Genomic DNA, 57,671 nt, shown 5'->3' with positions numbered 1-57,671 from the left:
GCCGGCACGGGCGTGACTACAGCCGCGCGACTACAGCTTGCGCAGGACGGCCGTGACCTTGCCGAGCACGGTGGCCTCGTCACCGGGGATCGGCTCGTAGTTCGGGTTGTGCGGCACCAGCCACACGTGCCCGTCCTTGCGCTTGAACGTCTTCACGGTGGCCTCGCCGTCGATCATCGCCGCGACGATGTCACCGTTGTCGGCCACCGGCTGCTGCCGCACCACGACCCAGTCGCCGTCCGCGATGGCGGCCTCGATCATCGAGTCGCCGGAGACCTGGAGCAGGAACAGCGTGCCCTCGCCGACAAGCTGCTTGGGGAGCGCGAACACGTCCTCGATGCTCTGCTCGGCGAGGATGGGGCCACCGGCGGCGATGCGGCCGACCAGCGGAACGTACGCCGCGGTGGGCCGGTTGAAGCCGCTCTCCTCCTCGGCGGCGTCCGGGTCCACCCACAGGACCGGCTCACCGGGGAGCCTGACCTCCAGCGCCCGGGGGCGGTGCGGGTCCCGGCGGAGGTAGCCCTTACGCTGGAGCGCCGTGAGCTGGTGCGACACGCTGGAGGTGCTGGTCAGCTGGACAGCCTCCCCGATCTCCCGCATGGACGGCGGATAGCCGCGCTGCTGGACCGAGTCGCGGATCACCTCGAGGATCTTCCGCTGCCTGGGGGTGAGGCCAAGCGAGTCACGCCGACGAACCGCGAGGTCGCCGACGCCATTCGCCTGCTCACTTCGGTCACTCACGATGCCACCTCTCAATCCGTGTTCCTCATGTCGCACAGAGCGACCGTACCGCGATTCAAGATCAGCGTCAAACAATTGTTCGATATCCAGCGAAATCGCCGATCTCGCCGTTCTCCTCATCGTACGGGAGTTCGATCGATCCCGTGTTCGATTTACCCGATCTTCTCGGCGGGTCGTACGCCCAGCTCAGAAGGAATGGGGAAATCGGGACCCGAAAAAGCCGCACGGCCTATTCCTTCATGCCCGGGGCAGGGGAGGCGGGTGGGGCTGATGGGGCGACACGCCCGCCGAGCAGGAACTTCCCCCGCCACGCCCGGTTCGACTTGCGTTCAAGGACGGGCACTTCTACCGTTGGACCCCAACATCTAGTAGTCACAGCGGTGTAAGTTCACTACACCTTGTGTTCGGGATGGGCGTTCAGGGAGGCGATGAAGTGCACTGTCCGTTCTGTCGCCACCCGGACACACGGGTCGTGGACAGCCGCGCAGCCGAGGACGGCGCGGCCATCCGCCGCCGCCGCACCTGCCCCGAATGCGGGCGCAGGTTCACCACGCAGGAGACCGTCCTGCTGATGGTGAGCAAACGCAGCGGCGTCACCGAGCCGTTCTCCCGGGAGAAGGTCGTCGCGGGCGTACGGCGCGCCTGTCAGGGACGCCCGGTCGGCGAGGACTCCCTCGCCCAGCTCGGGCAGCGCGTGGAGGAGACCATCCGGGCCACCGGCGCCGCGGAGATCGCCTCGCACGAGGTGGGGCTGGCCATCCTGGGCCCGCTCCGCGACCTGGACGAGGTGGCGTACCTGCGGTTCGCGTCGGTCTACCGGAGCTTCGAGACGCTGGCGGACTTCGAAGCGGAGATCGAGCGGCTCAGGGCGGCCCACGGCGGCGGGGAGTAGCCGCCGGCGCCGGCGGGCGGGGCGAGGAGCGAGCCGTGCGGCGCGACGATGAGGGTGTAACGAGCGTGGTCGGAAAGAGGGGCTCCATCGGGCCCCGGGAGGGGGAAGTCATGACGGAGACCGTGAGCGGCACAGCGGCGGGTGCGGGAGGCCGGGGAGCGAAGCGTCCGCGCAAGGGCCTGAAGATGAAGCGCATCTTCACCACGCCGGGCGTCCACCCGTACGACGAGGTCCGCTGGGAGCGGCGCGACGTCGTGATGACCAACTGGCGCGACGGCTCGGTCAACTTCGAGCAGCACGGCGTGGAGTTCCCCGCCTCCTGGTCGGTCAACGCGGCCAACATCGTGACCACCAAGTACTTCCGGGGCGCGGTGGGCACCCCGCAGCGCGAGTCGAGCCTGCGGCAGCTCGTCGACCGGGTGGTGGGCGTCTACACCAGGACCGGCGTCGAGAACGGCTACTTCGCCTCCGACGAGGACGCGGAGATCTTCGACCACGAGCTCAAGCACGCCCTGATCCACCAGGTCTTCAGCTTCAACTCCCCGGTCTGGTTCAACGTCGGCACCCGCTCCCCCCAGCAGGTGAGCGCGTGTTTCATCCTCGCCGTGGACGACACGATGGAGTCGATCCTCGACTGGTACAAGGAAGAGGGCGTGATCTTCAAGGGCGGCTCGGGCTCGGGGGTCAACCTCTCCCGGATCCGCTCGTCCAAGGAGCTGCTGTCCAGCGGCGGCACGGCCAGCGGCCCGGTGTCCTTCATGCGCGGCGCCGACGCGTCCGCCGGGACCATCAAGTCGGGCGGCGCCACCCGCAGGGCGGCGAAGATGGTCGTCCTCGACGTGGACCACCCCGACATCGAGGAGTTCATCGAGACCAAGGCGCGCGAGGAGGACAAGGTCCGCGCGCTGCGCGACGCCGGGTTCGACATGGACCTCGGCGGCAAGGACATCGTGTCCGTCCAGTACCAGAACGCCAACAACTCGGTCCGCGTCTCGGACGAGTTCATGCGCGCCGTGGAGGCCGGGTCGAACTTCGGCCTGCGGGCCCGGCTGACGGGCGAGGTCATCGAGGAGGTGGAGTCCCGGTCGCTGTTCCGCAAGATGGCGCAGGCCGCCTGGGAGTGCGCCGACCCGGGCGTGCAGTACGACGACACGATCAACGACTGGCACACCTGCCCGGAGACCGGGCGCATCACGGCGAGCAACCCGTGCTCGGAGTACGTCCACCTGGACAACTCCTCGTGCAACCTCGCCTCGATCAACCTGCTGAAGTTCCTGCGCGACGACGACAGCTTCGACGTCGCGAACTTCGTGAAGATCACCGAGCTGATCATCACGGCGATGGACATCTCCATCACCTTCGCCGACTTCCCGACGCGGAAGATCGCCGAGACCACCCGGGCGTACCGGCAGCTCGGCATCGGCTACGCCAACCTGGGCGCGCTGCTGATGGCGACCGGCCACGCGTACGACTCCGACGGGGGCCGGGCGATCGCCGCGGGCATCACCTCGCTGATGACCGCCGTCTCCTACCGCCGCTCGGCCGAGCTCGCCGGGATCGTCGGCCCGTACGACGGCTACCAGCGCAACGCGGAGCCGCACAAGCGGGTCATGCGCAAGCACGCCGCGGCCAACGACAACCTGCGCACCCTTGACGACATGGACAAGGGCCTGCACGCCGAGGCCACCCGGCAGTGGCAGGAATGCCTTCGCACCGGTGAGAAGAACGGATACCGGAACGCGCAGGCCTCGCTGCTGGCGCCCACGGGAACCATCGGCCTCATGATGGACTGCGACACCACCGGCATCGAGCCCGACCTGGCGCTGGTCAAGTTCAAGAAGCTCGTCGGCGGCGGCTCCATGCAGATCGTCAACCAGACGATCCCGCGTGCGCTGCGCCGGCTGGGCTACCTGGAGGAGCAGGTCGAGGCGATCGTCGAGTACATCGCCGAGCACGGTCACGTCGTGGACGCCCCCGGCCTGCGGCCGGAGCACTACGAGGTGTTCGACTGCGCGATGGGGGAGCGGGCCATCGCCCCGATGGGCCACGTCCGGATGATGGCGGCGGTCCAGCCGTTCCTGTCCGGCGCGATCTCCAAGACCGTGAACCTGCCCGAGGCGGCCACGGTCGACGACATCGAGCAGGTCTACCTGGAGGGCTGGCGGCTCGGCCTCAAGGCGCTGGCCGTCTACCGCGACAACTGCAAGGTCGGCCAGCCGCTGTCGATCGCGAAGAAGACCTCCGAGGACGCCTCCGAGGAAGCGGCTCCGGAGTCGAAGGAGCCGGTCGTCCAGGTCGTGGAGGTCGCGCGGCCGACCCGGCGGCGGATGCCGAACCAGCGGCCCAGCACCACCACCCGCTTCACGGTGGGCGGGGCCAAGGGCTACATGACCGCCTCGTCCTACCCCGACGACGGCCTGGGCGAGGTCTTCCTCAAGATGTCCAAGCAGGGCAGCACGCTCGCGGGGGTCATGGACGCCTTCTCGGTGGCCATCTCGATCGGCCTCCAGTACGGCGTGCCGCTGGACACGTACGTGCAGAAGTTCGTCAACATGCGGTTCGAGCCCGCCGGCATGACCGACGACCCGGACGTCCGGATGGCGCAGTCCGTGATGGACTACATCTTCCGGCGGCTCGCGCTCGACTACCTGCCGTACGAGGACAGGGCGGCCCTGGGCATCTTCTCCGCCTCCGAGCGGGCCGCGCAGCAGCGCGGGGAGGACCCGGCCGCGATCCAGGACGTCGACACGGCCGCACTGGCCCAGTCGGCGCCCATCGAGAAGCGTGCCGACGCGCCGGCCGAGAACCACGTGGAGCCGGTGGCGGCGCCCGAGCCGCGCCGGGCCGGGGCCTCGCTGGAGAGCCACCAGGGCCGTACGGCGGACGCGCCGCTGTGCATGACCTGCGGCACGAAGATGCGCCCGGCCGGAAGCTGCTACGTCTGCGAGGGCTGCGGCAGCACCAGCGGCTGCAGCTGACCTACGGTTCGAACCCCGTGAGCGAAGGGGGCCGGCGGACTCGCCGGTCCCCTTCGCGCGTGCCGGAGAGGACCGGACGCCCTCCGGCCGGGAATGGCACCGGTGGTTCCCGTGTTGCCGCAGCCATGGTCATCGGATTCATCGGCAGCGGGAAGATCGGCGGCACCCTGGCGAAGCTGGCGGTCGACGCCGGCCACTCAGTGGTGCTGAGCAACTCCCGCGGGCCCCAGACGCTCACCGAACTCGTGGCCCGGCTCGGCCCGGACGCGCGCGCCGCCACCCCGGCCGAGGCCGCGGAGGCGGGCGACATCGTCGTCGTCACCATCCCCTTCGGGCGGTACCGGGAGGTCCCGGCCGAGCCGCTGAAGGGCAAGACGGTGATCGACACGAACAACTACTACTTCGAGCGGGACGGCCGTTTCCCCGAGATCGACTCGGACGAGACCAGTGACAGCGAGGTGCTCGCCGCGCACCTGCCGGAGGCCCGCGTCGTGAAGGCCTTCAACTCCATCGCCCATGTTCACCTGGCCGAGCAGGGTCTGCCCGCCGGCGCGGAGAACCGGCGGGCGCTGCCCATCGCGGGTGACGACGCCGAGGCCAAGCGGCAGGTCGCCGAGCTCATCGACTCCTTCGGCTTCGACGTGGTCGACGCGGGTCCGCTCGCGGAGGGACGCCGCTTCCAGCGGGACAAGCCCGCCTACGGCCCGCGTCTCACCGTCGCCGAGCTGCGTGACGCCCTCGCGCGAGGCTGACGGATCAGGCAGGGGCGACCGTCTGTCGGGTGCCGGTCTCCGCGGAGCGGCGGATCGCGTCGAGCAGGCCGTGCAGGCGCAGGCCGTGCGCGAAGTCCGGCACCCTCCCTCCGCCGGTGCGGAGGTCGGCGGCGAGAGCGGCGTAGAGCCCGGCGACGTTGCGCGCGTCCCCCGCCGCCTCGGGCACCGGGACGTACTCCTCGGGAACGGGCAGCTCCTTCCACGCGCCCCCCGCCGTCCCGTGCAGGCGCAGCTCGCCGATCTGCACGCCGTACGGGCTGCCGGGGCCGGTGGACACGAGCGCGAGGTCGCCCTCGGTGCCGGAGATCTCGATTCGCGTGCCCGGCTCGGTGACCTTGCCGCTGTGGAGGTGCAGGGAGACCACGGCGCCGCTCGTCATGGTCGCCGAGAGCAGGAGCTGGTCGGGGGTGTCGGCCTCGATCGTCTCGCCGCCCTCCTCGATCGTGTACTGCGGGCGCTGGACGGAGAGGGTGGCGGACAGGGAGGCGACGCCACCCAGAAGGTGCTCCACGACGTCGAGCGTGTGCCCGCCCACGACCTCCAGCAGGCCGGCCGCGCCGGCGCGGGTGACGGTGTACGCCGACCAGGACGGCAGCCTGCCGTTCGCGCCCTTGCCGACCGCCGAGTGGACGTTCACCGAGGTGACCCGGCCCACCGCGCCGTCCCGGAGCAGGTCGCGGGCGTACGTCACGGCGGGGGCGAACCGGCCCTGAAGCCCGAGCGCGTGCCGTACGCCGGCCGCGCGTGCCTGGTCGAGCAGGTCGCGCGCCTCGGTGGTCGTCCGCGCCAGCGGCCACTCGCACAGCACGTGGGTGCCGGCCTCCAGGGCGGCGCCGACGAGCTCCGCGTGCCGGGGGACCCTGACCGTGACGACGACGACGTCCACCTCGGGATGCGCGGCCAGGGCCCGGGGGTCGGTGAACGCGTGCGCGGCGCCGAACCTGCGCGCGGCCTCCCGGGCGCTGTCCTCCCGGCTGGTCGCCACGGCCGTGATCTCGTAATCCGGCAGCGTCCGCAGCGCCGGGACGTGCGCGCGCACCGCCCAGCCGCGCTCGGGGTTGGCGCCGACGATGCCCACCCGGATACTGCTCATTTCCCGCCTCCACCCAATAAGCGGACTTCTGTCGTCCGGTTACGACCAAGCATAACCGGACGCGCCGAGTCCGGTTGGTAGGCTGCGGTCATGAGCAGTCGGGACGGAGCGGTCGGCGCCCTGCTGGCGGCGGAGCAAGGGCGGACGCCACGTGCCGACGCGCGGCGCAACATGGAGCGGCTCGTGGAGGCCGCCCGGGCGGCGGTGGCCGAGATAGGAGTCGAGGTCACGGCGCACGAGATCGCCCGCAGGGCCGGTGTGGGCATCGGCACCTTCTACCGGCGCGTGTCCTCCCGCGAGGCGCTGCTGGAGGCGGTCCTCGACGAGGTGTTCGCGGAGATGGCCGACCTGGCCGCGAACGCCGCCGCCGATCCCGACCCCTGGCACGGATTCGAGACCTTCGCCGTCGCGTACGTGCGGCTGCGCGCGGAGAGTTGCGGTATCCGCGAGGCCGTCGGCGGTGCGTGCGGGCCGAACCTCTACCCGGTCCTCGGCCGAATCCAGGAAAGCGTGCGGCTTCTGGTGGAGCGCGCGCAGGAGGCGGGGGTGATGCGGAGCGACGTGGCCTGGCAGGACGTGCCGTTCCTGCTGGCGGCGGTGGCGACCGGCCCGCGCACACTCAGGCTCCGGGCCGGGGACGAGCAGTGGGGCCGTAACCTGCGCGTCGTGCTCGACGGGCTCCGTGCGCCGCGGTCGCAGGGGTTGCCGGGGACGCCGCCGGCCTGACGTTGTCGTAGATCCGCTCGCCGGCGATGCCGACGAGATCGGCGTGGGCGCGATTGCGACCGCTCCCTGAAGACACCCTCCGCCCCGGTGGGCGTTGCCACGGCGAGGACGGTACCGGTAAGGCGATGATCTGCTTTCCGCCGGCAGGTGCGCGGACCGCACGGCCTTTGCCATCTGGATGACAAATCCGACAAGATCCGTTAATTTCTGCCTCTCGTCCTCATCATCACCGGAGTCATGGCATGGTCACCGCCTTCCGCGCCACAGTCGCATTCGGCCTGCTGGCGGGCTTCTACGTGCTGGTCGCAGCCGTGCTCGGGGCCGCCGTGCTCGTCGACGTCGCCGTCATGCGGCATGTCACCGCGGGTTCGGTGAAGGTCGCGATCGTGCTCACCCTTGCCGCCCTGGCGCTGCTGCGTGGCCTCATCCTGGTCAACCGCCGCGGACGCCAGGAGGAGCCGGGCGTCGCGGTCGGCCGGGGGGACGAGCCGGTGCTCTGGCAGACGGTCGAGGAGCTGGCCGCGCGGGTGGGGACCCGCCCGCCGGACGAGATCAGGCTGGTCGCCGAGGTGAACGCGGCGGTGAGGGAGGACACGAGCTGGCTGGGGCTGCGGGCGGGCCGGCGCGTCATGTACATCGGCCTGCCCCTGCTGATGACGCTTTCGGTGGACGAGATGCGCGCGGTGCTGGGACACGAGCTCGGTCACTACAGCGGTGCGCACACGCGGCTGGGCGCGCCGGTGTACCGCGGCAGGATCGCCGTGCTGGCGGCGGTCGCATCCCTGCGCAACCACGCCTTCATCCAGAAGCTCTTCTCCCTGTACGCCAGGCTCTTCCTGCGGGTCTCCCAGGCCGTCTCCCGTCGGCAGGAGCTGGAGGCCGACCGGTTCGCGGCCGCTGTCGCGAGCCGTGAGGCCGCCGCGAACGCCCTGCGCAAGGTGCATGGCACGGCGGACGCCTGGAACCTGTTCATGGAGCGGTACGTCGGCATGACCGGCATGGCGGGCGGCCGTCCGGCCGACCTGTTCGGCGGCTTCCACGCCCTCACCGACGCGCGTCGGACGGAGATCGCCCAGGCGGACGGAGGCGGCGAAGGGGCCGGGCCGTACGACTCCCACCCGAGTCTGCCGGAGCGGCTGGCCGCGATCGCTGTCCTGCAGGACGTTCCGCACGCCCGTGACCCGCGTCCCGCGCTGGCGCTCCTGCGGGACCCCGCCATCGCCGCGCACGCTGTGGAGCAGACCTTCTGGACGGAGGAGGCACTGAGACTGCGCCCGCTGCCCTGGGAGGAGATGGTCGCCCAGGGGATGTACATGGGCGTCAACGACGAGGCGCTGCAGGACCTGTCGGCCGCCGGCCAGCGGATCGCGGGCGGGCCGGAGCCGTCCCTGGACGCCGCTCTGGAGGCGCTGGCCCGGGGTCAGGCCGCCGCCCTCCACGAGGAGCTCGTCCACCTCGGATGGCAGCCGTCGCCGGACCTGGTGGCCAAGGTCCTCGCCCGCGCCGTCGAGGGCGTGCTGATCGGCGGCGGAAGGGCCCGGTGGACGCTGTCGTGGACCGGCCCCGCCACCTTGCGCGACGCGACGGGCAGGGAAGTCGACGTCGATGAGTACGCGGCCCGGGTGGCGGCCGATCCCGCGCAGGTGCCGGGTGTGCGCCAGTGGTTCGCCCAGATGGGCGTGTCGCCGCGGCCGCGGACGCCCGTCACCCCCTGACGCCGGCCGCGGGCCGGGACAGGTCGCGGTGCGGGTACTAGTCGGTCTCGAAGGCGATCCGGCCGGTGAGCCAGCGGTAGAACTTGATCGAGAACCTGACCCAGTGGGCGATCACCGTGCTCAGGTGCTCCCTGGTCACTCCGGCGCCGATGTAGAGCTGGGAGTCTCCGACCAGCCGGAGGGCGCCGTTGTCCTGGGTGAAGGTGTAGACCTTCGGCCACATGGTGTCGGCGTTCCACTCGTTGAGCGCGGTGAGCAGCATCGGCTTGTCGTCCACCGAGTACGGCCTGTCGTAGAAGGTGCGGACCGTGAACAGGTCTCCCTCCCTGCCGAACAGGAAGAAGATGGTGAGGTGGGCGGTGGAGATCGCCAGGTCGCCCTCTGCGTCTATGGTGTGCTCGATGTCCAGCTCGTCCAGGATCTCTTCGACGAGTTCCCGGTCCGGCTGGACGACCGCTGGGGAAGGCGTCACGGTTCCATCCTGCCGCATCGTGCGGACGGCACGGGGGCGGTCGTGACAGCGGAGCCGGCAGAGAAACGAGGTGACCACCGATCCGGCGGGCGGGTGGGCGGTCACCCCGGCGCGGGGGCGTCCTGCCGCAGGCGGCCGGTCTCCGTCCGCGCGTCGACCTTCCCTGTCACGCCGCGTACGGTGACGTCGCCGTGATCGCTGCGGATCGTGACCTCGATGTCGCGCGGCACCACGAACGCGTAGTCGGTGTGGCTTTCCGCCGTGTCCCTGATCGGGCCGCAGATCGAGCCCGTGTCGTCGCACACCAGTCCGACCGTCAGCGAGCCGTCGCCCCACGACTCCACCCGGGGGCCCGCCCCCCGCGCGCGACGGGTCACCCGCACCTCGGTCACGTCGGCGCCCACGACCTCGACGTCTCCGTGGTCCGTACGCACGTCGAGGGTCCGGACGCCGTCGAAGGAGGAAGGCGAGCCGAGCATCGTGTCCGTCGTTGACACGACGAGCACCACCAGCAGCGCGACGAGCAGCGGCACCGCCGTCGCCGCCCACAGGAGGGTGCGGCCCGTCCGCCGATCGCCCGTCCACATGTACAGGTCCATGGCCTATTCGTACGGCGGGCCGCCTGCGCGGAGGTTGCAGCCCGCTTACCGGGCAGGTCTCACCGCCACGCCTGGCGCGCGGCCCACCGCTCCACCGTCGTCGTCCCCCGGTGGAGCCGCCCCTCCGGGATCGGCGGCGGCGTGGCCGCCGCGGCCGGGGCGTAGAACCCGGCGATCCCCTCGGCCGCCTCGCGGCCCACGACCGGCGTGATGAGCCGGGCGTAGTCGGCGGGCTCGACCCGCAGGTAGCGCACCGGCCTTCCTGCGGCGGAGGCCACGGCGGCGGCGATCCGGTCACCGGTGACCTCCTCCGGGCCCGTCACGACGAGCCGCGCTGGCGGCTCGGCCCCCGTCAGCGCCGCGCCGACGGCCTCCGCCAGGTCGTCGAGCGCCGACCACGGCAAGGGGGCCTCGGCCGGGAGCGGATAGACGAGTTCGCCGTGCTCGCGGACGCGCCGGGCCGACCAGGGCTGCGCCAGGTTCTCCAGGTACGGCCCAGCGGGGCCGATCACGGACGCGGCCACCCGTACGGGCAGGTCCCGGGCGAGCAGGACCCGGGCGTCGACGAACGGGACGCCCACCGGGGCCGGCGGCAGAGGCATCCCCGGATTGAACACCACCCGCGGCACGGCGGCCTCGCAGAGAGCGGCGAGCACCGACGCCGCGTGCCGCAGGGCGATCTCGCCGAACACCTGCGGAAGCTGCACGACGACCGCGTCGGCGCCCTTGTACGCCGCGGCGAGGGAGGCGGCGTCGGCCAGATCGGCGGAGGCGGAGTTCAGCGGCCGGACCTGGTGCCCGAGCGCGCGCAGCCTTCGTACGACGGGAGAGCCCTGGGTTCCGGTCGCTCCGTGCACAGCAACGATCATCTTCGTCATGCGGCCGACGGTAAGGCCAAGGTTTCATCTTTTGAAGTAGGCACTTTTCCTGTAGTAACTACAGTCATGGAAACAGACCAGGCACCGCGGCCGATCACGCCCGAAGAATGCGTCGTCACCCGGACGCTGACCTTCGTCGGCAGCAGGTGGACGCCGCTGGTCATCTGGCATCTGCTCGACGGCGTCAAGCGGTACGGCGAGCTTCGGCAGGCGCTGCCCGGGATCAGTCCCAAGACGCTGGCCGACCGACTGCAGGCCTTGGAGGAGCGCGGACTGGTCACCCGCACGGTGCACCCGGAGAAGCCGCCGCGCGTGGAGTACGCCCTGACGCCCCGCGGTTTCGCGCTCGGGCGGATCCTCGACGACGTCGCGCGGTGGGGCGAGGAGTGGGAGGACGCGGACTGACGACAGCGAGAAGCGGTCCGCGGCGATTTCCCGCGTGCTCGCTCACCCGAGCCCGCGGCAGGTGTTCACGATGCCCTCGCCACTCACTCGACGCGGGGACACGAGCCGAGTACCATGAGTGACGACGCCGCCGCTTTGCGGAGTGGTTGGAAGTGAGCCCGGGAAGATCCCTCCGGAGGTGGGGTCCCGGGCTCGCGGTTTTTCACCCGCCGATCCGGTGTATCTCCGCCGCCTCGGACAGTCGCTTGAAGTAGCCGGGATCGTCGCATCGGTAGGCCACGAGGGCTCCGGCAGCGCAATCGGCGATCCAGAGAAGCGGCTCGACTGCACCGGCCACATGCTGAATCCAGGGACGGCGAGGAATCCGATGGCGGGCCAGCAGGGCCCCCAGCAGGGCCCGGTCACGCTTGTTCTGAGTATCTTCCCGGGACTCGATGACGATCTCTGCGACCCCCGCCTTCGAAAGCTCCCAGAGCAGCCGCTCGAAGCATTTGCGCCGTCGCCGCTCCGACTTCGCCGTGGGATCACCCTCATGCACCACGAAGACGAAGAGGACGTCCAGATCTTCCAGGACGGAAATGATCTCGGCGCGGCGCCGCGCCGACTCCTTGACCCAATGGAGCTTGCGCTCGCCGCGCACATGCAGTGCGGCCATCCGGCTTCGTATGGAGGGAATGGCCTCGGTGCAGACGAGTACGGCGGCGAGGATGTACACGTCCGGATCGAGCGCGGAGTTGGACTCGGACTCGTCGATGAAGGCAGTCCAGCGTTCTTCGTCCGCGATCGCGGGAGGGGAAAGCACGCGGTACACGATACGCAATCATGCGGTGACTTTCCGTGGCTCCGCTGTGCCGCCTGCTGGGTGACGGTGGCCGCTGGGACACCGCGGCATCGGGGTAGGGGGCCCGCCGTGACCGTCAGCGGGGCAGGCGGGTGAGGATGTGCGGGGGGACGGGGTGGTGGGCTGCCCGGGGGTCGGTCACGGGAGGCTGCCACGACGTGGCGAGCGGCAGGATTCCGGCCCACACGTCGTGCGGGTCGTCGGCGTCGTCCGGGTGGCCCTCCCGCACCTTCACCGACGCCTCGTCGAGTGGGACCCCCAGGATCGTGGTCGCGGCGAGTTCCCTGCGGTCCGGCCGCCGGGCGTGGTCCCACTGGCCGGAGGCCACGTGCTCGGTCAGGCAGCGCAGGGCGGCGAGTTTGTCGTCGCCCTCCAGCACGCGCGGCACGCCGTAGATCATCGCGCTGCGGTAGTTGACCCCGTGCTCGAAGACCGAGCGGGCCAGCACGAGGCCGTCCACGTGGGTGACCGTCACGCAGACCGTCGCGCCCCGGGTGAGGCTCCGGCTCGCCACCGAGCCGTGGACGTAGAGGTGGCCGGCGTCGAAGCCGCAGACGGTGGGCACCACCATCGGGTCGCCGTCCACCACCACGCCCAGATGGCAGACGAACCCGGCCCGGAGCACGTCGAACAGCGCCTCCCGGCCGGTGCGGCCCTGCTCGCGCAGACGGCGGTGCCGGGTCCGCTCCGTGCCGGACAAAGGGGCGGACGAAGAGGCGGACGGATCACCCATAAGGGGACATTCAACCAGTCGTCGGCGTGAAACGCGCGGCCCGCCCGGCGGGCACGCCGGGCGGGCCGCGCGCCGCGTGTCACGCAGGTTCGGGCCGCGAGGCAGGACCCGACGTCCGTGGAAAACGGATGACGTTCCCGCCCGTGTAGGCCTTGAGGTCGACGATCTTCCTCTCCTGCTTGGGCCTACGGCGTAGTGCGGACCTGATGTCCCTGACCTTGGCGAGCGACGGCACCACCGTGACCATGTTGCATCCCCCCGACCGTGATGGTTCCGTTACCTTTCCGAATAGATACAGGAGGACGGGTAAAGCGGGCGTAAAGCCTCAGCCGTCACAGGAGTCTCAGTAGGGCAGGCGTCGTCCGGAGGGGGTGCGCAGGTCGAGATCGGCGGCGGGACGGCGGATTCGGCGAGGCCGGTGGATCCTGGTACGTCTCATGGCCCTTGTCCTTCCGTGACACCTGCAGACTATTCGCCCCGCCCGCCGCCGTCCTCCCGTTTTCCCACGAACGGCCGTTCTCCCGGTCCGGCCAGGTCAGACCCCCGAGCCGGGGACCGTACGGCTGATGACGCAGATCCGGTTCCAGGCGTTGATCTGCGCGACGGCCACGACCAGCGCGGCCAGCTCCTCCTGGGAGTAGTGCAGTGCGGCCTCCGCCCAGACCTCGTCCGGCACCGGGTCGGGCCGGTCGGCGAGCCGGGTCCCGGCCTCGGCCAGCGCCAGCGCGGCCCGCTCGGCGTCCGTGTAGTACGGCGCCTCCCGCCAGGCGGCCACCGACCACAGCCGCTCGTCGCTCTCCCCGGCCTTCTTCGCGTCCCGGACGTGCATGTCCAGGCAGAACGCGCAGCCGTTGATCTGGCTGGCCCGGATCTTCAGGAGCTCCAGGGTGGCGTGCGGCAGGCCGCACCCGTGCAGGAACCGCTCCACCCCCCGCATCGCCTCGATCGCCTCCGGGGCCAGCTCACGCACACTGATTCTCGCGGTCATCAAGATCCTCCTTGGAAACCCCCGCCTTCAGGCGGGGGAGGAATCGGACTCCTGCGGAGCAGGGCAGGGCAGGCGGTTCGCCGTCAGGCGAACCGCCGTGTCGAACACCTGCGCGATGCTCGACTGAGAGTGCATGATGTGAGGCGTGGCGCAGATCGTGAAGCGGGCCTACAAGTACCGCTTCTATCCCACCCCCGAGCAGGCGTCCGAGCTTGCCCGGACGTTCGGGTGCGTGCGCCTGGTGTACAACAAGGCGCTGGAGGAACGCACACGCGCCTATACCCTGGAGGGCCGCCGCGTCTCCTACGCGGAGTCCTCGGCCGCGCTGACGGCGTGGAAACGTGAGGAGGAACTGGCGTTCCTCAACGGGGTGTCCTATGTGCCGTTGCAGCAGGCGTTGCGGCATCTGCAGGCGGCGTTCGCGAACTTCTTCGCCAAGCGGGCCAGGTACCCCACCTTCAAGTCGCGGAAGAAGTCGCGGGCGGCGGCCGAGTACACCCGCTCGGCGTTCCGCTGGCGGGACGGCCGGCTCGCGCTGGCGAAGATGGACGGGCCGCTGGACATCGTGTGGTCGCGTCCGCTCCCGCAGGGGGCGAAGCCGTCCACGGTGACCGTGAGCAAGGACGCGGCGGGGCGGTGGTTCGTGTCCCTCCTGGTGGAGGAGACGATCCGCCCCCTCGCCCCCACCGGGAACGTGGTCGGGGTGGACGCGGGGATCACCAGCCTGGTGGCCCTGTCCCGCCCGATTCCCGATCTGACCGACCAGGACGGCAAGGTCGCCAGTCCCCGGCATGAGCGGCGCGGCCGCAGGCGCCTGGCCAAGGCCCAGCGTTCGCTGGCCCGCAAAGCGGCGGGCAGCGCGAACCGTGCCAAGGCCCGTCTGAAGGTCGCCCGAGCCCACGCCCGGATCGCCGACCGGCGCCGGGACTTCCTGCACAAACTCAGCACTCGGCTCGTCCGCGAGAACCAAGCGGTCGTGATCGAGGACCTGACCGTCCGCGCCATGGTCAAGAACCACTCGCTGGCCCGCGCCGTCTCCGATGCGAGCTGGCGAGAGTTGCGGTCGATGCTGGAGTACAAAGCCGGGTGGTACGGGCGGGAACTGGTCGTGATCGACCGGTGGTTCCCCTCCTCCAAGCTGTGCTCGGCCTGCGGGACCCTGCAAGAGTCGATGCCGTTGGACGTCCGGGTCTGGGAGTGTGCCTGCGGCGCGGTCCATGACCGGGATGTCAACGCCGCCAGGAACATCCTCGCCGCCGGGCTGGCGGAGAGGTGAAACGCCTGTGGAGCTGGTGTAAGACCTCAACGAGAGCCCTCTCGGACGAGGCGACCGGCAATGAAGCAGGAAACCCGACCGGCGACGGTCGGAATCCTGTCCCTTGAGGGAGGGGAGGATGTCAACGTCGGTTCCTCGTCTCGTCGGCCCGCTTCAGGCGGGCGAGTTTCTCCGGGTTCAGGACCATGTCGACGGCGGTGATCCGGCCGCCCGCGACGGTGAGCCCGATCACCGTCACCAGCCGCCCCTCGCGGTAGCGCAGCAGCCCGGGCCGGCCGTTCACCGAGGCGGGCACCAGCTCGAATCGGCCGAACCTGCGCAGGCCCGTCAGCAGCCGGGCGACCTTCGCGGCGCCCAGGACCGGCCGCCGCGCCGCGCGCACCACTCCGCCGCCGTCGCTGCGCAGCACGACCTCCGGATCGAGCAGCGCGAGCAGCGCGCCGATGTCGTCGCCGAGGCAGGCACGGGCGAAGGCGTCCACCACCCGCCGGTGCGCGGAGGGATCCACGTCGAACCGGGGAGCGCGGGACGCGACGTGCGTCCGCGCCCGGGCGGCGAGCTGCCGGCAGGCGGCCGGGCTGCGCCCGACCGCCTCGCCCACCTCGGTGAACGTCAGGCCGAACACGTCGTGCAGCACGAAGGCGGTCCGCTCGGCCGGGCTCAGCGACTCCAGCACGACGAGCATGGCCATGCTGATCGACTCGTCCAGCGTCACCCGCTCCGCCGGCCCGGGTTCACCAACCACGGGCCCACCGGCCACGGGACCGGTGAGAACAGGCTCGGGCAGCCACGGCCCCACGTACTCCTCCCGGCGGTGCCGGGCCGAGCGCAGCACGTCGAGGGCGAGCCGGGAGACGGTGACCACCAGCCACCCGACCACGTCGCCGATCTCCGCGCCGCCCTCCTCCCGGTGGCGGCGCAGCCGCAGCCAGGCGTCCTGCACGACGTCCTCGGCCTCGTCGAGGCTGCCGAGCAGCCCGTACGCGACGCCGAGCAGCCGGGGCCGCAGCGCCTCGAACCCGGCGCCCCCGCCGATCCCGCCGCCGTCATGGTCGTCCACGTGCTGAGGACGAGACAGCCCCTCCATGTGTGACATCCCCCCGCCGCCCGAGTTCAGGCGGAGTCGCGTACGACCAGCGTCGTGGGGAGGATGACCGGCTCGACGCGGTCGGCGCCGTCGACCAGTTCGAGCAGGAGGCGTACGGTCTCCTCGGCCACCTGGGCGAGCGGCTGCCGGATCGTGGTCAGCGGCGGGTGCGTGGAGACGGCGATCGACGAGTCGTCGAAGCCGCCCACCGCCACGTCGTCGGGCACCCGCCGGCCCGCGGCCCGCAGCGTCGCCAGGGCCCCGGCCGCCATCAGGTCGGAGGCCACGAACACCGCGTCGAGGTCGGGCGCGCGCTCCAGCAGCCGCGCCATCGCGCTCTCGCCGCTGAGCTGAGTCCAGTCGCCGTGCTCGATGAGCCGCCTGGACGCCTTGCGGCCGAGCACGTCGGCGAAGCCCTCCAGCCGCTGGACCCCGCCGGGGGTGTCCATCGGGCCGGTGATGGTGGCGATCCTCCTGCGGCCCTGCTCGACCAGGTAACGAGCCATCTGCCGGGCGCCCTCGCGGTCGTCCGCGGCGGCGTACGGGATCGCGTTCTCCCGCCCGACCACCGCGCCCTGCGCGACCGCCGGCACCCTGGTCTTCACCAGGGCGTCCGCCAGTGTGTCGCCGGCGTGGGTGGACACCAGGAACACCCCGTCGGCGTGGCCGCCGCGCACGTAGCGGAGCACCCGCTCGCGGTCCCCGTCGTCACCGGCCAGCATGACGACCAGGGAGACGTCGCGCTCGGCCAGGCGTCGGATCGCGGTGCGGATCAGCACCCCGTAGTTGGGGTCCTCGAAGACCTTCTCGTGCGGTTCGGACAGCACCATGACCACCGACCCCGTCCGCTGCGTGACCAGGCTGCGGGCGTTGCGGTTGACGATGTAGCCGGTCTCGGCGATCGCCCGGCGGACGGCGGCGTGGGCGGCCGGGCTCACGTACCGGTCGTCGTTGAGCACGCGGGAGACCGTGCCGCGCGAGACGCCGGCCGCCGCGGCGACGTCGTGGATGGTCGGGCGCTTCGCCATGGTCGTATTGTCCCCCCGCCGATCAGCGCGTTCTCCCCCGCCCAGCTCAGCTTTTCACGGCTCCGCCGGACAGGTCGGCCCGCCAGTGGCGCTGCATGGTGAGGAACAGCGCGACGAGCGGAACGAGCGACAGCAGCGTCCCCGTGATGATCAGGTTGTAGAGCGAGGGCTGGTTGGCCCCCGCGGCGAGCAGGGTGTACAGGCCGACCGTCAGCGGGAACCGGTGGTCGTCGCCCAGCATGATGAACGGCAGCAGGAAGTTGTTCCAGATCGCGACGAACTGGAAAAGGAAGATCGTCACCATGGCCGGGGTGAGCATCGGCAGCGCCACCCGGTGGAACAGCCGCCACTCGCCCGCGCCGTCCAGCCGGCCCGCCTCCAGCAGCGAGGCCGGGACCGCGGCCCGCGCGTAGATCCTGGCCAGATAGACGCTGTACGGGCTGAGGACCTGGGGCAGCAGCACCGACCAGTAGGTGCCGGCCAGGCCCGCCTCGGAGAACAGCAGATACTGCGGGATCGCCAGCACGACGGGCGGCACCAGGATCCCGCCGACGAGCAGGTTGAAGATCAGGCCGCGGCCGGGGAAGGCGTACGTGGCGAGGGCGTACCCCGAGACGGTGGCCACCGCGGTCGCCAGGACCGCGCCGCCCCCGGCGTACAGGGCCGTGTTGAGCAGCCACAGCCAGAAGACGCCGTCGCGGTAGGCGAACAGGTCGGCCAGGTTGGACAGCAGGCCGGTGCCGGGCGAGAAGGTCGGCGTGGAGAACAGCTCGGCCTTGGACTTGGTGGCCGCGACCACCACCCAGCTCACCGGGAACAGGGTGTAGACCGCGCCCAGCACGAGCACTCCCGAGGGGACGATCCCGGCCGGCCGGCGTGCCCCGGCCCGCGTGGCGGCGGCCATCAGCCCTCCCCGAACGCGTGGTTCTTCACGATCCGCAGGAAACCGAACGACACCACGACGGAGATCCCCGCGATCACCATGGACGTCGCGGCGGCCGAGTGGAGGTCGCCGGTGACGAACGCGTCGCGGTACACCTTCATCAACGGGCTCCAGGTCGAGCTGATCGTGTTGGTCAGCGGCCGCAGCGTGGTCGGCTCGGTGAACACCTGGATGGTCGCGACCACGGAGAACACGGTGGTCAGGATGATCGCCGGGACGAGGATCGGGATCTTGATCCGCAGCGCGATCCCCAGTTCGCCCGCGCCGTCGATCCTGGCCGCCTCGTAGTACTCGCGCGGCACGGCCCGCAGGTTCGTGTACAGCACCAGCATGTTGAAGCCGGTGCCGCCCCACACCGCCACGTTGGCCATCGAGAACGTGACCACGCCGGCGCCCAGGAACGCGTGGTCGCCGAACGGGCTGAGGCCGGGCAGGTAGAGGAACCCCCACATCAGCGTGGCGGCCACCCCCGGCACGGCGTACGGCAGGTAGATCGAGATCCGGGTGAGCCGGGCCAGCCGCACGTGCGCCGCGTCGAGCATCAGCGCGAACACCAGGGCGAGCCCCAGCATCAGCGCGAGCACGAGCGCGCCGTAGCCGAGGACGCGCAGCCAGCCGGCCCACAGCTCGCCGTCCCCGGCGGCCGCGGCGTAGTTGCCGAGCCCGGCGAAGACCTCCGTACGGGCGCCCCTGCCGAGGCCGAGACCGGAGACCTTCGTGCGGCGCAGGCTCAGGTAGCCGGTGTAGCCGATGGGCAGGGCCATGAACAGCGTGAACAACACCATGGCCGGGGCGAGGAACAGGTAGGGCACGGCGCCCGCGCGACGCGTCGGGGCCCCCTTTCCCGGACGCCTCACTGGGCGAGGGTGAAGCCGGTCTTGCGCATGTCCGCGACGGTGGTGTCCTGCATCGTCCGGACGGCGGCGGTGAAGTCCGACCTGGCCGCGACGGCCTTGTCGAACGCGTCGCGGTAGGCGTTGTACGTCACGTTCACGTCAGGGCCGAAGGTGAAGCCGCGGGCGGTGGCGCCGATGGCGGCGGCCTGCTTCCAGAAGTCGGGCTGGTTGGAGAAGTAACCGGGGGCCTCGGTCATCAGCGCGGCGCCCTTCGCGGAGGCCGGGTAGACCGCGCCCTCCTCGATCAGCAGCCCGAGCGCCTGCGGGTCGGTGTTCAGCCAGGTGGCGAACGTCGCCGCCGCGGCCCTGCTGGGCGACTTGGCGGCGACGGCGGTGGAGGAGCCGCCCCAGAAGCCGCTGTGGTTCTCGCCGGCGTTCCACTGGGGGAGCGGCGCGACGGCCCACTTGCCCTTGCCCTTCGGCGCGTTGCTGGACAGCACGCCCGGGCCCCACACCGCCGACGGCCAGGTGAGCAGCCTGCCGTCGTTGAGCGCCTTGTTCCACTCCGGGGTGAAGTAGGGCATGTCGTCGATGACGCCCTCCTTCACCAGTCCGCCCCAGTAGGAGGCGACCTTCCTGGTCGGCTCGTCGTCGACCGCGACCTTCCAGGCGTCGCCGTGGATCGACCACCACTGGGCGCCCGCCTGCTGGGAGAGCCCGGCGAACCAGCCCGGGTCCTTGCTGGAGAACGTGCCGAGGAAGACCTTCGGGTCCTTCCGGCGTACGACGCGGGCGGCCTCGGCGTACTCGTCCCACGTCTTCGGCACCTCGATGCCGTACTTGTCGAACAGGTCCCGCCGGTAGTACAGCATCATCGGCCCGCTGTCCTGGGGGACCGCGTAGACGGCGTCGGTGCCGAGCGTCACCAGCCCCCAGACGCCCTCGCCGAACTCGCCCTTCGCCTGCGCGGTCTCCGCTTTGATGTCGGCCACGGCGTCGGCGGCGACGAAGGAGGGCAGCATCTGGTACTCGGCCTGGACCAGGTCGGGCGGGTTGCCCGCCCTGGCGGCGGTGAGGAACTTGGCCGCCGCGTCGTCCCCGCCCGCCTGCTTGCTCACCGTGACCTGGATGTCGGGATGAGCCTGGTTCCACACGCTGACGATCTTGTCCATGTTCGGGACCCAGGTCCAGTACGTGAGCTTGACCGGGCCGCCGGAGGCGGCGGCGCCGCCGGTGGTGGCGGAGGGCTCGCCGGAGCCGCCGGAGCAGGCCGCGCAGAGCGTGGCGACGAGGATCGCGGCCGTGGCCGGCCGGTACACGCGCATGTGTTCCTCCAGGCGGGTGGAGAATGTCTGGGAGCGTTCACAGACTGAAGAGTCGCTCCCGCGCTGTCAATGGCCGTTACGCGGTTGTTAACGGTCCTCCCTTATCTGGGTGAATCGCTCCGTGCCTTCTCGGAGTCGCACTTGTGGACTACTGTGCACGTTCACAGACGAAGAACTGAGGGGGAGACGTGCCCGGTTATCCCGTCCTGCCCGAGGGCCTCGCCTACGGCGGCGACTACAACCCCGAGCAGTGGCCGGAGGAGGTGTGGCGGGAGGACGTCCGGCTGATGCGGGAGGCCGGGGTGAACCTGGTCACCGTGGGCGTCTTCAACTGGGGGCTGATCGAGCCGCGGGAGGGCGAGTTCGACTTCGCCCGGCTCGACCGGATCCTCGACCTGCTCCACTCGGCGGGGGTGTACGCCGGCCTCGCCACCCCCACCTCCTCGCCGCCCACGTGGTTCCGCCACCGGCACCCCGGCAGCCGCCTCGTCGACGAGGAGGGCCGCGTGCTCGGCGGGGGCTCCCGGCACAGCTTCTGCCCCAGCTCGCCCGACTACGCCGCCGCGTCGGAGCGGGTCGTCGCCGCCCTGGCCGCCCGATACTCCGGGCACCCCGCCGTGGCCATGTGGCACGTGCACAACGAGTACGGCTGGGCCAACGCGCACTGCTACTGCCCGGTCTCGGCCGAGGCGTTCCGCGCCTGGCTGCGGGAGAAGTACGGCGAGGTGGGCGCGCTCAACGCCGCCTGGGGCACCGTCTTCTGGGGGCTGACCTACGGATCCTTCGACGAGGTCGAGCCGCCCGTCACCGCGCCGCCCGGCCTCCTCACCGGGCTCCGGCTCGACTTCATGCGCTTCTCCGTCGACGCCCACATCGCCTGCTTCCGCCGGGAGCGCGAGACGATCCGCCGCTTCGGCGACCTGCCGGTCACGACCAACTTCATGATCCCCAACTGCAAGCCGATGGACTACTGGCGCTGGGCGGAGGAGGTCGACGTCGTGGCCAACGACCACTACCTCGTCGCGGCGCGCGCCGACTCGCACATCGAGCTGGCCCTGGCCGCCGATCTCACCCGGTCGGTCGCCGGAGGCCGTCCCTGGATGCTCATGGAGCACTCGACCGGCGCGGTGAACTGGCAGCCGCGCAACGTGGCCAAGCGGCCGGGGGAGATGCGCCGCAACACGCTCGCCCATGTGGCGCGGGGCTCGGACTCGGCGATGTTCTTCCAGTGGCGCGCCTCCCGCCACGGCGCGGAGAAGTTCCACTCGGCGATGGTGCCGCACGCCGGCGCGGACTCGGAGGTCTGGCGTGACGTGGTCGCGCTCGGCGCGGACCTCCGCCGTCTCGGCGGGGTGCGGGGGGCGCGGGTGAGGGCCGAGGTCGCGCTCGTCTGGGACTGGGAGTCCTACTGGGCCGTCGAGTTCGAGTGGCGGCCCTCGGCCGACCTGCGCTTCCGGGACCGGGTGGAGGCATTCTACGAGGCGTTGTGGCGTGAGCACGTCACCGCCGACTTCGTCCACCCGTCGGCCGACCTGTCGCCGTACCGGCTGGTCGTCCTGCCCAGCTCCTACCTGCTCGGCGAGGGACCGGCCAAGAACCTGCACCGCTACGTGGAGGCGGGCGGTCACCTGCTGGTCTCCTGCTTCTCAGGGATCGTCGACGAGAACGACACCATCCACGCGGGGCCGTACCCGGGGGCGCTGCGCGAGGTGCTCGGCCTGGTGGTCGAGGAGTTCCACCCGCTCCGCGAGCACGAGACGGTGCCGCTGCGGCGAGCACAGGAGCCGGAAGGCCAGGGCCCGGTGGGCCGGATCTGGTCCGAGCGCGTACGGCTCGCGGGGGCGCGGGCCGTGCACGAGTTCGCCGGCGGCCCCGACGCCGGGCATCCCGCCGTCACCCGGCACGACCTGGGCGGGGGAACGGCGTGGTACGTCGCCACCGCCCTCGACCCGGCGCCCGGCGACGGCGCGCACGAGGCCGACCTGCGCGGGCTGGTCGCCCGGGTTCTCGACCACGCGGGCGTGTCCCGGCCGCGCGGCGTGCCCGACACCCTGGAGGTCGTCCGGCGGGGCGACCACCTCTTTCTCGTCAACCACGCGGACGCCGAGGTGACGGTCGGCGGGGTGACCGGAACGGGCGTGCTGGACGGCGCCGCCTACTCGGGGTCGGCGACGGTGCCCGCCGGAGGCGTCGTCGTGGTCCGCACCTGACCGCGCCCGGCAGTGCTCGCCTGAAAGTGTGTGAAAGCACCTGAAATCAGCTGAAAGCTCCCTCGGTGCTGCCGGGGGCGGGGGATCCTTTCGGGGGAATCCGTCACATCCTCTCCTGACCGGAGGACACATGAGAAAGATCCTGGCGGCGCTCGTCGCCTGCGCCGCCGCGGCTCTGGCCGCCGGGCCGCCGGCGCTCGCCGCGGCCCCGCTGACCATGCTCGGCGCCGACGTCTCCTCCGTACAACGCGCCCTGGACCTGGGCGCGAGGTACTACGACGCGGCCGGCAACCAGAGGGACCCGCTGGACATCCTCAAGGGCGTCGGCGTCAACTACGTCCGCCTGCGGATCTGGAACAACCCCGCCAGCGGCTACAACAACAAGGCCAAGGTGCTGCAGTACGCCAGGACGGTGAAGGCCAAGGGCCTGAAGCTGCTGATCGACTTCCACTACTCGGACACCTGGGCGGACCCGGGCAAGCAGTACAAGCCCGCCGCGTGGGCCGGCCACGGGATCGGCCAGTTGCAGAGCGACGTCTACAACTACACCTACGACGTGTGCTCCAGCCTCAAGGCGCAGGGCACGACTCCCGACAGCGTGCAGATCGGCAACGAGATTAACGTCGGCATGCTGTGGAACGACGGCAAGGTCGTCAACAACGACTTCACCAACCTGAGCCTGCTGCTCAAGGCGGGCTACAACGCGACGAAGGCGTGCAACGGCGGGACCCAGGTGATCATCCACACCGCGGACGCCGACAGCGACGCCAACGCCCGCTGGTTCTACGACGGCATCAGGGCCAAGGGCGTCGCCTGGGACATCACCGGCCTGTCGTACTACTGCATGTGGCACGGCACGCTGTCCAACCTCTCCTGGGTGATCTCGGACATGCGGTCCCGCTACGGGAAGCCCGTCGTCATCGCGGAGACGGCGTACCCGTTCACCCCCGACAACGCCGACTCCACGGGCAACTCGGTCACGTCGGGGTGTTCCGGGTACGGCCTCACCTGGCAGGGGCAGGGCGCGGAGTTCACGGCGGTGCAGAACACGGCCCGCGACGCGGGCGCCGTCGGCGTCTTCTACTGGGAGCCGACCTGGTACGCGGTGCCCGGCAACGGCTGGGACCCGGCCAACATCAACGGCAGCGGCGACGGCTGGGACAACATGGCCGTGTTCAACTGGACCGGCCACATCAACCCGAACGTCAGGTGGACCCCCTAGAGCCTGTCCGACCCCGCTGCCGGACGCGCGAGGGCGGCCACCCCGGCCGCCCTCACCCATCCGGGGACGACACGGACCCCGATGACCGGCGCGGGCCGCGCGCCTTGCGGTACACCTGTGAGGTGAGCCGGACGGGGCTGGGGGCCGTTATGGAGAGCATGAGAACTTCGCGTGTCACGCTGCTGTCGCTGGCGGTTCTTTGCACGGCGGCCCTGACGGGCCCGGCCGAGGCGACGACGGCGCCGAGGAAGTCGCTGGTCGAACTGCGCGAGCAGGGCGGGTTCGCGGGGCTGGACGACCGCGTGCGCGTCTACACCGACGGCTGCGCCCTGCTGAGCCGCCGTACGGGGCCGGTCGTGCGCAGGTGCCTGACGGCGTCCGAGTGGCGCGGCTTGCGCGGGGCGTTGAAGAACCTGCGGCTCGGCCGGTCCGAGGCCCCGCCGCAGGGGGCCGACTTCCTCGCGTACGGCCTGACGTACCAGGGGCGCCGGGTCACCCGCTACACCCTGCCGCCGTCCTGGCGGCCGGTGGTGGACCGGCTGCAGCGGGTCCTGGCGAAGTACCAGGCGCCCCGGTAGCCGAGAAGGTCAGGGCTCGGGGACGGCCTCCCACTCGCGGCAATGGCTGAGCGCGTAGTGGTGGTAGATCATGCCGACGGCCGGCCGCGGCCAGCCGGGCATGGCGTCGTCGTCCGGGGGAGAGGCCGGCTCGCCGATGTCGGCGGCGGTGACGGACTGCCCGCCGGGACCGCAGACGCAGCCGGGGCTGCCCTCGTGGTCGATCACGTCGTCCAGCGGCATCACGTGTACGAACCTGTCCATCCACATCACCTGCCCTTGACCGAGGATTGCGGACACATTACCTGAAACTGTCATATACGGGAATAACCTGCGCAAACTCCGCTTCGGACGCCCCATTGATTTTTGTTGGGATGGACGGCAAACTAACTCCACAATCGCCGGATGAGCTTGATGGAGTGCCGCAATGCCGTACCGCCCCCCGTTGGTCGCGCGCGAGTTCTTCGTGGCCGATCCTCCCGAGCTACCGGTGCGTGAGCCGGGTGAGACGGGCCTGTCCGCGCTGACCGGCGCGGAGGTGGTGGCCTCCGACGGGCGGGGGGTGACGCTGAAGGGCTCCACCTCGGCGGAGGAGACGCTCGTCGTGCAGATCTCGGCCGCGGGTGAGGGGGTGATCCGGGTGCGGCTGGCGGAGGATCCCGACGCCCGCACCCGGTCCGCCCGCGCGATCGCCATGGTCACCCCCGGCGAGTACGCCGGGACCGTCGTGGAGGCGAACCACAGCCGCGTCGTCGTCGACGCCGGGTCGCTGCGCGCCGAGGTGCGGCTGAACCCGTGGAACCTGCGCTTCACCGACCGGGCCGGCCGGACGCTGGTGGAGCAGGACCCGGGCCACCCCGACATCAGCGGCCGCCTCCGCACGCTGCCCTTCGGCCGCTCCGCCGTCGACGGCGCCCCCGTCGCCTACCACGACACGTTCCTCGCCCCGGCCGACGAGGCGTTCGGCGGGTTCGGCGAGTCGTTCACGCCGCTCGACAAGCGCGGCCAGCGCCCGCTCATGTGGAACTTCGACGCGTTCGGCGCCGAGTCGCAGCGCGCGTACAAGAACGTGCCCTTCTACCTGTCCAGCAGGGGATACGGCATCTGCGTCGACAGCGGCACGCCCGTCGAGTTCGACATGTGCCAGTCCACCCACAGCGCCGTGCAGATCGTCGTGCCCGACGACCTCATCGACTACTACGTGATCGCGGGACCCACCCCGGCCGAGGTGCTGGACCGGTTCGACGGGCTGACCGGCCAGCCGGAACTGCCGCCCAAGTGGGCGTTCGGCACCTGGATCTCCTCGGGCTTCTTCAGGGACAGCCAGGAGCGGGTGCTGGAGCGCGCCAGGAAGATCAGGGAGCGCGGCATCCCCTGCGACGTGCTGCACCTCGACTGCTACTGGCAGGCGGACGGGCACTGGTCCGACCTCCAGTGGGACCCGGAGACGTTCCCCGACCCGGCGGGCATGCTCGCCGCTCTCAAGGAGCAGGGCTTCAAGGTCTGCCTCTGGATGAACTCCTACATCTCGCACCTCAGCCCGGCCTTCGCCGAGGCCGCCGCGAAGGGCTACTTCCTCAGGCGGCCCGACGGCGAGACGTACGTCGCCGACACCTGGCACGGCTCCTATCCCGCCTGCGGCATCGTCGACTTCACCAACCCCGAGGCCGCGGAGTGGTTCAGGGGACTGCTGCGCGACCGGCTGCGCGAGGGCGTCGCGGCGTTCAAGACCGACTTCGCCGAGGGCGTGCCGGCCGACGCCGTGGCCTTCAACGGCATGACCGGCACCGACCTGCACAACGTCTACACGCTGCTGTTCAACGACCTCGTCGCCGAGGTGACCCGCGAGGTCAACGGGCACGGCCTGGTCTGGGCACGCTCGTCCTACCTCGGCGGGCAGCGCCACTCGGCGCAGTGGAGCGGCGACGTCGACACGACCTACCCCGCGATGGGCAGCACGATCAGGGGCGGCCTGTCGCACGGCCTGTCCGGCGTCCCGTTCTGGAGCCACGACGCGGGCGGCTTCACCGGCACGCCCACCCCGGACCTCTACATCCGCTGGTCGCAGTTCGCCGCGCTGTCCCCGCTCGTACGGTTCCACGGCACGACCACCCGGGAGCCCTGGGAGTTCCCGCCGCACGCCGAGCAGGCCGCCATCGAGGCCCTGCGGTTGCGGTACCGGCTCATGCCGTACATCTACTCGGCGGCCGTCACCGCGGCCGAGACGGGCGCGCCGATGCTGCGCGCGCTCTGCGTCGACCACCCGGACGACCCGGTGGCCTGGCAGGCGGATCTGGAGTACCTTCTCGGCACCGACCTGCTCGTCGCCCCGATGACCTCGGCGGACGGCACCAGGAAGGTCTACCTGCCCTCGGGGGTGTGGGTGGACTACTGGACCGGCGAGACGCTGGACGGCGGGCGCTACGTCACGGTGTCGCCGCCGCTCGACCGGATCCCCCTGTTCGGACGGCACGGTTCGCTGGTCCCGGTCACCGAGCCGGGTGACACCGTGGCCGACGACCCGCGGGTCTCCCTGCTCGTCTTCGGCCTGCCGGAGCGCGAGAGCCGTACGACGATCAGGGACCTGGACGGGGACACGAGGGTCAGGGCGGTGTGGGACGGCGACCGGCTGACCGTCACCGCCGAGGGCCCCAAGCGGATCGGCGGCGTCGAGTTCGCCGGCCCCGGCGCCCCGGTCGTCATCAACTGAAGCGATACCCCCTGGAGAACAACCATGGTCAAGTTAGGCAGGAGCGCGGCGGTGGCGGCACTGGCCGCGGCCGTCCTGGCGCTCGGCGCGTGCGGCGGAAACGACGGCAAGTCCGAGGGCGGCGGCGCCGCCGGCGGTGGTTCCGCGGAGGCCAAGACCCTCACCCTCTGGCACTACGAGACGGGCAACAGCGCCATGGGCACCGCCTGGGCCGAGGCGATGAAGGAGTTCGAGGCGAGCCACCCCGGCGTCAAGGTGAAGTTCGAGGAGAAGGGCTTCGAGCAGATCCAGAAGACCGCCGGCATGGTCCTCAACTCCGACGAGGCCCCGGACATCATGGAGTACAACAAGGGCAACGCGACGGCCGGTCTGCTGTCGAAGCAGGGCCTGCTGACCGACCTGACGGAGGAGGCGACCAAGCGCGGCTGGGACAAGCTGCTCAGCCCGTCGCTGCAGACCACCGCGAAGTACGACGAGCGGGGCATCATGGGCTCGGGCAAGTGGTTCGGCGTGCCGAACTACGGCGAGTACGTGATGGTCTACTACAACAAGGACATGTTCGATAAGGCGGGCGTGAAGGTGCCCACCACCTTCGACGAGTTCACCGCGGCGCTCGACACGTTCACGAAGAAGGGCACCACGCCGATCGCGATGGCGGGCGCGGAGTACCCCGCCCAGCAGCTGTTCTACCTGCTCGCCCTGAACAAGGCCAACCGCGCCTGGATCGACTCCTTCGAGCTCTACAAGGGCAAGGTCGACTTCCACGGCCCCGAGTTCACGTACGCCGCGCAGACCTTCTCCGACTGGGTGAAGAAGGGCTACATCGCCAAGAACTCGGCCGGCATGAAGGCCGAGGACATGGGCGTGGCGTTCATCGGCGGCAAGTTCCCGATCATGGTGTCGGGCAGCTGGTGGTTCGGCCGGATGCAGGAGGAGATCAAGGACTTCAAGTGGGGCTCCTTCCTGTGGCCGGGTCAGTTCGCCCCGGGCTCCAGCGGCAACATCTGGGTCGTGCCGGAGAAGTCCAAGAACAAGGACCTCGCCTATGACTTCATCGACATCACGATGAAGAAGGAGGTCCAGAACCTGCTGGGCAACTCCGGCGGCATCCCGGTCGCGGCCGACCCCGCCGCGATCACCGACGCCCAGAACAAGGAGCTGATCGAGAACTTCAACAAGCTCTCGACGCAGGACGGCCTGGCCTTCTACCCCGACTGGCCCGCCCCCGGCTACTACGACGTGCTCGTCTCGGGCGTGCAGGAACTGATCAACGGCGACAAGAAGCCGGAGGAGGTCCTGGACGAGATCGCCCAGCCCTACAACGACAACCTCGCCGACATCGGCAACTAGCAGGGAACCCGCCTCTCCCAGATCCCGGCGGCGGGATCACCTGACCGGTCTCCGCCGCCGGACCCACCCCGAAAGGTCCGCACATGGCACCACCCGACGCGGGCGCCGCCCGCCCGCGCGGGAGGGGCGGCTACTGGCTCTACCTCCTGCCGAGCCTGGTGCTGTTCCTCGCGATCATCGTCGTGCCGTTCCTGATGAACGTCGCGACGAGCTTCACCCGCTGGTCCGGCGTCGGCACCCCCACCTGGATCGGGCTCGACAACTACACGAAGCTCTTCGCGGACGAGCGGTTCTGGGCGTCCTTCCAGCACAACGTCGCGCTGATCGTCGCGATGGCGGTGGTGCCGACGGTCGTCGGCCTGGTGCTGGCCGCCGCGTTGTTCGACTACATCGCCCGGCGGTTCGGCGCCCGTACGGCCTCGGCCCTGCGCGCGGCGTTCTACCTGCCGCAGGTGCTGCCCGTCGCGGTGGCCGGCGTGGTCTGGGGCTGGATGCTGCACCCGTCGTACGGCGCGGTGAACCAGATCTTCGGGCTGAAGGTCAACTGGCTGGGCGACCCCGACCTCGCGCTGGCCACGGTGATGGCGATCATGGTGTGGTTCCAGCTCGGGTACCCGGTCGTCATCTTCATGGCCGGGCTCCAGCGGGTGGACCCCTCGCTGTACGAGGCGGCCGAGATCGACGGCGCCTCCTGGTGGCGCAGGTTCTGGCACATCACGATCCCGCAGATCCGGCCGGAGATCTTCGTGGTCCTGCTGACCTGCACGATCGCGGCGCTCAAGGTGTTCGGCCCGATCTTCGTGCTCACCCGGGGCGGCCCGGGCTCGGCGACGATGGTGCCGTCCTACTTCTCCTACCTGAACTTCTTCCAGAAGGTGAACGTCGGATACGGCTCGGCGATCGCCACCGTGCTCGCCCTGATCATCGTCGTGGTGACCTTCCTCTTCCTGCGTGTCCAGGACCGTGACCAGGAGCGTGACTCGTGACCTCCGATCGCCAGTTCGGCCAGCCGGGGCGCTGGGCGGTCCTCGCGGCGCTGGTCCTGCTCGCGGCCGTGATGCTCGTCCCCTTCGCGATCGTCACGCTCAACGCGTTCAAGTCCCCGGCCGAGTACTCCTCCGGCGGCCCGCTCAGCCTGCCGCACGGGCTGTACCTCGACGGGATCGTCGCCTTCTGGCAGCGCGTCGACTTCGGCCTGAAGCTCTGGAACAGCCTCCTGATCAGCGGCGTCGTCGCGGTCGCCGCGGTGCTGCTGTCGGTGCTCAACGCGTACGCGCTGGGAATCGGCCGGGTCCGCGGCCGGCTGTGGCTGCTCGTGCTCTTCCTGGTCGCCAACACGCTGCCGCAGGAGGCACTCGTCTACCCGCTGTACTACCTGGCGAAGCAGGCCGGGCTGTACGACTCGAGGCTCGCGGTCATACTGATCTTCACGGTGATCCAGGGGGCGTTCGGCACCTACCTGCTCTCGTCGGTGCTCGGGCGGTTCCCCCGGGGGATCCTGGAGGCGGCCGAACTCGACGGGGCGAGCAGGTGGCGGATCCTGTGGGGCATCGTCGTGCCCATCAGCCGCCCGACCCTCATGGTGCTGCTCATCTTCTTCTTCATCTGGACGTGGAACGAGTTCTTCCTGCCGATGGTGTTCCTCATCTCCAACGACAACCAGACCGTGCCGGTCGCCCTCGGCGTCCTGCAGGGCGAGAAGATGATGGACGCCACCATGTCCAGCGCGTCCGCGCTGCTCGGCATCGTGCCGGCCGTGGCCTTCTTCCTGATCTTCCAGCGCACGCTGACCCGCGGCATCACGGTCGGCGCGATCAAGTAACACCCTTCAAGTAACGCGTCACTACCTGACCTGGAGGCGCAATGTCCCATCGCCGTTCGGCGATGCTGTCCGCGTCGGCCGCCCTGGCTCTGGCTCTGAGCCTGGGCGCCGGCCCCGTGCGGGCGGCCGGCGACTATCCGTTCCGAGACCCCTCGCTGCCGCTCGCGCAGCGAGTCGACGACCTTCTCGGCCGGCTCACGCCGGACGAGAAGGTGTCGATGCTGCACCAGTACGCCCCGGCGATCGACCGCCTCGGCGTCGGCCTGTTCAAGAGCGGCACCGAGGCGCTGCACGGTGTGGCCTGGTCGACCGACATCGACAACAACGGGGCCGTGGTGACCGCCACGGGCACCGTCTTCCCCCAGGCGCTCGGCCTCGCCAGCACCTGGGACCCCGCCCTGATCAAGCGGGTCGGCTCGGCCGTCGGCGACGAGGCCCGCGGCTTCCACGCGCAGAACCCGCGCGTGTGGGGGCTCAACCTGTGGGCGCCCGTCGTCAACCTGCTGCGCGACCCGCGCTGGGGCCGCAACGAGGAGGGCTACTCCGAGGACCCCCTGCTCACCGGCGCCATCTCCACGGCGTACGGATCGGGCATGGAGGGCGACGACCCCGACCACCTGAAGTCGGCGCCCACGCTCAAGCACTACCTGGCCAACAACAACGAGGTCAGCCGGGACGTCACCTCGTCGGAACTGCCGCCGCGGGTCAAGCACGAGTACGACGAGGCGGCGTTCAAACCGGCCATCTCCGCGGACGCGGCGACCGGCGTGATGGCGTCCTACAACCTCGTCAACGGCCGGCCCAACACGGTCAGCCCGGACCTGAACGACGTGGTCCGCTCCTGGACCGCCCGGACCCTGTTCAACGTCTCCGACGCCTGGGCGCCGAACAACCTCGTGCAGAGCGAGAAGTACTACGCCACCCAGGCCGAGGCCGACGCCGCACTGATCAAGGCGGGCCTGGACAGCATGACCGTCGACGACACCAACGGCGGCCCGACGGTCGCGGCGGTCAAGGAGGCGCTGTCGAAGGGGCTGCTCACCCAGGCGGACGTGGACGACGCCGTCCGGCACCAGCTCAGCATCCGGTTCCGGCTCGGGGAGTTCGACCCCGACGGCGGGCCGTATGGGAAGATCACCAAGGACGTCGTCAACAGCCCGGCGAACCAGAAGCTGAACCGCGAGACCGCGGCCAAGGCCATGGTGCTGCTGAAGAACTCCGGCGGCACGCTGCCGCTGAAGCCCGGCAAGAAGGTCGCCGTCGTCGGCCCGCTGGCCGACGTCCTCTACACCGACTGGTACTCCGGCGCCCTGCCGTACAAGGTGACCCCGCTCGCCGGGATCAAGGAGCGCGCGAAGGCGGTGGCCTCCTCCGAGGGCGTCGACCGGATCGCCCTGAAGGACGTCGCCACCGGGAAGTACATCAGCGCGCCCGCCGCCGGGGGAGACCTGAAGGAGAGCGCCTCCACGGCCGGCGTGACCGAGCAGTTCGACGCGTTCGACTGGGGCCAGGGCGTGCTGACGCTGCGCAGCGCGGCCAACGGCAAGTACGTCAGCCGGGCCAACTGGGCGACGCTCGCCAACACCGCCGACCAGCCGTCCGGCTGGTTCGTGCAGGAGCAGTTCAAGCTGGAGCAGCAGTCCGACGGCACCTACCTGCTGCGGTACGCCGGCTACGAGACGAGCGAGAGCTGGTTCGGCCCGAACGCGTACGTCAAGGCCGAGGCCGACGGCACGCTCAGCCTGACCACCGCCGACCAGGCCACGCACTACGCCAAGGAGGTCGTCTCCCGCGGCGTGGACGACGCGGTCGCCAAGGCGAAGGCCGCCGACGTGGCGGTCGTCGTGGTCGGCAGCATGCCGTTCATCAACGGCCGCGAGGCGCACGACCGCACCGACATGAACCTCGCCGAGGGCCAGGAGGCCCTGGTCAAGGCGGTGAAGAAGGCCAACCCCAACACGGTCGTGGTGCTGCAGAACAGCTACCCGACGACGATCAACTGGGAGCAGGACAACGTCCCGGCCATCCTGTGGACCACCCACGCGGGCGCCGAGACCGGCCACGGCCTCGCCGACGTGCTGTACGGCGACGTCAACCCGGCGGGACGGCTGACGCAGACGTGGTACCGGTCGGCCGACGAGCTGCCGGGCATCCTCGACTACGACATCGTCAAGAAGGACCGCACCTACCTGTACTACCAGGGCCGGCCCCTCTACCCGTTCGGGTACGGCCTGTCGTACACGTCGTTCGCCTACCAGGGCCTCAAGGCGGTGCCGAAGGGCGACGCGTACGAGGTCTCGGTGAAGGTGACCAACACCGGCTCCCGGGCCGGCGACGAGGTCGTGCAGCTCTACACCCACCAGCACCGGTCGCGGGTGAAGCAGCCGGTCAAGCAGCTGCGCGCGTTCCAGCGGGTGTCGCTGGCGCCCGGGCAGACGAAGACGGTCACGATGACCGTGCAGAAGGCCGACCTCGCCCTGTGGGACGTCACGCGGAACAAGTGGACGGTCGAGAACGCGACCCACGACGTCCTCGTGGGATCGTCGTCGGCGGCCATCCGCCAGCGCTCGACGATCAACGTCAGGGGTGAGGACATCCCGCACCGCGACCTGTCGAAGACCACCCGGGCGATCGACTTCGACGACTACTCGGGCGTCCACCTGGTGGACGAGACCAAGGTCCGCGGTGACGCCGTCGCGGGCGCGGACGGCGGCTGGATCGCGTTCAAGGACGTCCAGCTCCGCAAGCCGGCGAAGGCGACCGTGGGTGTGGCCTCCGCGACCGGCGGGAAGATCGAGGTGCGCCTCGGCTCCCCGGACGGCGCCAGAGTGGCGACGATCCCGGTCGCCGCGACCGGCGGCGTCTACCAGTGGGCCGCCGCCACCGCTCCGGTCTCCGGCGCGAACGGCGTGAAGGACGTGTACCTGGTCTTCACCGGGGACGTCCGGGTCAAGGACCTCACCCTGAGCTGAGTCCCACGCGGCAGGACCGGACCCTGAATCGAGGACGCCTCGCGGGTGAGCACCGCCCACCCGCGGGGCGTCCCGTCGTGTGGCGGCCGGCCGCCGTCACCGCCGCTGTCACCGCCGCTGTCACCGCCGCCGTCACACCGCCGTCACCGCCGGCCGGAGCGGGACACCCGCGCGTGCTGGTTGAACCAGCAGCGGCCGCCCCACCGCCTGCAGACGTTGGCCTGGGAGTTGGCGCTGCCGTTCACGCCGATCGTGGCCTGCTGCAGGCCGTTCGCGTTCTTGAGGCTGCCGACCACCATGTAGTTTCCGAAGTTCCGGCCGTTGCCCATGTTGATGCGGGACCCGTTGCCGTTGCTGTCGGATGCCACGAAGCTTCCGCCACCGTGTCCGCCGCGGGACATCGGCACGGCGTAGGCGGCGGACGTGAGACCGGACAGGGAGCCGATCGCGAGGCCCGCGCCGAGGACCGCCGCGACCGCGACGCACCGGCGCCGGGCCGCCCGGGTGAGCGCGTCGCGCGCAGCATGCACCTTCATCTCCGCCGGCTCCGCTCCCTCTGGTGGATGTACGAACGTGTCGCCTCCTGCGACCGCATTCGCGACATACCCCGATACGCGGGATCGCTCCCGGTCCACGTCGAGCCCCGACGCAGTGGATACCGTTCCTTTCCCGGCAGGGAGCGGCTTACGGGTATTCGTCCCATTCGTGCGACGCCGGTCAGGCCGGTGTCAGCACGTCCAGCGCCCTGTGGTCCTCGCCCACCCCCGGGAGGAGCACGGCGTCCCCGGAGGAGTTCCTCGTGCGCAGGGGCAGGATCTCCTGGTAGGCGGGCGACCGGTACCAGGCCCTCGCCGTGTCGAGGTCGGGGAACTCGATGACGATGAGGGTCTGCGGCCAGCTGCCCTCGAGAAGCTCGGCCTCGCCGCCGTGGATGACGAAACGGCCGCCGAACGGCTCCAGCGTGGCGTCGATGCGCCGCAGGTACTCGACGATGTCCGCGCCGACGGTGACGTCGCGGAGCTGGGCGATGGCGTAGGCGGGCATGGTTCCTCCTGTGGTCCGGCGGCGGTGCCGGGGACGCTCGTCCCCTCCTGGTCCCGAGCCTGTCCCAGGCGGGTCGCGGAGGCGATGACCCGTGAGGTAATGCCCGGGCGGCGGGGTCGTCCGCGTCTCGCCCGTCGGACGGGACCCGCGATAAGGAGGGCGATCGATCACGCTTTCGCTATTCTCCCCGTTATGGCCGAATCGCTGGGGGAGCCACTGGCCTCGCGATACCACCTGCTGCGCCCGCTGGGCTCCGGCGGCATGGGCCGGGTATGGCTGGCCAGGGACCCGGTGCTGGACCGCGAGGTGGCGGTCAAGGAACTGCGCCTCCCGGACGGCCTCGGCGACCGCGAGCGGGCCGAGCTCGTCGCCAGGGTCATGCGTGAGGCCGAGGTCACCGCGCGGGTGCGGCACCCCGGGATCGTCGCGCTGCACGACGTGCTCGTCCAGGACGGCAGGCCGTGGATCGTCATGGAACTGCTCCGCGGGCGGGATCTCGCCGCGCAGGTCGCCTCGTACGGGCCGCTGCCGTACCGGCAGGTGGCCGACCTCGGCGCGCGGCTCCTGGACGCGCTGTCGGCCGCGCACGCGCAGGGCGTGCAGCACCGGGACGTCAAGCCGGGCAACGTCTTCCTGTCCGCCGACGGCCGGGTGGTCCTGACGGACTTCGGCATCGCCCGGCCCGCCGGCCAGGCGTCGATCACCGAGGCGGGGCTGCTCGTCGGCTCGCCGGGGTTCATCGCGCCCGAACGGCTCGCGGGCGACCGCGGAGGCCCGGCCGCCGACCTGTGGTCGCTCGCGGCCACGCTCTACACGGCGGTCGAGGGCGTCCCGCCGCACCAGGGCACCCAGGCCGAGGTGATCGCGGCGACGCTCACCCGGGACCCCCGGCCGCCGGTGCTCGCGGGGCCGCTCGGCCCGGTGCTGACCCGGATGCTGGCGCGCGACCCCGCGCACCGCCCGGACACGGGCGCGGCGCTCGCCACGCTGCGCCGGATCGCCGACGGCGGCACGCCCGGCCCGGAGGCCGGCGCCCCCGCCGGGCCCGTACGCCGCCGCCGGTGGTGGATCGCGGCCGTGGCCCTCGCCGTGGCGGCCGCCGCGGTGCCCCTGACGGCGCACGCGCTGCGGGACGGCGAGCCCGGCCCGCCCCCGCCGCGGGTCTCGCCGGTCTTCACCCGTGCCGTGGACCTGTGCCGGGCGCTGTCCGGCGCGCAGGTGCGCCGGTTACTGGGCGCCCCGGCGGACCCGCACCCGGAGAAGGCGGGCTGCCAGTGGGCCGTCACGGGCGCGGGCGTCGAACTGGGCGCCGAGACCGACTCCGACACCCCGGAACCCTGGGCGCTGGACCTGGCCTCCGCGCGGACGCTCATGCAGGGGCTCCGCCGCCAGTACGCCTCGGGGCCGCGCGACGGCGACCTCATCTGGTACGAGGTCGGGCTCAACCAGAAGACCCAGGTCATCGAGTCGGCCGCGCGGGACGTGCCGGGGCTGGCCGACGAGGCCTTCGCCGTGGACGTCACCACACCGGAGGGCACGGCGAAGGCCGCCTGGGTGTACTTCCGGCTCGGCGACCTCGTGGCCGTGCTGCGGTACGCCCACCTGGACGTGACGTCCCCGGCCGGACTGCGGGACGAGGCGGTCGCGACGGCCCGGTCGGCCGCGGGCGGCCTGAGCGGGCTGGCGTAGCCGTGGAGGTGCTCGCCGGGCGGTACCGCCTCACCGAACGGCTCGGTGAGGGCGGCGGCGGCACGGTCTGGCGCGCCCACGACGAGCTGCTGCGCCGCGAGGTGGCGATCAAGCAGCTCCGCATCCCGCCGGACCTGGACGACCGGCGGCTCGCCGAGTTCCTCGGGCGGGCCGTCGACGAGGCGCGTGCGGCGGGGCGGCTCAGCCACCCCTCGATCGTGACGATCCACGACGTCGTCGGGCACGCCGGCCGGCCGTGGATCGTCATGGACCTGGTGCCCGGCCGCTCCCTCGACAAGATCATTCGAGAGTACGGGCCGCTGCCCTCCGAGCGGGTCGCGGAGATCGGGCTGGCCGTGCTCGACGCGCTGGAGGCGGCCCACTCGCGGGGCGTCCTGCACCGGGACGTGAAGCCGGCCAACGTGCTGATCGGGCCGGACGGCCGGGCACTGCTCACCGACTTCGGCATCGCCGCCCCGATGGGCGAGGGCGGCGCCTCCTGGCGCAGCTCGGCCGGGTCGCCCGCCTACATGGCGCCGGAGCGGTTCCGGGACGAGCCCGACGGGCCCGCCTCGGACCTGTGGTCACTCGGGGCCACGCTCTACACGGCGGCCGAGGGCGAGACGCCCTTCCACCGTCCCACTGCCGCCGCGCTCGTCGCCGCCGTCCTGCTCCACGAGCCCCCGCCGATGGCGCGGGCGTCCCGGGTGCTGGCCTGGATCGTGCGCGCTCTGCTCGACAAGGACCCGGCGCGGCGCCCGCCGCCCGAGGTCGTACGGCAGGCCCTGCGCGCGGCCGCCGCGCCGCCCGCCCCCGCCGTACGGACCGCCCGGTCGTGGCGTCTGGCCGTCGTGGCGGCCCTGGTGATCGTGACCGGCCTGGCGGCGGGACTCGGCGCCTGGCTCCTGACGTCGGGACGGGACGAGGGCGGCGGACGCTTCGCCGCCGTCCCCGACGCCTGCCGCAGCCTCACCGACGCGCAGATCCGCGACCTCCTCGGCGCGGCGCCCCGCCCGGAGCCCGCGCGGGGCCAGGGGAGCGAGGGCGGGGGAGGCGGGCGGCAGGGCGGGGACGGCGCGAGCGGTTGCGCGTGGACCGAGCGCGTCAGCGGGCACGCGGGGACGATCACCGTCGGCTTCCGGCTTCCCGGCGACGGCGCGGGCGAGGCGGCCGCCGCCCGCGACCTCGCCTCGGAGCGCGCGGCCCGGGGCGCCGCGGCGCGCGACCGCCCGGGGATCGCCGACGAGGCGTTCGCCTGCGACACGGCCGACCCCGGAGCCGGGACCACCGGCGCCACGGTCTGGTTCCGCCTCAGCAACCTCGTCGTCGAGGTGGCCTATCGGCGCACCGGCGACCCGGCGGCCACCCAGGCCGACCGGGGCACCGCCGAGCGCGCCGCCGAACTCGTCGGCATCGGGCTCGGCTGAAGTCGCCCCCATTCGACCCTCCCGTTCGCACCCCCTGTAGGAGACGAGATGACCAGCGGTGACGACAGGCCCGTCGGCCCCGGCGGGATCCCGCCCGAGGACCGGCCCTCGCGAGGCGGGCCGCCGTACCCGCCGCCCTACGGGGCCGCCCAGCCCGGCCCTCCGCAGGGTCCGCCGCCGGGTGGGCAGCCTGGCCCTTACCCTGATGGGCAGCCCGGCCAGCACCAGGGCCCTCCGCAAGGGCCGCCGCAGGGCCCGCCGGGTGGTTATCCGGGTCCGCCGCAGGGTCCGCCACCGGGCGGGCAGCCTGGCCCTTACCCTGATGGGCAGCCCGGCCAGCACCAGGGCCCTCCGCAAGGGCCGCCGCAGGGTCCGCCGCCGGGTGGGCAGTCTGGCCCTTACCCCGGTGGGCAGCCCGGCCAGCACCAGGGCCCTCCGCAAGGGCCGCCGCAGGGCCCTCCGCAGGGCCCGCCGCCGGGCGGGCAGCCCGGGCCCTACCCCGGTCCGCGGCCGGACGCCTCACCCCCAGGGCCGCCCCCGCCGCAGCAGTACCCGCCGCAGTACTCCCAGCCGTACCCCGGGCAGTACCCGCAGCAGTCCGGCCAGCCCTCGCAGCAGTACGGGCAGGCGCCGTACCAGTCCGGACAGCAGCAGTACGGGCAGTACGGCCAGTACGGGCAGGGGTGGCAGGCGGTGACGCCGCCTCCGCCGGAGTTGTGGCAGATGCCGACGCAGCCGTCGGCCCCGCCGCGGCGGGGATGGGTGCTGCCCGTGGTGGCGGTCGGAGCCGTGCTGCTGGTGGCCGGAGGCACCTTCACCTTCATGACCGTGCGGCAGGGCTCGACCCCCTCCCGGCCGGTGGCGACCCCGGCCCGGCCGGTCGCCTCGTCCGCCACGGCCCCGCCACAGGCGGCGGCCGCGGACGTGTGCGCGATGCTCGACCCCGCCGAGGCAGAGCGCCTCGTGCCACGTGCCGAGATCAACTCGTCGAGCAACGACAACCGCGGCGGCACCCTCGTCAGCTACGTCCGGTGGACCTGCGAATGGGTGAACCGGAACATCTCCTACAAGGACGTCACCCGCAGGCGCGAGATCACGGTGAACGTGTCCAGATTCGACGCGCTCGGGACGACCACCGCCGAAGAGGCGGCGCGCGTCCAGTACAACGGGGAGCTCAGCCAGTACAAGTACGGCGCGACCCACTCCGACAAGGAGCACTACTACTCGAAGCCCAGGGAGTTCCGGGAGATAGGGAACGGAGCCGTCGCCCGCTACCAGTGGACGCGGGAGGGCAAGGAGTACTGGTACTCGTTCGGCGAGGGGGCCGGCCGCGTCGGCGACGTGTACTTCCAGGTGAAGTTCGAGGCGAGCCAGAAGAAGAAGGAGGCGGACTTCCTCTCGGCCGAGTCCACCCAGTCGATCACCGAGGAGAACGCCCTGCGCGAGGTGAAGGGACTGCTCGCCCAGGTCGCGAAGTCGGTGACCGCCTGGCGGGCGGGGCAGCCGCTGCCCTACCACGCGCGTCCCAAGCCGAGTCCCTCGCCGTCGCCCTCGCCGACCCGCATCCCATTGCCGAAGGCCTGCGTGAGCCTCAAGTCGCTGGCCGCCGGCCTGGTGCCGGCGACCGAGGGCGCGGCGGCGCGGAGCAAGGAGGGCAACTCGATCGTCACGCAGTGTCAGTGGTGGAACGACGCGCTTCCGCTCGGCGGCGGCAAGGTCCGGTGGCGCAACCTGCGCATCGCCGTGCACACCTTCTGGGATGCCGAGTCCGCCCGCTACTACCTCGTCGACGAACGCTCGAAGACCAAGTTCACGGAGAGCAGCCGGATCGGCGGCATCCGGTGGGGCAAGGTGGAGAAGCTGAGCGGCTTCGGACAGGACGCCTTCGGCCAGGCGATCCGGCAGCGTACGGACACGGCCCAGTCCAACCGGTACGAGATCTACGCGCTCGACGGCAAGACCGTCGTGTGGGTGTTGTTCGGCGGTAGCGACCGTCCGGAGAAGACGCCGATCAACGCGGCCGGTTCCGAGCTCATGGACCCGAAGGAGGCCGCCGCCGGGGCCAAGTCGGTGGCGAAGGCCCTGCTCGACGCCCTGTGACGTGATGCCCTGGTGACGTGATGCCCTGTGACGTGGTGGCCAGGTGACCTGGGATGGCGGTGTTCGTTCGGGATCGCGCGGGTATCTCCCCCCTCGACCGCGAGTCGACGGGGGGACGACCATGGCTACGTGTGAGGTATGCGGCAACGACTACGACATGGCCTTCGAGGTGCACACCCAGGGGGTGGTGCACGTCTTCGACAGTTTCGAGTGCGCCATCAGCCGGATGGCTCCCGTGTGCGAGCACTGCGGGTGCCGGATCGTGGGCCACGGCGCGGAGTACGACGGCCGCTGGTTCTGCTGCGCGCACTGCGCCCGGCAGGAGGGCGCGACCAGGATCGTCGACAGGGAGGTCACCGGGGCCGGCATGCGCTGACCGGTGGTCACGGTTCGAAGGCGACGAGGCGGATGACGAGGAATCCCTCGCCTTCGGGCTTGGGAGGCAGTGTCGCACCGGGCACGGCCTCGAACACCTCCGGGTGCTCGTCCCGGGTCACCACCCCGAACAGGTCGTCCGGCGAGGCGACGCCGAGCCTCAGCGCGCGCCTCGCGACGGCGTGGACACCACCGCCCGCCTCCAGTTCGGCGGCGACCGCCTCCGCCGCCGACCGGCTGGACACGCGCAGGCGCGCCACCCGCGCCCGCTGTGGAGGGGCCGACCTGGCACGGAGATAGTCTTCGATCTCCCACACGAGTAGTTCGCCGAGATAGTGCGACTTATCCCTCTTCACAATGACCAGGGTCGCCTGTCGCGTTTGCTTCTCGTTTGCACTCCGGTTGCTCCACCGGCGGCCGGCACCAGTCCGGCACCGGGCCGACCACCGGGGCGGCATCGGACCCCCCGCCGGGCCCGCGCCGGGCCTGTGCCGGGGTCGTAGCGTCGGCTCCGGCCCGCACACGTGCGGCGGCGCGGCCCCTGGATTCACGTGCCGCCTCACGGTAGGCTTTAGTTAGTTCCATAGCCAAACAAATAGCCCAAACAAATGCGGAGGAGCGGGTGCCACCAGGGTACCGGGGAGGCGCTGGGACCGGTGGCCGGCGCCGAGCCGCGCGTCACGGAGCCGGAGTGGCCGTCCGTACCGTCCATGTCATGTCGGATTGCGCGCAATTGCGGCATGATGAGCCCAAGCGGGAACGAGGCGGACAGTGATCACTTCGCACAACGGGCCACAGCCGGCCGACTTCACGGACGTACGGGCGACCAACCTCGCCGTCGTGCTGCGGTTCGTCCGTGAGAACGCCCCCTGCTCCCGCGCCGACATCGCCGCCTCGACGGGACTCAACAAGGCCACCGTGTCCAGCCTCGTCGCCGACCTCATCGACCGGCGCCTGCTGCGCGAGACCGGCCTGACCGAGCACCGGGTCGGCCGCCCCGCCACCATGCTCGTCCTGGACGGCTCGCCGTACGCCGCGATCGGGATCGAGATCAACGTCGACTACATCACGGCGGTCGCCGTGGACCTCAAGGGCGAGGAACTGCTCAACTGGCGGCGCTCCTTCCCCGGGGGAACCTCGGGACCGGGGCAGGCCGTCGTCGCGATGGCGGCGCTGGCCCGCCGGGTCGTCAGCCGGATGACCAAGGAGGCCCGTCAGGTGCTCGGCCTGACGGTGGCCGTCCCCGGCCTCGTGGACGTCGACGGCATCGTGCGGGTCGCCCCCAACCTGGGCTGGCGTGACGCCGACCTGGCCGGCGACCTCACCAAGGCGCTGCGCGACCCCGGCTTCCCCGTGCTGGTCGACAACGACGCCAATCTCGCCGCGCTGGCCGAACACCGGTTCGGGCCCCACCGCAACGCCGCCAACCTCGTGTACGTCACCGGCGAAATGGGCGTGGGCGCGGGCATCGTGCTGGACGGCCGCCTCCGGCGGGGCGGGCAGGGGTACAGCGGCGAGATCGGGCACCTCGAACTCGACCCCGCCGGGCCCGTCTGCCGCTGCGGCCGCCGCGGCTGCCTGGAGGCCGTCGCCGGAGTCGGCGCGATCCTCGCCCACACGGCTCCCGACGCCTCGCCGTCCGATCTCGAACTCGAGATCGACGAGGTCGTACGGCGAGCGCGGAACGACGACCGGGAGGTCCTCGCACTGCTGGAGAACCTCGGACGCCACCTCGGCCGGGGAATGGCGGCCGTGGCGAACCTGCTCAACCCGGAGGTCGTGATCCTCGGCGGCTACTACGTGCCGCTCGCCCCCTGGCTTGTCGGGTGCGCCGAGGAGGAGATGTACGGAAGGGTGCTCGCCCCCGGCGGGGGCGGCTGCCGCCTGGAGGTCTCCACCCTCGGGTACGGCGCCGCCGCGCTCGGGGCGGCCGCGCGGGTGCTGGACTCGGTCGACTCCGGCCGCCTGCCCGCCCAGCGCTGACCCGCGCGCAACCGCCGCCTCCTGCCGACGCCCCTGCCCCTGCCGCCTGTTCTGCCGTCTGCCATGCCGGAGCGGCATCGGCCGGTGCGGATGCCGCTCCGATGTCGCGGGGCGGCGAACCAAGCGGGTGTGTGAGGCGTCGAATGAGGTCACACCGAGGAATTGGGAAATGATGAACATTCGCCTGCTCTCCGCCGCCGTGCTCTCCGCCGCGCTGGTCGCTCCCGTGGCCGCCGCCGCTCCGGCCGGGGCCGCCGCCGCGCCGAAGCCCCTCACCGGGGTCGCCGTCTACATGTCCCCGAGCGGCTCGATCAGCCGGTACGAGCCGGGCAGGGGCTTCGCGAAGACGGGCACCAGGCCGCCGATCGGCCAGTTCTCCGCCTCCCCCGACGGCCGGAAGGTCGCCTACATCGGCGAGGGCGGGAAGGTGCGGGTACAGATCGGCCGCACGGTGAAGACGGTGGCCAAGGGCGCCCGGTATCTGGGGCCGTGCCTCACCCCCGCCTGGTCGCCCGACTCGGCACAGGTCGCGTTCGTGACCGAGGGGCGGGGCGAGGACGGACGGGTCGTCGTCGTCAACGCGGACGGCACCCACCGCCGCACCGCCGGCAGCACGCGCGGTGTCTGTCACCTGACGTGGTCCGCCAACGGCCGCTACCTCGCCGGGTACGCCGGGACGACCGAAGGCGTCTATCGGTTCGACCTCAAAACCGGCAGATCGATCAAGGCCAGGGGCATCGGCCTCGCCAACCACGTGCAGAGCCTGTCGCCCGACGGGATGAAGGTCGTCGTGGCGCCGCTGTCGCGGAACGCGCCCGCGGGCGACGGCTCCTGGCCGGAGTACTTCTCCCCGTCGGTCGTCGACATCGTCACCGGGAAGAAGGTCCCCATCCCGGTGAAGGGCTCGCTGATCGGCGCCTTCTACCTGCGGGACGGCCGCCTGGCCGTCCGGGTCGCCGGACGCACCGCCAACACCCTGGTCGTGCTGGACGCCGGCGGCAGGCAGGTGCAGCGCCTGGCCGAGCCGGCCGCCGCCAAGCGGCAGGCGCTACTGCAGATCGTCCGCTGACCGGCCTCCCCAGGCGGCCACGGAGCGGCTGACGCGAAACCCTCACCCGGAAATCCTCACGCGGGGCAGGTCGGCCAAGCGGCGTCGTCCACCAGCGCGTACGCCGCGGCGAGCAGGCCGGGCGACGCGAGCGCCGCGTCGCCGAATCCACGGGCGCTGAACAGACGGGCCAGACGGGCGCTGAACAGACGGGCGCGGACCCTGGCCGGAAGTACGGCCGGGGTCCGCGCCCGTCCCCGTGCGACCCTTCTTCCGGTGATCCGTCTCGCCGCGCACGCTCGCCGCAGGGCCCGCGTACGGGACTGAAATCGCGGTGAAACAGGCGAGACGCGGGTCTTGACCTGAGACGAGGGAAAGGGCAATCTTCCGGATAAGCCCGGATTTACACACCGGAAACGTCCGGTAGCCCTTTCGAAGCGCTTCGACAGGCGGCGCTTCCCAACCGAACAGCGGATCCTCGCGACGCCCTCGTGGGCACCTCTTTCGGCAGGTCATCGAAGCGCTTCGACGCGAAGGGGAAGTCTCCAGATGAACGAACCGGCTCAGGACCCGGCATTCAGGAACCCCGCGCTTCCTCCCGCCGACCGGGTGGCGGACCTGCTCGCCCTGCTCACGCTCGACGAGAAGATCGGTCTGCTGCACCAGTACCAGGCGCCCGTCGAGCGTCTCGGCCTGCGGCCCTTCCGCACCGGCACCGAGGCCCTGCACGGCCTGGCCTGGCACGGGCCGGCCACCGTGTTCCCCCAGGCCCTCGGGCTGGCCTGCACCTGGAACCCCGACCTGGTCCGCCAGGTGGGGGAGGCGGCGGGCGACGAGGTCATGGCCTTCCATCACAAGGACCCGCAGAGCGTGGGCCGCAACGTCTGGGCGCCGGTCGTCAACCCGCTGCGCGACCCCCGCTGGGGCCGCAACGAGGAGGGCTACTCGGAGGATCCCTGGCTCACCGGCGTGATGGGCACGGCGTACGCGCAGGGCCTGCGCGGGAGCCACGAGGTGCTCAAGACGGCGCCGACGCTGAAGCACTTCCTGGGCTACAACAACGAGACCGACCGGTGCGTCACCTCCAGCGGCCTGCCGCCCCGGGTGCTGCACGAGTACGAACTGAAGGCGTTCCGCCCCGCGCTCGAAGCGGGGGCCGCGGTGGCGGTCATGCCGTCGTACAACCTCGTCAACGGCCGCCCGGCCCACCTGTCGCCGCTGATCGGCAGCCACCTGCGGGAGTGGGCGCCCGACGACATCCTGGTGGTCAGCGACGCCTACGCCCCGGGGAACCTCACCGCGCCGCAGGGCTACCACAAGGACCTCCCCGAGGCGTACGCGCACGCGATCAGGGCCGGGCTCGACAGCTTCACCCAGGACGACGCCGACGGAGCCGCGACCCTGGCCCACATCAGGACGGCACTCGACCGCGGCCTGCTGACCGAGGCCGACCTCGACGCCGCCGTACGGCACACCCTGTCGATCCGGGTGCGGCTGGGGGAGTTCGACCCCGCCACGCCGTACGACGAGATCACCCACGAGGTGGTCAACAGCCCCGAGCACCGGCGGCTCGCGCGGGAGGTGGCCCGCCAGTCGATCACGCTGCTCAAGAACGACGGGCTGCTGCCGCTGTCGGCGCCGCGCACCGTCGCGGTCGTCGGCCCGCTGGCCGGCGCCCTGTTCGAGGACTGGTACAGCGGCACCCTGCCGTACCAGGTGACGGCGCTGACGGGGCTCACGGAGCGGTGCGAGACGGTCTACCACGAGGGCGTGGACCGGGTGGCGCTGCGCGCCGAGGGCGGTTACGTCGGAGCGTCGCCGGACCCCGACGGCGGGCCGCTGTACGTCGGGAGCGAGCGGTCCTGCTTCGACGTGTTCGACTGGGGCGGCGGCGCCTTCGCCTTCCGGGCGTGCGCCAACGGACGGCACGTGCAGGCCGGCGAGGACGGCGTGCTCGTCAACGACCAGCCCGGCCCGAGCGGCTGGGAGGTGCGCCAGACCTTCCGCATCGAGGAGCGGCCGAGGGGCGTCGTGCTGCGCAACATCTCCTCCGGCCGATACGTCACCGTGGCCGGCGGCGTCGTGCGCACGACCGACGACCCCGACGCCGCGTCCGTGCTGTCCGTCGAACTGGTCGAGAGCGGCCAGGCCCGCGCCGCGGAGGCGGCGGCCCGCGCCGACGTCGCGGTCGTCGTGCTCGGCGACCACCCCCTGGTGAACGGCCGGGAGACCGAGGACCGGACGACGCTGGCGCTGCCCGAGCGGCAGGAGGCGCTGCTGAAGGCCGTCCACGCGGCCAACCCGGCCACCGTGCTGGTGATCTCCAGCGGCTACCCGTTCGCGGTCACCTGGGCGCAGGAGCACGTGCCCGCGATCGTCTGGTCGTCGCACGGCGGTCAGGAGTACGGCCACGCGCTCGCCGACGTGCTGCTCGGCGACGAGGACCCGGGCGGCCGTCTCACCCAGACCTGGTACCGCTCCGCCGCCGAACTACCCGACCTGCTCGACTACGACGTCATCGCCTCCGACGCCACCTACCTCTACTACCGGGGCCGGCCGTTGTACCCCTTCGGGCACGGGCTGAGCTACAGCCGCTTCGCCTACTCCCGCCTGGAGCTGTCCGCGGCGGAGGCCGCCCCGGGCGACACGGTGACGGTCCGGGTGACCGTGACCAACGAGGGCGGGCGCACCGGGGAGGAGGTCGTGCAGGTCTACACCCACCAACGGCGCTCCCGGGTGAAGCAGCCGCTGCGCCAGCTTCGCGGCTTCGCCAAGGTGCGGCTCGCGCCGGGCGAGAGCCGTACGGTCGAGTTGGAGGTGCCGGTCGCCGGCCTCGCCTTCTGGGACGTCACGCGCGGCCGGTTCGTGGTGGAGGACGCCGCGCACACGGTGCAGGTGGGCGCGTCGTCGGGGGACATCCGGCTGTGCGCGCCGTTGCGGGTGCGGGGCGAGCGGATCCCGCCGCGGGTTCTCACCGGCCGGCCACTGGACGCGGCCGGCCACGACGAGTACGACGGGGTGGTGCTGTGTGACGCGGCGCCGGACGCCGGGGACGCCGTCCGCTCCGTCTCGCCCGGGGCCTGGATCGCCTTCCGCGACTGCGACTTCGGCGGGGACCCGGGCGGGGGCCCGGTTCCCGGCGACGCGGGCCCGCGGACGTGCGCGCTCAGGGTGTCGAGCGACGAGGGCGGGGTGGTCACGCTGCGGCTCGACGACCCCCTGACCGGCGAGGTGGCCGGCGCGGTCACCGTCCCGCCCACGGCCACCAGGCACGACTTCGTCGAGGTGAACACCCCCCTGGCGGGAGCGGCCGGAGTGCGCGATCTTTATGTGGTGTACGAAAGCGAGGGGGTCACGGTGAGCACGCTGACTTTCCTCGGAGGGCTCCGCTCGTGAGGACCGTGACGATCGCCGACGTCGCCAAGCACGCGGGAGTCGCCGTCAGCACGGTCTCGTACGTGCTGAGCGGCAAGCGGGCGATCTCGGCGACGACCCGGCAGCGGGTATTGGACAGCGTCCGGGTGCTCGGCTACCACCCCAACGCGGGCGCCCGCGCCCTGGCGAGCAAGCGCGCGAAGGTCATCGCGCTGGTGCTGCCGCTGCGGGCCGGCATGAACCTGCCGGTCCTCATGCAGTTCGCGACCTCGGTCGTCACCACGGCCCGGCAGTACGACCACGACGTGCTGCTGATGACGGCCGACGAGGGGCCGGACGGGCTGCACCGGGTGGCGGCGAGCGCGCTGGTGGACGGGCTGCTGCTGATGGACGTGGAGATCCACGACCCCCGCGTGCCGCTGCTGCGCCGGCTCGCCGAGCCGGCCGTGCTGATCGGTTTCCCGGCCGATCCGGAAGGGCTGACCTGCGTCGACCTCGACTTCGCCCGGGCCGGCGCGCTGTGCGCCGACCACCTGGCCGATCTCGGGCACCGCGAGATCGCCCTGCTCGGCGCGCCGTCCGTGGTCTACGAGCGCGGCACCGGCTTCGCCGAGCGGACGATGGCCGGGTTCGCCGAGGCGGCGGCGCGGCACGGACTGAAGGCCGGGGCCTGGCCGTGCGAGGAGTCGTTCGACGAGGTACACGCCGCGGTGAAGCGGCTGCTCGACGAACGGCCGGAGCTTTCCGGGCTCGTCGTGCACAATGAGGCGGCCGCCGGCCATGTGCTGGGGGCTCTGCGGATCCTCGGCAGGCGGGTGCCCGAGGACGTCTCGGTGGTGGCGATCTGCCCGGACGACATCGCCGAGCGGGCCAGCCCCGCGCTGACCTCCGTGCTCGTTCCCGCCGAGGACGTCGGACGTCAGGCGGTCCGGCTGCTCATGGCCAAGCTGGAGGGCCAGGCCGTCCCGGAGTCGACGCTCCTCGAACCACGGTTGACGATTCGCGAAAGTTCACGATGATCACATTCCCCGACGGCTTCCTCTGGGGGGCCGCGACCGCGTCGTACCAGATCGAAGGAGCGGTCCACGCCGACGGCCGGGTCCCCTCCATCTGGGACACCTTCTCCCACACGCCCGGCATGGTCAGCGACGGCCACACCGGCGACGTGGCCTGCGACCACTACAACCGTTACCTCGAAGACGTCGAGATCATGGCCTGGCTGGGGCTCAAGGCGTACCGGTTCTCGGTGGCCTGGCCGCGCCTGGCCGACCTGGGCTTCTACGACCGGCTCGTGGACGCCCTGCTCGCCAGGGGCATCACGCCGGTGGCCACCCTCTATCACTGGGACCTGCCGCAGTCGTTGCAGGACATGGGCGGCTGGACCAACCGGGAGACCGCCTTCCGGTTCGCCGACTACGCCGCGGCCGTCCACGCGCGTCTCGGCGACCGCGTCGCCACCTGGACGACGCTCAACGAGCCCTGGGTGTCGGCCTTCGTCGGGCACGGCTCGGGGCGGCACGCGCCCGGCGTGACCGACCCGGCCGCCGCGTTCACCGCGGCCCACAACCTGATGCTCGCGCACGGCCTGGGCACCCAGGCCCTGCGGGCGGGGGGCGCCGAGTCGGTCTCGCTGACGCTGAACCTCACCCCGATCCTCGGCGACCCCGAGCCCGCCCGCCTGATCGACGGCCTGGCGAACCGGCTGTTCCTCGATCCGGTGCTGCGCGGCGAGTACCCCGCCGACGTCCTCGCTCATCTGGAACGATTCACCAAGGTGAACCTGGACGACCTGCCGACGATCGCGCAGCCGATCGACGTGCTGGGCGTCAACTACTACACCGTCAACCGGGTCGTCGCCGACGCCTCGGCGGAGGGGCACCCCGAGTATCCGGGCAGCGAGGGCATCGCCTGGGAGGACCCGCACGGGCCGGTCACCGAGATGGACTGGGAGATCAACCCGTCCGGCCTGGAAGACCTGCTCGTACGGCTGTGCCGGGAGTATCCCGGCACCCCGCTGATGATCACCGAGAACGGGGCCGCGTTCCCCGACGGGGTGTCCGACCCCGGGCGGATCACCTATCTCGACACCCATTTCCGGGCCGCGCGGTCGGCCATAGACCGAGGCGCCGACCTGCGCGGATACTTCGTGTGGTCGCTGCTGGACAACTTCGAGTGGGCCCGCGGCTACCACAAGAGGTTCGGCATCGTCCGCGTCGACTACGACACGCTGGAGCGCACCCCCCGCGACAGCGCCCGCTGGTACCGCGACGTCATCGCCCGCGGCGGCCTCCCGGACTGACGGCGCCCTCCTCCCTACGCCGCCGCCAGGGACCGGACCCGGGCGCCGGCCGCCGCGTGCGCGGCGGCGAGCGACTCGGCGGCCAGGCCGCGCAGGTCCGCCATGGCCGGCGTGGTGTCGGCGAGCGTGAGCTCGGCCGCGATCACGTGCAGATCGAGGCCGAGCACCTCGCCGAGAATCCGGCGCAGGTACGGCTCGGCGTAGTCCCAGCCCTCTCGCGGCGTGCCGGGGCGGTACCCGCCGCCCTTGCTGAGCACGAGCGTGGCGGGGCGTCCGGCCACCGGGGTCTCCGCGACGCCGACGGTGCGCCCGACGATCAGGACGTGGTCGAGCCACGCCTTGAAAGTCGACGGAACGCCGTAGTTGTACATGGGCACGGCGAACAGATAGGCGTCGGCCGCTAGCAGCTCGTCCACGAGGGCGTCCTGCAGCGCGGCGGCCGCGCGCTCCTCCGCGGTGTGCTGGTCCGCCGGGCTCCATCGCGAGGTGATGGCGGAGCCGGTCAGGTGCGGCAGCGGCTCGGCGCCCAGGTCGCGGTGGCTGACCGTGCCCGTCCAGCCGTCCCGGAACGTCGCGGCGATCTCACGCGAGACCGACCCCTTGGCGCGTGCGGACGCGTCGATGTGCAGCAGATGAGACATGGCAATCGCCTTCCGTTCAGATCGTCTGTAATCCAGACTGTCTGCATGGAAGAGCATCTGTCAAGTCGCCGGATATCATGGGAGGCGTGAGTGAACTGGCGTGTGAGCTGCCCGCGGGCCTGGAGATCGACTTCGGATGGCTGCTGGGACAGGCGCTGCATGCCCACATCACCGTGACCAAGCGCGCCGCCGAGGCGCTGCCGTCCGGGCACCGCGGCTACCAGGTGCTGTCGGCGGCGGTGCACGAGAGCGCGCGCAACCAGATCGAGATGGCCCGCCAGCTGGGGCTGGACCGGACCGTGATGGTCTACCTGGTAGACGACCTGGTGAAGGCCGGGCTCGTCGAGCGGCGTCCCGATCCGTGTGACCGGCGCAACCGCCTCATCGTGGCGACCGATCTCGGCCGTGCGCGCCTGGCGGACGTCTCCGAGGCGATGGAACGCGCCGAGGCGCACCTGCTGGCCCCGCTGGAGGAGCCGGAGCGGGAGACGCTCAGGCAGTTGCTGCGGCGCGTGGTGGCGGGGCACATCGCGCACGGCGGCGAATTGCCCAGCCTGTGCGAGGTCGCGGGGAACCTGCAGGACGCGCTCCAGCCGGAGCGCCGCGACCGGTAGCCGACCGGCCGGGGCCCCGGCCGGTCGCAGCCCGGACCGTGGCCGACCGGCCCGTGCCGGCCAGGACCGTGGCCGACCGGACCGTGTCGCGGGTCACACGGTTTCGCGCCCGGCTGACGGGTGCGGCAGCACCCGGCCGCCGAGGTGGGGGAAGACCTTCGCGACCTTGGCGGTCAGATAGTCGCCGTACGTCCCGGTGAAGGCGCGCAGGTCCAGGCCGTCCCAGCGGGGACGGCCACCCTCCCGGGCGGGCCGGGAGGGAAGCGGCGGCACCTCGCAGTCCCAGCCCGGGTCGAAGAAGAAGGGGAAGGACAGCCTGCCCCGCCCCGTGTGGTTGCGCACCCGGTGCGGAGTGGACCGGTAGAGGCCGCCGGTCAGCCGGTCGAGCATGTCGCCGATGTTGCAGACCAGCGTCCCGGGGATCGGCGGCGCCTCGATCCAGCCGCGGGCCGTGTGCACCTGCAGGCCGGGATTGTCGTCCTGCAGCAGCAGCGTCAGCAGGCCGTAGTCGGTGTGCTCGCCGACCCCCCATTCGTCCGGCCCCCACTCGCCCCGTCCGGACTCGGCGGGCGGCGGGTAGTGGAAGATCCGGAACAGGACCGTGGGCGTCGCGGTGTAGCCGGAGGCGAAGTAGTCCTCCTCCAGTCCCAGGCTCAGCGCCACGCCCCGCATGACGGCCTGTCCCACGCCGGTGAGCGCGTCGATGTACGCCCGTACGGCGGCGCGCAGTTCCGGCACCTCCTCGGGATAGAGATTGGGCCCGTGCAGCGGCCGGGGATCCTCGTGGCCGAGATCGGCGCCGAAGTAGAGGCCCTCCTTGAGATCGGGGCGGCCTGAGGTGAGTTCGCCCCCCACCGGGAAGTATCCGCGCCAGGCCCGTCCGCCCCGGTCCATCGAGATCCGCATCTTGTGCTCGGGCGGCAGCAGGAAGAAACGCGCGGACGCCTCCCGGAGCAGCGCGATCAGGTCGTCCGGCACCCCGTGACCGCTGACGTAGAAGAAGCCGCTGTCGAGGCAGGCCGCCTCGATCCGGCGCGCGACGCCGGCGCGCTCCCGGCCGCCGTCAGGCGTGGAAGGGCCGGTGAAAGGGCTCACGTCGATGACCGGCAACGGTCCCGCACTGTTCATACCCCCAGATTCCATCATTCGGCCCGCCGCCCGGAAGGCGGCTTTACACGCTTGCCGTTCGCGTGGCGCGGGGAATGATTTGCGGCAATTAGGGGTGAATCTTCAAGTTTGTACTATTGCATCCTAATTAAGGTGTTTGGCGTAGATTTCGGGATGCGGCCATGGAAGGCCGTTCCCGGAGTAGGCGGTCGCGTGGGTTTTGGGGATCAGTGGTCGATCAGGAGTCGTGTCGCGCTGTTCACCGGCACGGCTGTCGCCCTGTTGTGCGTGGCGTTCTCGGTCGTGCTGGTGTGGGCGCTGCACCAGGCGGCATCCCGGCACCTCGTCAGTGAGGTGACTGCGGCGGGTGAGCGGGCGGCCTACCAGGTGGAACGCGCGCGGGATGGAGCCGTGCTGCCGCCCGAGTCCCCGGCTTCGAACGGGTCCGTGCAGGTGGTGGGCCCGGGGGGCCAGGTGCGTGCCGCGACGCCCGACATACGGGGCAAGCCGCCCATGGCGCGGTTCCGTCCGGAGGCGCCGCAGCGCAGGGCCGTCCAGGAGGTCTGCGGGGGCGTGTTCGGCGCCGGTCAGTGCCGGGTCGTGGTCGCGCAGCGGGTCTACCACGACGGCCGGGACTGGACCGTCTACAGCGCCGCGCCGGTGCGGACCTTCGACGTCCCACCTGGGCTGGTGGCCGGGCTGGCGGCCGGGTCCGCGCTCGTCACCGCCACGGTCGCGTACGGCGCCCGGCGCAGCGTCAGGCGGGCGCTCACGCCGGTGAAGGCCATCAGCGCGGAGCTCGACGAGATCAACACGTCCGAGCTCGGCCGGCGGGTGCCGGTCCCGGCGGGCAGGGGAGAGATCTACGACCTCGCCCGGAGCGTCAACTACACGCTCGACCGGCTGGAGGAGACCTTCGAGCAGCAGCGCCGCTTCACCTCCGACGCCTCCCACGAGCTGCGCAGCCCGATCACCGCGATCCGCGCGCAGGTGGAGGACGCGCTGCTGGCCCCCGAGGAGACCGACGTACGGGAGATCGGCGAGGCCGTGCTGAGGAGCATCGACCGCCTTCAGGCGATCGCCGCCGACCTGCTGACGCTGACCCGCCTCGACGCCGGCGCGCCGTGCGAACGCGAGCCGCTGGACCTCGGCCGGCTCGTGGCCGACGAGCTGGGCCACCGCCGGGCCGTGCACACGATGGTCCCGCGGCTGCCCCCCGGGGTGACCGTCCGGGGCGACCGCATCCGGCTGGGCCGCCTGATCACCAACCTGCTCGACAACGCCGACAGGCACGCCGCGTCCTCGGTGAGCCTGGAGGTCCGGCGGGACGAGTCGCCCGACGGCGACCCCCGCTTCCTGTCCGGCACCGCGGTGCTGGAGGTGCTCGACGACGGCACGGGGATCCCCGGAGACCAGCGCGAGCGGGTCTTCCAGCGGTTCACCCGCCTGGACACCGCCCGGAGCAGGGGCGCCGGAGGGGCCGGGCTGGGCCTGCCGATCGCCCGGCAGATCGCCGAGAGCCACGGGGGCACGCTGACGATCATCGACAGCCCGCGGGGCGCCCGCTTCCTGCTGCGCCTGCCGCTGTCACGGGAACCCTGACCTCCCTCGCGGCGACCCCCCTCAGCGGGCGGGCGGCGCCTCGGCGCGGCTCTCCGTCGTCGTGTCGTCATCGCGCCGGGTACGGCGCGGACGGGGCGCGGCGGCCCGGCGGGTCGTCGTGGAAGCCTGCCCGCCCGTGGGCGTTCCGGGGGCGTCGCCGGCGGGGTCCGTCCGGCCCTCCGGTGCGGCCGCGGAGGAAGCGGGACCGGCCGGCGTCTCCGGGGCCGCCGGAGTGTCCGTACCGGCTCGGGGGCCGGTTCGCGGGCCGGGCCGTGAACCGGAGGGCCGCGCCGCCGGGTCCGGCGTGCCCGCCCCCGCGTCCTGGTCCTCCCGGGACTCGCGGGGCTGCCGGGCCTCGCCGCGTGACTCACCGGCGTCGCGGGTGCCACGTGTCTCCCGGTCCTCGCCGGGCCACTGCGGGCGAAGTGCGGCGATCACCGCGTCGGCCTCGGCGTCGGCGGCGAACTCGCCGGCCGCCTCCGCCTCGCGGCGCTTGATGACCACCATGTGGTCCACCGAGACACGGCCGCCGCCGGTGACGGCGAGCAGCACGGACGCCGCCCCGAGCGCCACGATCAGCTCGATGGCGCCGCCCGTGAGGGGCAGGCCGGTGTCACCGGCGGTGACCACGAACACGGCGAGGGCCTCGGCGAACAGCAGCAGCCCGACGGCCGGCACGGCGAGACCCGCGATCAGCAGCGTGCCGCCCACCAGCTCGACCAGCATGGTGACGGCCGCCCAGAGGTAGGGCACGGGCGCGTGGAGTTCGGTGAACTGCGCCTGGGTGGCGTTGAGGCCGGCTTCGAGCTTCTGCCAGCCGTTGGCGAAGAAGATCCCGCCGACGCCCATGCGGGCGGCCAGCGAGGCCAGGTCGTGCAAGGTTTTCTTCACGGCTTCTCATCCTGGGGGCTGGGGGGCGGCTTGCCCGGATAATCTCCCCGGCCCGGCCGCCGTCATGCGCGGGCCAGGTCAGGCGTCCGCGCGCTCGGGCGCCGGGGTCTCGGTGCCGGGTTCGCCGGCCGGGTGACGGGGGAGCAGCAGGGCCACGGCCAGCGCGGTGAGCGCGAGCAGCGCCACGCTGACGACGACGGTGCTGTGCAGGGCGGTGACGAAGGCCGCGCGGGCGGCGGCCAGGAGCGCGTCCCCGGTGACGCCGCCGGCCTTCCCGGCCACGTGCGCGGCCGCGGCCAGCGACTCCCGTGCCTGCGTCATGAGGCCGGACGGGACGCCGGGGACGGTTCCGAGGGACGGGGCGTACACGATCGTGGTGATCGTCCCGAGTACGGCGATGCCGAGGCCGGCTCCGAGCTCGTAGGCGGTCTCCTCGATGGCGGCCGCGCCGCCGGCCCGCGACTCCGGCGCCGAGGCCATGATCGTGTCCGACGCCGCGAGCAGGGCGACCTCGACGCCGAAGCCGATCCCCGCGAAACACGCGATGAGCATCACGGGGTGCTGCTCGGTCCCCCAGGTCAGCACCGGGGCGAGGGACAGCGCGGTGAGCGCGAGGCCGCCGCCGACCGTCGCGCGCAGCCCGATCCGCCCCAGCACGTGCGCGGCGGCGAGGCCCCCGGCGACGGCCGCGACCATCAGCGGCAGCATCCGCACGGCGGCCTCCAGCGGGGACAGCCCCAGCACGAGCTGCAGATACTGCGCCAGCATCAGCTCCAGGCCGACCAGCGCGAAGACGGCCAGCACCACGCAGCCGACGCCGGTCGCGAAGCCGCGCTGGCCGAACAGCCCGATGTCGAGCAGGGGGAAGGCCAGCCGCCGCTGGCGCAGGACGAACCAGGCGAGCATCGCGGCGCCGGCCACGAGGACGACGAGCGCCGGGCCCCGGCCCAGCGTGTGCCCCGATCCCGCCTCCTTGAGCCCGAACGCGACCGACAGGATGCCGAGGGTCGACAGCGCGGCGCTGAGCGCGTCCCACGGGTGGTCGGCCCGCCTCGGCGAGGCGGGCAGGATCCGTACGGCGAACGGCAGGGCCACCAGCAGCAGCGGCACGTTGATGAGGAAGACCGCGCCCCACCACAGGTGCTCCACGAGCACCCCGCCGATCAGCGGCCCGACGGCCGCGCCCGCGGCGGCCACGGCGCTCCAGACGCCGAGCGCGACGGCCCGCTCCCGCCGGTCGGTGAACACCTGCCGGATGATCGACAGCGTCGCCGGCATGATCATCGCGCCGCCGACGCCGAGGAAGGCCCGCGCCACGATCAGCGCGAGCGGCGTCGCGGCGAACGCCGCCGCCAGCGAGGCCAGGCCGAACACCACGTAGCCGCCGAGCACGAACGGCCGCCTGCCGTACCGGTCGCCCAGCGTGCCGAACGTCACCAGCAGCGGCGCGACCACCAGCGAGTAGACGTCGATGATCCACAGGAGCTGGACGGACGACGGCTCCAGGGCGGCGGTGAGCGCGGGGACCGCGATGTGCAGCACGGTCGCGTCGACCGCGATCAGGAGCAGGCTGAAACACAGCAGCACGAGGACCGACCACCGGCTGACCCGGGGCTCGCGCAGGGCTCCCGCCGCGCGGACGGTGACGGACCCGACCGAAACCATGATCATAAACCGCTCAGTGCTCGCGGCCCCGCTGGAACATGCGTGGCAGCTTAAGCCATGGGAAGGGGATCTCTCAGCCCTTCCGGTGATGTCGGGAACACAGCGCCGGTTCCGTATCGTTCCAGGTGATCACAGGGACCGGCGGGTGCCTCGTCCACCGTGCCGCGCGGGGTCCACCCATTCCCTTCCCCCGTGCGGTATAACCGGGGTCGAAGCGGGGAGGCGTCGATGCGGGACTCCGACAGAGCACGGGCGGCGAGCCTCTTAAGTCGGACTGCGGCACGTGATCTGTTCGAACAGGTGCGTTTCCGCTATTTCCACCTTCCGCCGTTCGCGCGGCGCGTGCTGTTCGTGGTGCTGCTCGTCGCCGTCATGGGCGTGGCCGCGGCCCTCAACTGGTCGCTGATGCCCACCTTCATCGGCACCGTGACGGCGCTGGCCTTCGTCGCGCTGGCGCTCAGCTATCCCCGCGCCGCCGCGACCGTGCTGGTGCTCGCCGTGTGGGGCCTGCTGCTGCCGCTGTTCATGGTGGTGTACGGCGGGCAGTCGCCCGTGCCCGGCCTGCTGATGCTGCTCGGCGTGCTGGTCGCGATCTCGGCCCACCTGATCCGCTGGGTGCCGCCCTGGCTGACGACGCTCATGTCCCTGGCGGCCGCCGGGCTGGTCGCGCTGTCGCTGTCGCCGCTGTCCTCCTCCGCCGCCCTGTGGGGCGCGTACGGCGCGGCCGCCGCGGTGCTCCTCTACCGGCTGATCCTGGCCCGCAGGGTGCGCGCCGCCGCGGAGCGTGAGCCGATCGGCGGAGAGGCCCACGAGAGGCAGCAGGTCAGGGCGGGCGGTCACCGGCCGGCCGCGGCCGAGACCGGCGACCCGCCGCCGATCACCGTCGAGCAGGCTCTCGCCGAACTGGAGTCCATGATCGGCCTCGAACCGGTCAAGGAGCAGGTGCGGGCCATCGCCGCGTCCATCGAGGCGGCCAGGCTGCGCAGGGAGGCGGGCTACGCGAACGAGCGGCCCATGCGCCACTTCGTGTTCGTCGGCCCGCCGGGGACGGGCAAGACCAGCGTGGCCCGCACCCTCGCCAAGATCTTCTACGCCTTCGGTCTGCTGGAGACGCCCTTCGTGGTCGAGGCGCAGCGGGCCGACCTCGTGGGGGAGTATCTCGGCGCCACCGCGATCAAGACCAACGAGCTCATCGACCGGGCGCTCGGCGGGGTCCTGTTCGTCGACGAGGCGTACGGCCTGATCAACTCGGGCGACGGCCAGCCCGACCGGTTCGGCGCGGAGGCCGTGCAGACGCTGCTCAAGCGGGCCGAGGACGACCGTGACCGGCTCATCGTCATCCTCGCCGGATACGAGCGCGAGACGAACGACTTCCTGTCGTCCAACCCCGGGCTGTCCAGCCGGTTCGCCACCCGGGTCCGCTTCCCCAGCTACGACCCCGGCGAGCTGCTGGAGATCACCGAGGCGTTGCAGGAGCGCCGGGGCGACCGGCTCGCCCCCGAGGCCCGTCCCGTGCTGCGCCGCTTCTTCGAGGACGTCCACCGCCGGGGGCTCGTCGACGACCTCGGCAACGCCCGCTTCGCCCGCAGCCTCGCCGAGGCGGCCGCGCAGGCGCGCGACGTGCGGGTGGTGAGCGCGGGCGGGGCGCCGCGCGGCGAGGACCTGGTGACGATCACGGCCGGCGACGTGACCAAGGCGTTCGACGAGATCACCGCGCGCTACCGCGGCTACCAGGCCACGCCGACGCTGGACGAGGCGCTCGCGGACCTCGACCGGATGGCCGGGCTGGAGCCGGTCAAGCGGCAGGTCCACGCGATCACGGCCCAGCTCAAGGTGGCCAGGATGCGGCAGGAGCAGGGCCTGCCGGTCCAGTCGCAGATGCGGCACTTCGTGTTCGCCGGCCCGCCCGGCACCGGCAAGACGACCGTCGCGAGGATCCTCGGCCGGATCTTCTCGGCGCTCGGCCTGCTCGCCAGGCCCGACGTCGTGGAGGCGTCCAGGGCCGACCTCGTCGGCCAGCACCTGGGCGCCACCGCGATCAAGACCAACGAGCTGGTCGACCGGGCGCTCGGCGGCGTGCTGTTCGTCGACGAGGCGTACGGCCTGGTCAACTCCGGCTATTCGGGGGGAGACGCCTTCGGGGCCGAGGCCGTGCAGACCCTGCTGAAGCGGGCCGAGGACGACCGCGACCGCGTGGTGATCATCCTGGCCGGTTACGAGCGCGAGATGGACGCCTTCCTCGCCACCAATCCCGGCCTGGCCTCGCGGTTCAACCAGCGGGTGGCGTTCCCGTCCTACTCGCCGTCCGAGCTGGCCGAGATCGCCAATCTGCAGGCCGCCGCGGCCGGCGACAGGTTCGACGCCTCCGCGGGGCGCGACCTGGCCGACGTCTTCGACTGGGTCTGCCGTGAGGGGCTGATCGACGGGCTGGGCAACGGCCGCTTCGCCCGCTCGCTGTACGAGCGCGCGGCGCTGCGGCGCGACGTGCGCCTGGCCGCCCAGGGCACGGCGAACGCTGCCGAGCTGACCACGATAACCAGCGAGGACGTCCGCAGCGCGGTGGACGAGCTGTCCTGATCCGCGAGCCGCCCTGATCCGGGGGAGAGCCGCGTCGCGGCGATGCGTGTCCCGCTGACGGC

Annotated in this window: 48 protein-coding genes and 1 pseudogene; 27 read left to right on the top strand and 22 right to left on the bottom strand. The window is 71.8% G+C overall.

Going from position 1 to position 57,671, the window contains the following annotated elements; genetic code table 11:
* Positions 1-30 precede the first annotated feature (30 nt).
* Entirely contained in the window at positions 31-744 is a 714-nt protein-coding gene (gene lexA / locus HHX40_RS27910; RefSeq protein ID WP_373868689.1) for a transcriptional repressor LexA, read from the bottom strand.
* A gap of 430 nt (positions 745-1,174) precedes the next feature.
* Here lexA and nrdR point away from each other — a divergent pair, with 430 nt between their 5' ends.
* The 3 genes from nrdR to HHX40_RS27895 all read left to right on the top strand — a co-directional run bounded on the left by nrdR (position 1,175) and on the right by HHX40_RS27895 (position 5,363).
* The gene (gene nrdR / locus HHX40_RS27905; RefSeq protein WP_111697938.1) at positions 1,175-1,633 is read left to right on the top strand and encodes a transcriptional regulator NrdR; all 459 of its coding nucleotides are present in this window, start codon (positions 1,175-1,177) and stop codon (positions 1,631-1,633) included.
* Between the two features lie 110 nt (positions 1,634-1,743).
* Positions 1,744-4,611 carry a vitamin B12-dependent ribonucleotide reductase gene (locus tag HHX40_RS27900; protein ID WP_182882940.1) on the top strand — a complete coding sequence of 956 codons (2,868 nt, stop codon included), beginning with the start codon at positions 1,744-1,746 and terminating at the stop codon, positions 4,609-4,611.
* Between the two features lie 125 nt (positions 4,612-4,736).
* Positions 4,737-5,363 carry an NADPH-dependent F420 reductase gene (locus HHX40_RS27895; protein ID WP_111697940.1) on the top strand — a complete coding sequence of 209 codons (627 nt, stop codon included), beginning with the start codon at positions 4,737-4,739 and terminating at the stop codon, positions 5,361-5,363.
* Positions 5,364-5,367: 4 nt separating this feature from the next.
* Here HHX40_RS27895 and HHX40_RS27890 read toward each other — a convergent pair whose 3' ends face one another.
* Positions 5,368-6,477 (bottom strand): Gfo/Idh/MocA family protein, encoded by a 1,110-nt coding sequence (locus HHX40_RS27890; RefSeq protein ID WP_182882939.1) that lies wholly within the window; start codon positions 6,475-6,477, stop codon positions 5,368-5,370.
* Between the two features lie 90 nt (positions 6,478-6,567).
* Here HHX40_RS27890 and HHX40_RS27885 point away from each other — a divergent pair, with 90 nt between their 5' ends.
* Both HHX40_RS27885 and HHX40_RS27880 read left to right on the top strand, forming a co-directional pair.
* A complete protein-coding gene (locus HHX40_RS27885) occupies positions 6,568-7,203 on the top strand; it encodes a TetR/AcrR family transcriptional regulator (RefSeq protein ID WP_182876563.1) in 636 nt (211 codons plus the stop codon).
* Between the two features lie 242 nt (positions 7,204-7,445).
* The gene (locus HHX40_RS27880) at positions 7,446-8,918 is read left to right on the top strand and encodes a M48 family metallopeptidase (protein ID WP_182882938.1); all 1,473 of its coding nucleotides are present in this window, start codon (positions 7,446-7,448) and stop codon (positions 8,916-8,918) included.
* Positions 8,919-8,955: 37 nt separating this feature from the next.
* On the opposite strand, the gene HHX40_RS27875 is transcribed toward HHX40_RS27880, so the two are convergent.
* The 3 genes from HHX40_RS27875 to HHX40_RS27865 all read right to left on the bottom strand — a co-directional run bounded on the left by HHX40_RS27875 (position 8,956) and on the right by HHX40_RS27865 (position 10,867).
* Positions 8,956-9,390: a YbjN domain-containing protein gene (locus HHX40_RS27875; protein WP_182882937.1), complete on the bottom strand. Its 435-nt coding sequence runs from the start codon at positions 9,388-9,390 to the stop codon at positions 8,956-8,958.
* Between the two features lie 101 nt (positions 9,391-9,491).
* The gene (locus tag HHX40_RS27870) at positions 9,492-9,989 is read right to left on the bottom strand and encodes a hypothetical protein (protein WP_182882936.1); all 498 of its coding nucleotides are present in this window, start codon (positions 9,987-9,989) and stop codon (positions 9,492-9,494) included.
* A gap of 59 nt (positions 9,990-10,048) precedes the next feature.
* Complete coding sequence (locus HHX40_RS27865) at positions 10,049-10,867, bottom strand: SDR family oxidoreductase (RefSeq protein WP_182882935.1); 819 nt, start codon at positions 10,865-10,867, stop codon at positions 10,049-10,051.
* A gap of 66 nt (positions 10,868-10,933) precedes the next feature.
* Between HHX40_RS27865 and HHX40_RS27860 the strand changes: the two genes are divergently transcribed.
* Positions 10,934-11,272 carry a winged helix-turn-helix transcriptional regulator gene (locus HHX40_RS27860; RefSeq protein WP_138462595.1) on the top strand — a complete coding sequence of 113 codons (339 nt, stop codon included), beginning with the start codon at positions 10,934-10,936 and terminating at the stop codon, positions 11,270-11,272.
* A gap of 202 nt (positions 11,273-11,474) precedes the next feature.
* Here HHX40_RS27860 and HHX40_RS27855 read toward each other — a convergent pair whose 3' ends face one another.
* From HHX40_RS27855 to HHX40_RS27845, 3 genes are all read right to left on the bottom strand, one after another.
* Positions 11,475-12,083, bottom strand: a complete 609-nt coding sequence (locus HHX40_RS27855) for a DUF3800 domain-containing protein (protein ID WP_220499649.1) — start codon at positions 12,081-12,083, stop codon at positions 11,475-11,477.
* Positions 12,084-12,189: 106 nt separating this feature from the next.
* Positions 12,190-12,813 carry a pyridoxamine 5'-phosphate oxidase family protein gene (locus HHX40_RS27850; protein ID WP_310738321.1) on the bottom strand — a complete coding sequence of 208 codons (624 nt, stop codon included), beginning with the start codon at positions 12,811-12,813 and terminating at the stop codon, positions 12,190-12,192.
* Between the two features lie 568 nt (positions 12,814-13,381).
* Entirely contained in the window at positions 13,382-13,834 is a 453-nt protein-coding gene (locus HHX40_RS27845; protein WP_182882932.1) for a carboxymuconolactone decarboxylase family protein, read from the bottom strand.
* A gap of 145 nt (positions 13,835-13,979) precedes the next feature.
* Between HHX40_RS27845 and HHX40_RS27840 the strand changes: the two are divergent.
* Positions 13,980-15,197 (top strand): annotated as a pseudogene (locus HHX40_RS27840) (RNA-guided endonuclease InsQ/TnpB family protein); the annotation flags it as partial.
* 34 nt (positions 15,198-15,231) lie between these two features.
* On the opposite strand, the gene sigJ reads toward HHX40_RS27840, so the two are convergent.
* Genes sigJ through HHX40_RS27815 form a run of 5 tightly spaced genes read right to left on the bottom strand, consistent with a single transcriptional unit; the run spans position 15,232 to position 20,329 of the window.
* Positions 15,232-16,170, bottom strand: coding sequence for an RNA polymerase sigma factor SigJ (gene sigJ / locus HHX40_RS27835; protein ID WP_310738320.1), 939 nt, complete (start codon positions 16,168-16,170; stop codon positions 15,232-15,234).
* A 53-nt stretch (positions 16,171-16,223) separates the two neighbouring features.
* Complete coding sequence (locus tag HHX40_RS27830; RefSeq protein ID WP_182882929.1) at positions 16,224-17,225, bottom strand: LacI family DNA-binding transcriptional regulator; 1,002 nt, start codon at positions 17,223-17,225, stop codon at positions 16,224-16,226.
* A 46-nt stretch (positions 17,226-17,271) separates the two neighbouring features.
* On the bottom strand, positions 17,272-18,129 hold the full coding sequence (locus HHX40_RS27825; RefSeq protein ID WP_182882928.1) for a carbohydrate ABC transporter permease: 858 nt from the start codon (positions 18,127-18,129) through the stop codon (positions 17,272-17,274).
* Positions 18,129-19,025, bottom strand: coding sequence for a sugar ABC transporter permease (locus HHX40_RS27820; protein ID WP_310738319.1), 897 nt, complete (start codon positions 19,023-19,025; stop codon positions 18,129-18,131). The genes HHX40_RS27825 and HHX40_RS27820 overlap by 1 nt, the downstream gene beginning before the upstream one ends.
* A complete protein-coding gene (locus HHX40_RS27815; protein WP_182882927.1) occupies positions 19,022-20,329 on the bottom strand; it encodes an ABC transporter substrate-binding protein in 1,308 nt (435 codons plus the stop codon). Before HHX40_RS27815 ends, HHX40_RS27820 begins: the two co-directional genes overlap by 4 nt.
* A gap of 188 nt (positions 20,330-20,517) precedes the next feature.
* On the opposite strand from HHX40_RS27815, the gene HHX40_RS27810 reads away from it, so the two are divergent.
* From HHX40_RS27810 to HHX40_RS27800, 3 genes are all read left to right on the top strand, one after another.
* Positions 20,518-22,539 (top strand): beta-galactosidase, encoded by a 2,022-nt coding sequence (locus HHX40_RS27810; protein WP_310738318.1) that lies wholly within the window; start codon positions 20,518-20,520, stop codon positions 22,537-22,539.
* 130 nt (positions 22,540-22,669) lie between these two features.
* On the top strand, positions 22,670-23,761 hold the full coding sequence (locus HHX40_RS27805) for a glycoside hydrolase family 53 protein (RefSeq protein WP_138462590.1): 1,092 nt from the start codon (positions 22,670-22,672) through the stop codon (positions 23,759-23,761).
* A 158-nt stretch (positions 23,762-23,919) separates the two neighbouring features.
* Positions 23,920-24,339: a hypothetical protein gene (locus tag HHX40_RS27800; RefSeq protein WP_133306217.1), complete on the top strand. Its 420-nt coding sequence runs from the start codon at positions 23,920-23,922 to the stop codon at positions 24,337-24,339.
* A gap of 9 nt (positions 24,340-24,348) precedes the next feature.
* Here HHX40_RS27800 and HHX40_RS27795 read toward each other — a convergent pair whose 3' ends face one another.
* On the bottom strand, positions 24,349-24,582 hold the full coding sequence (locus HHX40_RS27795; RefSeq protein ID WP_182882926.1) for a hypothetical protein: 234 nt from the start codon (positions 24,580-24,582) through the stop codon (positions 24,349-24,351).
* A gap of 163 nt (positions 24,583-24,745) precedes the next feature.
* Here HHX40_RS27795 and HHX40_RS27790 point away from each other — a divergent pair, with 163 nt between their 5' ends.
* The 5 genes from HHX40_RS27790 (at position 24,746) to HHX40_RS27770 (ending at position 33,172) form a co-directional block, all read left to right on the top strand.
* A complete protein-coding gene (locus tag HHX40_RS27790) occupies positions 24,746-27,028 on the top strand; it encodes a TIM-barrel domain-containing protein (protein WP_182882925.1) in 2,283 nt (760 codons plus the stop codon).
* A 24-nt stretch (positions 27,029-27,052) separates the two neighbouring features.
* On the top strand, positions 27,053-28,378 hold the full coding sequence (locus HHX40_RS27785; protein ID WP_182882924.1) for an ABC transporter substrate-binding protein: 1,326 nt from the start codon (positions 27,053-27,055) through the stop codon (positions 28,376-28,378).
* Positions 28,379-28,461: 83 nt separating this feature from the next.
* Complete coding sequence (locus HHX40_RS27780) at positions 28,462-29,364, top strand: carbohydrate ABC transporter permease (protein WP_138462585.1); 903 nt, start codon at positions 28,462-28,464, stop codon at positions 29,362-29,364.
* Complete coding sequence (locus tag HHX40_RS27775) at positions 29,361-30,200, top strand: carbohydrate ABC transporter permease (RefSeq protein WP_244302313.1); 840 nt, start codon at positions 29,361-29,363, stop codon at positions 30,198-30,200. Before HHX40_RS27780 ends, HHX40_RS27775 begins: the two co-directional genes overlap by 4 nt.
* Positions 30,201-30,241: 41 nt before the next feature.
* A complete protein-coding gene (locus HHX40_RS27770) occupies positions 30,242-33,172 on the top strand; it encodes a glycoside hydrolase family 3 protein (RefSeq protein ID WP_182882923.1) in 2,931 nt (976 codons plus the stop codon).
* Positions 33,173-33,315: 143 nt separating this feature from the next.
* Here HHX40_RS27770 and HHX40_RS27765 read toward each other — a convergent pair whose 3' ends face one another.
* Together HHX40_RS27765 and HHX40_RS27760 are read right to left on the bottom strand one after the other, a co-directional pair.
* Positions 33,316-33,708, bottom strand: coding sequence for a hypothetical protein (locus HHX40_RS27765; protein WP_182882922.1), 393 nt, complete (start codon positions 33,706-33,708; stop codon positions 33,316-33,318).
* Positions 33,709-33,889: 181 nt separating this feature from the next.
* Positions 33,890-34,216, bottom strand: coding sequence for a DUF1330 domain-containing protein (locus tag HHX40_RS27760; protein WP_182882921.1), 327 nt, complete (start codon positions 34,214-34,216; stop codon positions 33,890-33,892).
* Positions 34,217-34,408: 192 nt separating this feature from the next.
* On the opposite strand from HHX40_RS27760, the gene HHX40_RS27755 reads away from it, so the two are divergent.
* Positions 34,409-35,905, top strand: coding sequence for a serine/threonine-protein kinase (locus HHX40_RS27755; protein WP_182882920.1), 1,497 nt, complete (start codon positions 34,409-34,411; stop codon positions 35,903-35,905).
* Positions 35,906-35,907: 2 nt separating this feature from the next.
* On the top strand, positions 35,908-37,332 hold the full coding sequence (locus HHX40_RS27750; protein WP_182882919.1) for a serine/threonine-protein kinase: 1,425 nt from the start codon (positions 35,908-35,910) through the stop codon (positions 37,330-37,332).
* Between the two features lie 494 nt (positions 37,333-37,826).
* On the opposite strand, the gene HHX40_RS27745 is transcribed toward HHX40_RS27750, so the two are convergent.
* Positions 37,827-38,150, bottom strand: a complete 324-nt coding sequence (locus tag HHX40_RS27745) for a hypothetical protein (protein ID WP_182882918.1) — start codon at positions 38,148-38,150, stop codon at positions 37,827-37,829.
* A gap of 4 nt (positions 38,151-38,154) precedes the next feature.
* Between HHX40_RS27745 and HHX40_RS27740 the strand changes: the two genes are divergently transcribed.
* Positions 38,155-39,432 (top strand): hypothetical protein, encoded by a 1,278-nt coding sequence (locus tag HHX40_RS27740; protein WP_182882917.1) that lies wholly within the window; start codon positions 38,155-38,157, stop codon positions 39,430-39,432.
* Between the two features lie 121 nt (positions 39,433-39,553).
* A complete protein-coding gene (locus HHX40_RS27735) occupies positions 39,554-39,808 on the top strand; it encodes a hypothetical protein (protein ID WP_117408758.1) in 255 nt (84 codons plus the stop codon).
* 7 nt (positions 39,809-39,815) lie between these two features.
* On the opposite strand, the gene HHX40_RS27730 is transcribed toward HHX40_RS27735, so the two are convergent.
* A complete protein-coding gene (locus HHX40_RS27730) occupies positions 39,816-40,163 on the bottom strand; it encodes a hypothetical protein (protein ID WP_182882916.1) in 348 nt (115 codons plus the stop codon).
* Between the two features lie 415 nt (positions 40,164-40,578).
* On the opposite strand from HHX40_RS27730, the gene HHX40_RS27725 reads away from it, so the two are divergent.
* The 5 genes from HHX40_RS27725 to HHX40_RS27705 all read left to right on the top strand — a co-directional run bounded on the left by HHX40_RS27725 (position 40,579) and on the right by HHX40_RS27705 (position 48,512).
* Positions 40,579-41,790, top strand: coding sequence for an ROK family transcriptional regulator (locus HHX40_RS27725; protein ID WP_117408756.1), 1,212 nt, complete (start codon positions 40,579-40,581; stop codon positions 41,788-41,790).
* A gap of 169 nt (positions 41,791-41,959) precedes the next feature.
* A complete protein-coding gene (locus tag HHX40_RS27720; RefSeq protein WP_182882915.1) occupies positions 41,960-42,859 on the top strand; it encodes a hypothetical protein in 900 nt (299 codons plus the stop codon).
* A gap of 528 nt (positions 42,860-43,387) precedes the next feature.
* Positions 43,388-46,234: a glycoside hydrolase family 3 protein gene (locus HHX40_RS27715; protein ID WP_182882914.1), complete on the top strand. Its 2,847-nt coding sequence runs from the start codon at positions 43,388-43,390 to the stop codon at positions 46,232-46,234.
* Positions 46,231-47,232: a LacI family DNA-binding transcriptional regulator gene (locus HHX40_RS27710; protein ID WP_117410064.1), complete on the top strand. Its 1,002-nt coding sequence runs from the start codon at positions 46,231-46,233 to the stop codon at positions 47,230-47,232. Before HHX40_RS27715 ends, HHX40_RS27710 begins: the two co-directional genes overlap by 4 nt.
* Positions 47,229-48,512, top strand: a complete 1,284-nt coding sequence (locus HHX40_RS27705) for a GH1 family beta-glucosidase (protein WP_182882913.1) — start codon at positions 47,229-47,231, stop codon at positions 48,510-48,512. The genes HHX40_RS27710 and HHX40_RS27705 overlap by 4 nt, the downstream gene beginning before the upstream one ends.
* A gap of 14 nt (positions 48,513-48,526) precedes the next feature.
* On the opposite strand, the gene HHX40_RS27700 is transcribed toward HHX40_RS27705, so the two are convergent.
* Positions 48,527-49,153 (bottom strand): FMN-dependent NADH-azoreductase, encoded by a 627-nt coding sequence (locus HHX40_RS27700; RefSeq protein WP_117410066.1) that lies wholly within the window; start codon positions 49,151-49,153, stop codon positions 48,527-48,529.
* Between the two features lie 86 nt (positions 49,154-49,239).
* Between HHX40_RS27700 and HHX40_RS27695 the strand changes: the two genes are divergently transcribed.
* Positions 49,240-49,767, top strand: coding sequence for a MarR family winged helix-turn-helix transcriptional regulator (locus HHX40_RS27695; protein WP_279633916.1), 528 nt, complete (start codon positions 49,240-49,242; stop codon positions 49,765-49,767).
* Between the two features lie 93 nt (positions 49,768-49,860).
* On the opposite strand, the gene HHX40_RS27690 is transcribed toward HHX40_RS27695, so the two are convergent.
* A complete protein-coding gene (locus HHX40_RS27690; RefSeq protein ID WP_220499648.1) occupies positions 49,861-50,895 on the bottom strand; it encodes an isopenicillin N synthase family dioxygenase in 1,035 nt (344 codons plus the stop codon).
* Between the two features lie 192 nt (positions 50,896-51,087).
* Between HHX40_RS27690 and HHX40_RS27685 the strand changes: the two genes are divergently transcribed.
* Positions 51,088-52,476: a sensor histidine kinase gene (locus HHX40_RS27685; protein WP_310738317.1), complete on the top strand. Its 1,389-nt coding sequence runs from the start codon at positions 51,088-51,090 to the stop codon at positions 52,474-52,476.
* A 21-nt stretch (positions 52,477-52,497) separates the two neighbouring features.
* Here the strand turns inward: HHX40_RS27685 and HHX40_RS27680 are convergent, their stop codons facing one another.
* Positions 52,498-53,367, bottom strand: coding sequence for a DoxX family protein (locus HHX40_RS27680; RefSeq protein ID WP_182882911.1), 870 nt, complete (start codon positions 53,365-53,367; stop codon positions 52,498-52,500).
* Between the two features lie 78 nt (positions 53,368-53,445).
* A complete protein-coding gene (locus HHX40_RS27675) occupies positions 53,446-55,038 on the bottom strand; it encodes an MFS transporter (protein ID WP_220499647.1) in 1,593 nt (530 codons plus the stop codon).
* Between the two features lie 222 nt (positions 55,039-55,260).
* Here HHX40_RS27675 and HHX40_RS27670 point away from each other — a divergent pair, with 222 nt between their 5' ends.
* Entirely contained in the window at positions 55,261-57,609 is a 2,349-nt protein-coding gene (locus HHX40_RS27670; RefSeq protein WP_182882910.1) for an AAA family ATPase, read from the top strand.
* Positions 57,610-57,671 lie beyond the last annotated feature (62 nt).

It is taken from the genome of Microbispora sp. H10949 (assembly GCF_014161435.1).
Taxonomy (GTDB): Bacteria; Actinomycetota; Actinomycetes; order Streptosporangiales; family Streptosporangiaceae; genus Microbispora; species Microbispora triticiradicis.
This window is presented reverse-complemented; position numbering and strand designations above follow the sequence as displayed.

Excerpts from the sequence above, each read along its gene's own strand:
- HHX40_RS27900 (WP_182882940.1), top strand. The coding sequence starts at position 1,744 with ATGACGGAGACCGTGAGCGGCACAGCGGCGGGTGCGGGAGGCCGGGGA.
- HHX40_RS27895 (WP_111697940.1), top strand. The coding sequence starts at position 4,737 with ATGGTCATCGGATTCATCGGCAGCGGGAAGATCGGCGGCACCCTGGCG.
- HHX40_RS27890 (WP_182882939.1), bottom strand. The coding sequence starts at position 6,477 with ATGAGCAGTATCCGGGTGGGCATCGTCGGCGCCAACCCCGAGCGCGGC.
- HHX40_RS27885 (WP_182876563.1), top strand. The coding sequence starts at position 6,568 with ATGAGCAGTCGGGACGGAGCGGTCGGCGCCCTGCTGGCGGCGGAGCAA.
- HHX40_RS27880 (WP_182882938.1), top strand. The coding sequence starts at position 7,446 with ATGGTCACCGCCTTCCGCGCCACAGTCGCATTCGGCCTGCTGGCGGGC.
- HHX40_RS27870 (WP_182882936.1), bottom strand. The coding sequence starts at position 9,989 with ATGGACCTGTACATGTGGACGGGCGATCGGCGGACGGGCCGCACCCTC.
- HHX40_RS27865 (WP_182882935.1), bottom strand. The coding sequence starts at position 10,867 with ATGACGAAGATGATCGTTGCTGTGCACGGAGCGACCGGAACCCAGGGC.
- HHX40_RS27860 (WP_138462595.1), top strand. The coding sequence starts at position 10,934 with ATGGAAACAGACCAGGCACCGCGGCCGATCACGCCCGAAGAATGCGTC.
- HHX40_RS27845 (WP_182882932.1), bottom strand. The coding sequence starts at position 13,834 with ATGACCGCGAGAATCAGTGTGCGTGAGCTGGCCCCGGAGGCGATCGAG.
- HHX40_RS27830 (WP_182882929.1), bottom strand. The coding sequence starts at position 17,225 with ATGGCGAAGCGCCCGACCATCCACGACGTCGCCGCGGCGGCCGGCGTC.
- HHX40_RS27825 (WP_182882928.1), bottom strand. The coding sequence starts at position 18,129 with ATGGCCGCCGCCACGCGGGCCGGGGCACGCCGGCCGGCCGGGATCGTC.
- HHX40_RS27815 (WP_182882927.1), bottom strand. The coding sequence starts at position 20,329 with ATGCGCGTGTACCGGCCGGCCACGGCCGCGATCCTCGTCGCCACGCTC.
- HHX40_RS27805 (WP_138462590.1), top strand. The coding sequence starts at position 22,670 with ATGAGAAAGATCCTGGCGGCGCTCGTCGCCTGCGCCGCCGCGGCTCTG.
- HHX40_RS27800 (WP_133306217.1), top strand. The coding sequence starts at position 23,920 with ATGAGAACTTCGCGTGTCACGCTGCTGTCGCTGGCGGTTCTTTGCACG.
- HHX40_RS27795 (WP_182882926.1), bottom strand. The coding sequence starts at position 24,582 with ATGGACAGGTTCGTACACGTGATGCCGCTGGACGACGTGATCGACCAC.
- HHX40_RS27790 (WP_182882925.1), top strand. The coding sequence starts at position 24,746 with ATGCCGTACCGCCCCCCGTTGGTCGCGCGCGAGTTCTTCGTGGCCGAT.
- HHX40_RS27785 (WP_182882924.1), top strand. The coding sequence starts at position 27,053 with ATGGTCAAGTTAGGCAGGAGCGCGGCGGTGGCGGCACTGGCCGCGGCC.
- HHX40_RS27780 (WP_138462585.1), top strand. The coding sequence starts at position 28,462 with ATGGCACCACCCGACGCGGGCGCCGCCCGCCCGCGCGGGAGGGGCGGC.
- HHX40_RS27770 (WP_182882923.1), top strand. The coding sequence starts at position 30,242 with ATGTCCCATCGCCGTTCGGCGATGCTGTCCGCGTCGGCCGCCCTGGCT.
- HHX40_RS27765 (WP_182882922.1), bottom strand. The coding sequence starts at position 33,708 with ATGAAGGTGCATGCTGCGCGCGACGCGCTCACCCGGGCGGCCCGGCGC.
- HHX40_RS27760 (WP_182882921.1), bottom strand. The coding sequence starts at position 34,216 with ATGCCCGCCTACGCCATCGCCCAGCTCCGCGACGTCACCGTCGGCGCG.
- HHX40_RS27755 (WP_182882920.1), top strand. The coding sequence starts at position 34,409 with ATGGCCGAATCGCTGGGGGAGCCACTGGCCTCGCGATACCACCTGCTG.
- HHX40_RS27740 (WP_182882917.1), top strand. The coding sequence starts at position 38,155 with ATGACCGTGCGGCAGGGCTCGACCCCCTCCCGGCCGGTGGCGACCCCG.
- HHX40_RS27735 (WP_117408758.1), top strand. The coding sequence starts at position 39,554 with ATGGCTACGTGTGAGGTATGCGGCAACGACTACGACATGGCCTTCGAG.
- HHX40_RS27720 (WP_182882915.1), top strand. The coding sequence starts at position 41,960 with ATGATGAACATTCGCCTGCTCTCCGCCGCCGTGCTCTCCGCCGCGCTG.
- HHX40_RS27715 (WP_182882914.1), top strand. The coding sequence starts at position 43,388 with ATGAACGAACCGGCTCAGGACCCGGCATTCAGGAACCCCGCGCTTCCT.
- HHX40_RS27705 (WP_182882913.1), top strand. The coding sequence starts at position 47,229 with ATGATCACATTCCCCGACGGCTTCCTCTGGGGGGCCGCGACCGCGTCG.
- HHX40_RS27700 (WP_117410066.1), bottom strand. The coding sequence starts at position 49,153 with ATGTCTCATCTGCTGCACATCGACGCGTCCGCACGCGCCAAGGGGTCG.
- HHX40_RS27690 (WP_220499648.1), bottom strand. The coding sequence starts at position 50,895 with ATGAACAGTGCGGGACCGTTGCCGGTCATCGACGTGAGCCCTTTCACC.
- HHX40_RS27675 (WP_220499647.1), bottom strand. The coding sequence starts at position 55,038 with ATGATCATGGTTTCGGTCGGGTCCGTCACCGTCCGCGCGGCGGGAGCC.
- HHX40_RS27670 (WP_182882910.1), top strand. The coding sequence starts at position 55,261 with ATGCGGGACTCCGACAGAGCACGGGCGGCGAGCCTCTTAAGTCGGACT.